This is a genomic window from Paenibacillus sp. GM1FR (genome assembly GCF_002803315.1).
In the GTDB taxonomy this organism is placed as follows: Bacteria; Bacillota; Bacilli; order Paenibacillales; family Paenibacillaceae; genus Paenibacillus; species Paenibacillus amylolyticus.
The window spans coordinates 1-49,541 of record NZ_MKZL01000026.1 but is presented as its reverse complement, the minus strand read 5'-3'; the positions used below and the strand labels follow the sequence as shown (position 1 = coordinate 49,541).

At 48.3% G+C, this 49,541-nt stretch carries 35 protein-coding genes and 1 CRISPR repeat array; of the genes, 11 read left to right on the top strand and 24 right to left on the bottom strand.

The features are described 5' to 3' along the window. Nucleotides 1–478: 478 nt before the first annotated feature. The gene (locus PAEAM_RS19145; RefSeq protein ID WP_165789970.1) at nucleotides 479–1,102 is read right to left on the bottom strand and encodes a pyroglutamyl-peptidase I; all 624 of its coding nucleotides are present in this window, start codon (nucleotides 1,100–1,102) and stop codon (nucleotides 479–481) included. A gap of 21 nt (nucleotides 1,103–1,123) precedes the next feature. After that, entirely contained in the window at nucleotides 1,124–2,125 is a 1,002-nt protein-coding gene (locus tag PAEAM_RS19140) for a Gfo/Idh/MocA family protein (protein ID WP_100528605.1), read from the bottom strand. Nucleotides 2,126–2,614: 489 nt separating this feature from the next. Here PAEAM_RS19140 and PAEAM_RS19135 point away from each other — a divergent pair, with 489 nt between their 5' ends. From PAEAM_RS19135 to PAEAM_RS19105, 7 genes are all read left to right on the top strand, one after another. Next, nucleotides 2,615–4,345 (top strand): AraC family transcriptional regulator, encoded by a 1,731-nt coding sequence (locus PAEAM_RS19135; RefSeq protein ID WP_165789969.1) that lies wholly within the window; start codon nucleotides 2,615–2,617, stop codon nucleotides 4,343–4,345. Nucleotides 4,346–4,444: 99 nt separating this feature from the next. Further along, nucleotides 4,445–5,518 carry a FecCD family ABC transporter permease gene (locus PAEAM_RS19130; RefSeq protein ID WP_100528603.1) on the top strand — a complete coding sequence of 358 codons (1,074 nt, stop codon included), beginning with the start codon at nucleotides 4,445–4,447 and terminating at the stop codon, nucleotides 5,516–5,518. 2 nt (nucleotides 5,519–5,520) lie between these two features. Beyond that, nucleotides 5,521–6,537: a FecCD family ABC transporter permease gene (locus PAEAM_RS19125; protein WP_076214398.1), complete on the top strand. Its 1,017-nt coding sequence runs from the start codon at nucleotides 5,521–5,523 to the stop codon at nucleotides 6,535–6,537. A 61-nt stretch (nucleotides 6,538–6,598) separates the two neighbouring features. After that, complete coding sequence (locus tag PAEAM_RS19120) at nucleotides 6,599–7,546, top strand: iron-hydroxamate ABC transporter substrate-binding protein (RefSeq protein WP_100528602.1); 948 nt, start codon at nucleotides 6,599–6,601, stop codon at nucleotides 7,544–7,546. A gap of 313 nt (nucleotides 7,547–7,859) precedes the next feature. Beyond that, complete coding sequence (locus PAEAM_RS19115; protein WP_100528601.1) at nucleotides 7,860–8,294, top strand: MarR family winged helix-turn-helix transcriptional regulator; 435 nt, start codon at nucleotides 7,860–7,862, stop codon at nucleotides 8,292–8,294. An 83-nt stretch (nucleotides 8,295–8,377) separates the two neighbouring features. Continuing rightward, a complete protein-coding gene (locus PAEAM_RS19110) occupies nucleotides 8,378–10,162 on the top strand; it encodes an ABC transporter ATP-binding protein (protein ID WP_100528600.1) in 1,785 nt (594 codons plus the stop codon). Nucleotides 10,163–10,187: 25 nt separating this feature from the next. Then, the gene (locus PAEAM_RS19105) at nucleotides 10,188–11,987 is read left to right on the top strand and encodes an ABC transporter ATP-binding protein (RefSeq protein ID WP_243391405.1); all 1,800 of its coding nucleotides are present in this window, start codon (nucleotides 10,188–10,190) and stop codon (nucleotides 11,985–11,987) included. Between the two features lie 681 nt (nucleotides 11,988–12,668). On the opposite strand, the gene PAEAM_RS19100 is transcribed toward PAEAM_RS19105, so the two are convergent. Next, complete coding sequence (locus PAEAM_RS19100) at nucleotides 12,669–14,225, bottom strand: ATP-binding protein (RefSeq protein ID WP_243391404.1); 1,557 nt, start codon at nucleotides 14,223–14,225, stop codon at nucleotides 12,669–12,671. A gap of 274 nt (nucleotides 14,226–14,499) precedes the next feature. Here PAEAM_RS19100 and PAEAM_RS19095 point away from each other — a divergent pair, with 274 nt between their 5' ends. Then, entirely contained in the window at nucleotides 14,500–14,835 is a 336-nt protein-coding gene (locus tag PAEAM_RS19095; RefSeq protein WP_100528597.1) for a hypothetical protein, read from the top strand. A 237-nt stretch (nucleotides 14,836–15,072) separates the two neighbouring features. Here the strand turns inward: PAEAM_RS19095 and mglC are convergent, their stop codons facing one another. The 7 genes from mglC to PAEAM_RS19060 form a co-directional block, all read right to left on the bottom strand. Then, entirely contained in the window at nucleotides 15,073–16,092 is a 1,020-nt protein-coding gene (mglC, locus tag PAEAM_RS19090) for a galactose/methyl galactoside ABC transporter permease MglC (RefSeq protein ID WP_100528596.1), read from the bottom strand. Between the two features lie 15 nt (nucleotides 16,093–16,107). Continuing rightward, complete coding sequence (locus PAEAM_RS19085; protein ID WP_100528595.1) at nucleotides 16,108–17,610, bottom strand: sugar ABC transporter ATP-binding protein; 1,503 nt, start codon at nucleotides 17,608–17,610, stop codon at nucleotides 16,108–16,110. A gap of 74 nt (nucleotides 17,611–17,684) precedes the next feature. Then, nucleotides 17,685–18,746, bottom strand: coding sequence for a galactose ABC transporter substrate-binding protein (locus PAEAM_RS19080; protein ID WP_036606548.1), 1,062 nt, complete (start codon nucleotides 18,744–18,746; stop codon nucleotides 17,685–17,687). 162 nt (nucleotides 18,747–18,908) lie between these two features. Further along, nucleotides 18,909–20,081 carry a substrate-binding domain-containing protein gene (locus PAEAM_RS19075; RefSeq protein WP_165789968.1) on the bottom strand — a complete coding sequence of 391 codons (1,173 nt, stop codon included), beginning with the start codon at nucleotides 20,079–20,081 and terminating at the stop codon, nucleotides 18,909–18,911. After that, entirely contained in the window at nucleotides 20,059–21,885 is a 1,827-nt protein-coding gene (locus PAEAM_RS19070; RefSeq protein WP_100528593.1) for a cache domain-containing sensor histidine kinase, read from the bottom strand. The genes PAEAM_RS19075 and PAEAM_RS19070 overlap by 23 nt, the downstream gene beginning before the upstream one ends. Beyond that, a complete protein-coding gene (locus PAEAM_RS19065; RefSeq protein WP_100528592.1) occupies nucleotides 21,882–23,615 on the bottom strand; it encodes a response regulator transcription factor in 1,734 nt (577 codons plus the stop codon). The genes PAEAM_RS19070 and PAEAM_RS19065 overlap by 4 nt, the downstream gene beginning before the upstream one ends. A gap of 334 nt (nucleotides 23,616–23,949) precedes the next feature. Next, nucleotides 23,950–24,852: a tyrosine-type recombinase/integrase gene (locus PAEAM_RS19060; RefSeq protein ID WP_100528591.1), complete on the bottom strand. Its 903-nt coding sequence runs from the start codon at nucleotides 24,850–24,852 to the stop codon at nucleotides 23,950–23,952. A 168-nt stretch (nucleotides 24,853–25,020) separates the two neighbouring features. Here PAEAM_RS19060 and PAEAM_RS19055 point away from each other — a divergent pair, with 168 nt between their 5' ends. Both PAEAM_RS19055 and PAEAM_RS19050 read left to right on the top strand, forming a co-directional pair. Continuing rightward, on the top strand, nucleotides 25,021–25,221 hold the full coding sequence (locus tag PAEAM_RS19055) for a cold-shock protein (protein WP_017690333.1): 201 nt from the start codon (nucleotides 25,021–25,023) through the stop codon (nucleotides 25,219–25,221). A gap of 99 nt (nucleotides 25,222–25,320) precedes the next feature. Further along, on the top strand, nucleotides 25,321–25,593 hold the full coding sequence (locus PAEAM_RS19050; RefSeq protein WP_036606368.1) for an HU family DNA-binding protein: 273 nt from the start codon (nucleotides 25,321–25,323) through the stop codon (nucleotides 25,591–25,593). A gap of 296 nt (nucleotides 25,594–25,889) precedes the next feature. Here the strand turns inward: PAEAM_RS19050 and PAEAM_RS19045 are convergent, their stop codons facing one another. The 12 genes from PAEAM_RS19045 to PAEAM_RS18990 form a co-directional block, all read right to left on the bottom strand. Next, entirely contained in the window at nucleotides 25,890–26,534 is a 645-nt protein-coding gene (locus PAEAM_RS19045) for a Vat family streptogramin A O-acetyltransferase (RefSeq protein WP_017690335.1), read from the bottom strand. A 34-nt stretch (nucleotides 26,535–26,568) separates the two neighbouring features. Further along, on the bottom strand, nucleotides 26,569–28,257 hold the full coding sequence (locus PAEAM_RS19040) for a methyl-accepting chemotaxis protein (protein WP_100528590.1): 1,689 nt from the start codon (nucleotides 28,255–28,257) through the stop codon (nucleotides 26,569–26,571). A gap of 370 nt (nucleotides 28,258–28,627) precedes the next feature. Further along, a complete protein-coding gene (locus tag PAEAM_RS19035; protein WP_100528589.1) occupies nucleotides 28,628–30,628 on the bottom strand; it encodes a CotH kinase family protein in 2,001 nt (666 codons plus the stop codon). Between the two features lie 228 nt (nucleotides 30,629–30,856). Beyond that, the gene (locus tag PAEAM_RS19030; RefSeq protein ID WP_100528588.1) at nucleotides 30,857–35,182 is read right to left on the bottom strand and encodes an alpha/beta hydrolase fold domain-containing protein; all 4,326 of its coding nucleotides are present in this window, start codon (nucleotides 35,180–35,182) and stop codon (nucleotides 30,857–30,859) included. Nucleotides 35,183–35,277: 95 nt separating this feature from the next. After that, nucleotides 35,278–36,828, bottom strand: coding sequence for an extracellular solute-binding protein (locus PAEAM_RS19025; RefSeq protein ID WP_100528587.1), 1,551 nt, complete (start codon nucleotides 36,826–36,828; stop codon nucleotides 35,278–35,280). A 141-nt stretch (nucleotides 36,829–36,969) separates the two neighbouring features. Beyond that, on the bottom strand, nucleotides 36,970–39,378 hold the full coding sequence (locus tag PAEAM_RS19020) for a DUF4962 domain-containing protein (protein ID WP_100528586.1): 2,409 nt from the start codon (nucleotides 39,376–39,378) through the stop codon (nucleotides 36,970–36,972). A 34-nt stretch (nucleotides 39,379–39,412) separates the two neighbouring features. Continuing rightward, nucleotides 39,413–40,180, bottom strand: a complete 768-nt coding sequence (locus PAEAM_RS19015; RefSeq protein WP_100528585.1) for an SDR family NAD(P)-dependent oxidoreductase — start codon at nucleotides 40,178–40,180, stop codon at nucleotides 39,413–39,415. A gap of 31 nt (nucleotides 40,181–40,211) precedes the next feature. Further along, nucleotides 40,212–42,050, bottom strand: coding sequence for a cache domain-containing sensor histidine kinase (locus PAEAM_RS19010; protein ID WP_100528584.1), 1,839 nt, complete (start codon nucleotides 42,048–42,050; stop codon nucleotides 40,212–40,214). After that, nucleotides 42,047–43,084: a response regulator transcription factor gene (locus PAEAM_RS19005; protein ID WP_100528583.1), complete on the bottom strand. Its 1,038-nt coding sequence runs from the start codon at nucleotides 43,082–43,084 to the stop codon at nucleotides 42,047–42,049. The genes PAEAM_RS19010 and PAEAM_RS19005 overlap by 4 nt, the downstream gene beginning before the upstream one ends. A 42-nt stretch (nucleotides 43,085–43,126) precedes the next feature. Next, entirely contained in the window at nucleotides 43,127–44,005 is an 879-nt protein-coding gene (locus tag PAEAM_RS19000; protein WP_100528582.1) for a carbohydrate ABC transporter permease, read from the bottom strand. Nucleotides 44,006–44,017: 12 nt separating this feature from the next. Next, nucleotides 44,018–44,935, bottom strand: a complete 918-nt coding sequence (locus PAEAM_RS18995; RefSeq protein WP_197997778.1) for an ABC transporter permease — start codon at nucleotides 44,933–44,935, stop codon at nucleotides 44,018–44,020. Nucleotides 44,936–44,991: 56 nt separating this feature from the next. Further along, nucleotides 44,992–45,201: a tautomerase family protein gene (locus PAEAM_RS18990; RefSeq protein ID WP_100528580.1), complete on the bottom strand. Its 210-nt coding sequence runs from the start codon at nucleotides 45,199–45,201 to the stop codon at nucleotides 44,992–44,994. A 581-nt stretch (nucleotides 45,202–45,782) separates the two neighbouring features. On the opposite strand from PAEAM_RS18990, the gene PAEAM_RS18985 reads away from it, so the two are divergent. Continuing rightward, nucleotides 45,783–47,519, top strand: coding sequence for a methyl-accepting chemotaxis protein (locus tag PAEAM_RS18985; protein ID WP_036606543.1), 1,737 nt, complete (start codon nucleotides 45,783–45,785; stop codon nucleotides 47,517–47,519). Between the two features lie 283 nt (nucleotides 47,520–47,802). On the opposite strand, the gene PAEAM_RS18980 is transcribed toward PAEAM_RS18985, so the two are convergent. Continuing rightward, nucleotides 47,803–48,201, bottom strand: a complete 399-nt coding sequence (locus PAEAM_RS18980) for a PIN domain-containing protein (protein WP_100528579.1) — start codon at nucleotides 48,199–48,201, stop codon at nucleotides 47,803–47,805. 2 nt (nucleotides 48,202–48,203) lie between these two features. Continuing rightward, nucleotides 48,204–48,464 carry an AbrB/MazE/SpoVT family DNA-binding domain-containing protein gene (locus PAEAM_RS18975; RefSeq protein WP_100528578.1) on the bottom strand — a complete coding sequence of 87 codons (261 nt, stop codon included), beginning with the start codon at nucleotides 48,462–48,464 and terminating at the stop codon, nucleotides 48,204–48,206. A 277-nt stretch (nucleotides 48,465–48,741) separates the two neighbouring features. Beyond that, nucleotides 48,742–49,515: a CRISPR direct-repeat array (repeat unit 33 nt; unit sequence ATTTCAATCCACGCACTCCATACAGAGTGCGAC). Between the last annotated feature and the right edge of the window lie 26 nt (nucleotides 49,516–49,541).

Below are 49,541 nucleotides of genomic sequence, written 5' to 3'. Positions count from 1 at the left end.
TTTTCATAAGTATTACGTCATCCGTACTCATGTTGCAGCTTTCATGAAACGGGTCAATCAGAGTCCTTTTGAATTAATTGATCGGCTACTGGTTCGGGCGTAAAGATTTTCAGTTCAATCTATATAGGCAAAAAACTTTCATAAAGATACTTGCCTCAAACTAGTGACCTCACTAGCCATGTTGGACTACACTACACATGACACACGAAATAGAAAGAGCTGTCCCCTAACGTCAGACTTAAGACGATGGGACAGCTCTTTTTTCACTTTATATTCAACTTCATATTTATACTCATATCTATCACTCTACTCAACCCAAGATCGAAGTGGAAAGAAACCCATGCAACTCCACATCATCCTGAACCCTACTGTACTCCATCATCCCAACCCACTGCTCTTCCTTTCACAACTGTGGCCTACGAATCTAACCCTCGCCTACGTTCTCCTGCAACCGCAGCCGAACGATCGCAACCATCCCCTAAGATTCAGCCACAACCGTACGAATCATGATCCGCAGAGCATCCAGCATCATGGGAATAGGCAGCGAAGGGACGGAAGGTTGCAACACCCCCATCTCTGTTGAGGCGGGAAAGTGTACAAATCCGGCACGGATCGGGAGGTGCCCTACTCGAATGTGATCCAGCACCCGGTACATTGTGTTGTTGCAGATATATGTACCTGCTGTATTGGACACGGTAGCTGGAATACCCGCTGCGGACATGTCATTCACCATGGCACGTATGGGCAACGTGGAGAACAAACCGTCCGGGCTGCCATCTACAATTGGCTCGTCCACAGGACGTTGTCCCTGGTTATCCGCATAGGAGCCTGGCGGAATGTCTTTGACATTCACGGCGATCCGCTCCGGTGTGATGGATGTTCTGCCCTTGGCCAGCCCACAGGCGATGACGACATCTGGCCGATAGGCTTCCATCTCTGCGATTAGCAGGTCTGCACATTCATCAAAGTGCACGGGCAACAGTACTGTTTTTAGCTCAGCACCCTCGATCACTTCGTTTGCAAGAGCATCCATTAATGCCCCCGTCGGATTCACTGCATCCCCGCCAAAAGGTTCAAACCCGGATATCAGAATCTTCACCATCACACGTCAGCTCCTGTCTGTTTACTCCGATTTGTAACGTAATCCCCACTGGCCCCGAATCGTGTCCATCAGCTTCATGATTTCCAAGGATTCGTCCAGTTTAATGGTGTTGCTCTCCGTCCGACCTTCGAGGATACAACGTCCCGCTTCTTCTGCCTCAAAAGCATAACCAATACATGTTCGATCATCCGTGAACTTCTCCGGCTCGTCCTGACTATTCACATGCAGATAGGCTTCTTTACCCGCCAAGAATAAAGGAAGACGAATCTTGCCTTCCGTACCGTATATGACCGCTTCATTGCTAAGGTTCAGACGAATGGCAGCACTCAGTGATGCAGAACGTCCCTCGGAATAGGACAACAACACGGAAAATTGCTCGTCCACACCCGTCTCACCGATATTGGCTGTACTCCATACATGCTGGGGCTGTTCACCAAAGATCATCGATGCAAAGGAGATCGGGTATACCCCTGCATCCAGCAAAGCTCCCCCACCCAGATCCGGATTAAGCAACCTTCCTTCCGGCTCCCAGCCGACACGGAATCCAAAGTCTGCCTGGAGCAAACGTACTTCACCGATTCTTCCTTCTGCAATCCAGGCTCTGGCTTGAGCGATCGGTGGCAAAAAGCGTGTCCACATCCCTTCCATCAGGAAAAGGTTACGCTCCCGTGCCGTCTCCACCAGTTGCTCCAACTGACGTGCATTCATCGTAAATGGCTTTTCACAGAGCACCGCCTTGCCTGCCTCCAGACAAGCCATTACATTCTCCTTATGCACAGGATGAGGTGTTGCCACATAGATAATATCTACCTCAGGATCTTGCAGCATCTCGTCATAAGAACCGTAAGCGCGTGCAAAACCATATTCAGCTGCAAACTTCTCCGCGCTTCCCGCTGTCCGTGAACCTACCGCTGCTTTCACAGCGTTTCCCGCATGCTCCAAATCCCTTGCAAACTGGGATGCAATCCATCCCGTGCCCATAATGCCCCAGCGTACTTTGTCCCGTCCCACTACTTCTGTCATATTAAAGCCTCCCTACTGCAATTTGAGTTGAAAAGGTTCATGATTCAGATCAGGCCAACATGTTATCCCCTTTATTTTACCAAAAAGAAACGCTTACGTCAGAAAACGATTTCGATTATGTGCTTTCAATAGACTTCAAGCTCATCAGGGCCTCGAACATATCTGTGTACATTTCAATTCTCCAGTAGATTTGCTAAGATTATCAGCAGACTAGGGCCAAGAAGTCTTGTCCGTAAACATACTTGTAACTAGCGACAATCTGGTTAAACTATCGATCACATCTGATAACGGGATCATATACCCTGTGCTATTCATAAAACATCTGGCTATACTGCAAACGTGCTTTTGACAAGGCAGCCAGTATTCACTACATCATGCCAAACGTATCAATAGACGTTCAAGAAAGACGTTCAGGTCCGAGAAAATATGGTACGTTCCAGATTCAATTATTACCTAAACTGTTCCAAAGAGAGGAGGTTGCATAGCACCATGACTACCATCCCCGGTACCGCCCACAGCGGCATGAATCCACACACGTTGCATCACCAGACGAGTCCCAATGCAGAAAAGGAATCCTCAATCCGAGCAGACCTGGATGCATTCTTGAATGATACCCTGATCGAACTTCGTCAGGCAGAACATATTATAACCCGTGGGAAATGGCGCTGGTCCACAACTGAGTTAGCTCATCATACCTTCATATACATGCACAAATTCACAGGCCAACTGATCTTGAATGGAATCCAATCTCACGTGGTTCGCAAATCAGCTTGTCTGTCCCTACCAGGAACTGCAATTGAACTGATTAGTGATGAAGACCATGATATTGAACTGTATATCATTCACTTTGATATGTATCGGGCTACGGAGAAAACAAAAGCCAGACGAATCTACGAACGTGAGCTCAGTTCACCTGTTACAGGCTGGATTCAGGGCCCATTTTACGGTATACAGCGCATTGCCGCACAGCTTACACAATTAAGCAATGAAGGTTTGGAAAGGGGCTTGAAAGCACAGCTCTTCCTGACGGAACTGTTACATATGCTCTGGCCTCAAGAAGACCAGACTGACGTGGGGGCTGGGCAGGATGAACCCGAACAGTGGCTCAGGTCCACCCTGCAATACATGCGCGAAAACTATATGCACGAGATCAAGCTGGAGAAGCTGGCTGAACTGGCTGACATGCACCCGTCCTATTACTCGCAGCTATTCAAGAGCCGCATGCAGAAAAATCCGATTGAGTACATCACTCATCTGCGTATGAACCGAGCCAAGGAATTGCTGCTTACTTCAGATCTGCGTATCCGTGATGTAGCTCGTGAAGTGGGTTACCGTGACGAATTTTATTTCAGCCGACGTTTCCGAAACCATGCCGGTTATGCGCCAACTTCCTATTCGAAGCAGGTCCACCGAAATATCGTGTCGCTCTCCTATCCATACACGGACCACCTGATGACACTTGGTATCACGCCATGCGCAGCTCAGATCCAAGGCCATCTTCCTCATATGCCCAAATCGCTGACGTTGCCCTTCCACGCCTATGAACCTTGGGAACAGGGACGTCAGGCTTTTCTTGATGTGAATCCTGAATTGATTCTGACCAAGGACAATGCAGTTGCCAAAGCGATGGAGCATATTGGCGATGTCGCGCCCATCATCACGATTCCCTGGAACCAGACAGATGTCTTTGGTCATCTGCATCAGATTGCATCCATTGTGGATCGTACCCAAGCAGCCACAGATTGGCTGGATCGACATGAACGCAAGGCAGAGCGTGCACGCAAAAAAATCAAGGAATTCGTCGGGGACATCACCGTTGCCGTTGGCACGTTAACACCTAAAGGTCCACGGATGTACAGCCATCGGAACTTTGGACATGTCTTTTATCGAACCTTGCAATTGGCCGCTCCTCAGTGCATTCAGACCGAACTGGCTGGCAAATCTCCCGGCGTTGGATTCAACTGGCTGCCCTTTACACCAGGAGAATGGGACGGACTTGAGGCAGATGTGCTGGTACTGGCGATTAATTCTATGCATGAAAAGGCAACACTGTTGAAAGAGATGGCTTCGAATCCACTGTGGAACAGCCATCCTGCGGTAAAAAACGGACGTGTACATCTCATCGACTGGAACTCATGGGTCGTATATGCTCCATATTCCATCAACATCCAGCTCGATGAAGCGCTCTCTATGTTGACGAACAAACCTTCACTTTTGTAATCTAAAAAATGTCCATCTCCAAAATCTTAATTTATGCCATGTACGGGCCTGAATTAAGATTCTATAATGATCACTAATTGATAATGATAATCAATAACAATGAAATACGTTGTTGGAACCAAAGGAGTGACCCGTATTCAACATCCGGGACTGCCACATCGTCCGTCTAATTCAAGAAAATCTGCAGTGACCGTTGGGCTGACGTTTTTGTCTGCCATAGCCATACTGCTGCTAAGTATGTTTGTCGCAATCTCTTTAGGTGCCAAAGGGTTAACGCTGGAAACCGTATGGGCTGCCATATTTCAGTACAACTCAGCTTTGACGCCACATCAGATTATTCATGAGCTGCGGCTGCCTCGTGTCCTTGCCGCGGTTATTATCGGTGCTGCCTTTGCGGTTGCAGGAGCTTTAATGCAAGGCATTACACGCAATCCGCTGGCAGACACGGGCATTCTGGGCATCAATGCTGGAGCCACTTTTGTCGTAGCACTGAGCTTTGCCTTTTGGCCCGGACTGCCATATGGCTGGATTATGTTTTTATCATTCGTGGGGGCTGTTCTGGGCACACTGCTTATCTTCCTGCTTGGAATGGCAGCACCTGGTGGTCTGAATTCCATCAGACTGACCGTTGCCGGAGCCGTTATTGCAGCCATGTTAACCTCGCTCAGCACAGGTGTTGCCATTTATTTTGACCTGAGTCAGGATCTGGCCTTCTGGTATGCGGGTGGTTTTGGCGGAATAGAATGGCGGCATCTGAAGTTAATTCTTCCCGTGCTGCTCGCGACGCTGGTACTGATCATGCCACTCGCCCGGCGTGTATCCCTTATGTCACTCGGTGAAGAAGTAGCGATTAATCTTGGGATCAACCTGCGCTGGACGAGGTTTCTCGCCCTCGCAGCGGTTGTTGTGCTGGCTGGTGTGTCCGTGTCGGCAGTAGGCTCGATTGGATTTGTCGGACTTGTCATCCCTCATATCTCCCGCAAACTGGTGGGTGTGGATTATCGACTCATCATTCCGATGTCTTCTCTGCTTGGAGCGATATTACTAGTGCTCGCCGATCTGGGCTCACGCATCGTGAACCCGCCCGAGGAACTCGCGGTAGGCATTATGGTCGCTTTTGTCGGTGTACCGTTCTTCCTCTATCTGGCCCGTAAAGAAAGGAGGGCCTTGTAGCGATGAATTTTAATACACCTTCACGAGGTAAACGTTCGATAGTTGTCAGTATCACGCTGCTCTGTATCGCCATTGCCGTTATTGTGATCAGCCTGAACACGGGAACCATTCGTCTCTCCCCAGCGGCTGTGTTACAGACTCTGCTTGGTAATGGCAGTTCGGATGATCAGATTGTACTGTTTGATTACCGACTGCCTCGCATCCTGGTAACTGTACTGGCCGGAGCGGGACTTGGTATTGCCGGAGCAGCCTTGCAAGGGATCACCCGCAATCCATTGGCGGACCCGGGCATTCTGGGATTACATGCAGGGGCTGCATTTGGACTAATGGTGTTTGTTAGTCTCTCCTTTACGATGGATGGTTCTGTGGCCTTGCTGATCCCGTTGTTTGCTTTTGCAGGCAGTGTTGCTGCCGCCCTGATCATCATGCTGTTATCTTATGATCGGCACAACGGCGTATCACCCATTAAGCTGATTCTGGTGGGAATCGCGGTAGCGGCCGGGTTCCATGCGTTGACACTCTACCTTTCCCTGCGTCTGGATGAAGACACCTATTCCTTTGCCGCTCGCTGGTTGGCAGGAAGCGTCTGGGGCCGGGATTGGATTCATGTACAAGCTTTGCTTCCTTGGGTGGTGTTATGTATCTCGTACATCTGGAGTCGATCCAAAACGCTTGATGCCTTCAACCTTGGTGATGCTGCCGCAACCAGTATTGGGACGCCTGTTCGATCCCAGCGTGTTATTTTGCTGCTCTGTGCCGTGGCCTTGTCTGCCGTCAGTGTATCGATGGCTGGTGGGATAGGCTTTATCGGTCTGGCGGCGCCACATCTGGCGCGCAGGCTTGTCGGTCCGATGCATCGGCATCTGATTCCAGCCGCCGGGCTTATCGGTATGGTTATTCTGGTGACCGCTGATACGATCGGGCGAACGATCTTTCAGCCTAACGCCATTCCGGCAGGCGTGGTGGTTGCTGCGATTGGTGCACCTTACTTTTTGTACCTGTTAGTACGAAGCAAGTGATCTTTTTTTCCAAAAAAACAATTAAGACATCCAAGAGATGTTCAAGGAGAATTGACTACCCATGTTAAAGAAAAATCTTATGCTTGTCATGAGTATCTGTCTGGTGCTAGTGCTTGCAGCCTGTGGAACGACCAATAATTCATCATCTGCTTCTGGTGGTTCGTCTACGGATACTTCCACCAAGAATCAGGACAACAGTGCAAATTCGGGAGAGCAACGTATTGCCTCCATGTCGATCCATCTGACCAATGATCTGCTGTCTCTCGGCATTACTCCGGTTGGTTCCGTTATCGGTGGTGAAGCCAAAGGTTTCCTGTCCCATGTTGCTGATCAACTTCAAAATACAACGCCACTTGGTCCGGTTAAAGACCCGGATATGGAAGCTTTGCTTGCCCTGAAACCGGATGTGATCTATCTGGACGAAGAATTCTCCGGTGGTGATCTTGCCAAATTTGAAAAAATTGCTCCGGTGCATGTCTTCAATCTGGATGACGGTACATGGCGCGACCATCTGAAAGACATTGGCAAACTCGTGAATCGCGAGAAGGAAGCCGAGCAATACATTCAGGACTACGCAACCGAAACGGAAGAAGTGAAATCTCTGATTCATGATACGATTGGTGATGGTACTGTGATGGCGATTCGTGTTACTGCCAAAGAATTACGTGTGTTCAGTACACGCCGTCCCATGGGTCCCATTTTGTATGAGGATCTCGGTCTGACTCCTGCCAAAGGGATCACTGATATCGATTCGACTAAACCGTATCAAGTCGTCTCCCGTGAAATATTGCCGGACTATGATGCAGATGCGATCTTTGTAGTTGTGAATTCGGATGATGAAGCCCAGACCATGTTCAAGGAGCTGCAAAACAATCCGATCTGGCAAGGCCTGAAAGCAGTCAAAGCCGGCCATGTCTACCCGATTGGTGCACAGCCTTGGCTGGATTACTCATCTATCGGTAATAAAATGGCTATGGATGAAGCCAAAGAAATGTTCTCCAAAAAATAATTTTCTTACACTCCACACTTAACGTGTGACAATACCAAAAAACCTCTCTTAGAGACCGGAACAGAGTTAGTTATCATGCTCTCTTTCGCTCAAAGTAGAGGTTTTTGTTTTTTTCTTATCTATTTTACTTGTTTACTTTCCAGCCAATCGACCTGGAAATACCTTAAATCCAAAATTAACGACTTGCATTCACTTGACGATATATCAAATCAAACTTAAAATTTAGTTAGTCGACTAACTAAATGTGCATGTTCAAAAAGTCTGGTTTTCTGTACCGAGAAGATGGAACGAAGGTAGAAATGGAGTAGATGATATGAACCCAGTCCAAAATGATCGGTTAATGGGCCAGCTATCCGAACTGGTGAAACTGAAACGCTACAAGGTTCATGAGAAACTTGTGAACCACCCCGAGTTATACCCGGGGCAGCCCCCTTTGCTGTTCCAGCTTGAACGGGAAGATGGCCAATCCCAGAAAAACCTGGCCGAACAACTTCAGCGCAGTTCCGCAACGGTAACCGTCATGCTCAAGCGTATGGAATCATCCGGTTATGTGAGACGTGAAGCAGACCCGAAGGATCTGCGCAGTCTGCGGGTATACCTGACGGATCAGGGGCGCTCCGCGCTACAAGAATTGAGAGAAGTGATTCAGGAGTTGGAACAGCAAGCCCAGAAAGATTTTACACCGGAAGAATCCAAGATCATGTCTGCACTTGCACAGCGTATGCTTCAAAACCTGCGTGAATCCTGAGGTGATGCAGATTCCCGATTGAAGCAGCTAAAGGTATTATGAAATTGATTCACTTATGCTATGAAGATTGAGGTGATTCCCTATTGTGGACGTTAAAACGATTCTTGACCCCATATAAGTCGGCGGCAATCGTCGCCCCGCTGCTCATGGTACTTGAGGTTACCATGGACCTGCTCCAGCCCAAGCTGATGTCCAGCATTGTAGATGATGGTGTACTTGCAGGGAATCTGCCCCATATCGTGACTACAGGTCTGATCATGCTACTTGTTGCGTTAATCGGCTGGATCGGCGGCGCAGGCTGTACACTCTATTCAAGCAAAGCTGCCGTTGGATACGGCACAGATCTGCGCCAGGAACTGTTTGACCATATTCAAACCTTCTCTTTCCGCAATCTGGATACGTTTCAGGAAGGATCTCTGATTACTCGTCTGACGAGTGACATTACCCAGATGCAGACCTTTGTGCAGATGCTGCTACGGATGTTTATCCGTTCGCCGATGCTGATCATCGGTAGTATCATCATGGCGTTTACGATCAGTGTGAAGCTGGCTTTGATTCTTATTGCGACTGTACCGGTGCTGTTTATTATTTTATTTATCCTGATAAAAGCTTCCTATCCGCTGTTCGCCAGTGTGCAGAGCAAGCTTGATCAGGTCAACGCTGTGCTTCAGGAGAATCTTGCCGGCATTCGTGTCGTCAAGGCGTTTGCACGTGCGCGTCTGGAGAAAAAGCGGTTCAAACAATCCAATGAAGATTACACCTCAACTGCCGTCAAAGCCTGGCGTATTGTCACACTGAATGCACCCGTACTCAGCCTGATGCTGAACGCTACCATTGTAGCGGTGCTGTGGTTTGGAGGTTTCCAGGTAGTGGGAGGCGATATTGCTGCCGGGGATCTGATTGCTTTTATCAACTATGTCACGGTTGTACTCTCTTCCCTCACGTCGATAGGCATGATGATGATGAGTTTCTCCCGCGCCAAGGTATCAGCTGCACGGATCAACGAGGTGTTACATACACAGCCGGATATTCAATCGGGAACCAATAACTCCCGGAATGTACAGTCATCCCCGTCTACTCGTGATCAGTCCCGAAACCAAACGTCTTCTCTTCCCTCCCACACAGGCGGTCAAGTGGAGTTCAGAGACGTATCTTTCCGTTATGACGGAGACCATGCACTCACTGACATTAACCTGAAGGCTCGCCCGGGTGAGAAAGTGGCCCTGATCGGTTCAACAGGTTCAGGCAAAACCTCGCTGGTGCAGCTGATTCCCCGTCTATACGATGCTTCGCAGGGTGAAGTGCTCGTGAATGGAGTGAACGTTCGCCACTGGGATCTTCAGACTCTTCGCAGCCGTGTATCCATTGTGCTACAGGAATCCATCCTGTTCAGCGGCAGCATCCGGGATAACATTTGTTTCGGCCGGCCCGGTGCAACAGATGCTGAATTGCGTGCTGCGGCACAAGCTGCGGCAGCGGATGATTTTATTATGAAACTGAAAGATGGGTATGACACGGAGCTGGGTCAACGCGGGGTCAATCTGTCCGGTGGACAGAAACAGCGGATATCCATTGCACGCGCCCTGCTCATGCGACCGGAAGTACTGATTCTGGATGATAGCACCAGTGCTGTGGATCTGCGTACAGAAGCGAGCATTCAGAAGGCTTTGCAGTCCTTGATGAAAGACAGCACGACCTTTTTGATTGCACAACGGATCTCCTCCGTGAAGGATGCAGACTGTATATATGTTATTGATGAAGGACAGATCGTTGCCAGAGGCACACATGATGACCTTATGGCTCATTCATCACATTATCAAGCCATCTATTATTCGCAGCAACGGAAGGAGGATGTTCAATTTGGCTAAACCTGCATCTTCCTCCATACAACAAATGGTCGTGCCTCCCATCGGAAGACCCGGACCAGCAGGCAGAGGACCTGTTCCCAAAGTCAGAGCCAAAAATGCTCGCCATGCCCTGATCCGGGTATGGTCGTACATGGGACGTCATCGCAAAGGAGTCATTGCTGCATTAGTGCTGACGGCTCTTGGAACACTGCTCAATCTGGCAGGACCTTACCTTCTCGGCCGTGCCGTTAACGAACATATCGTGCCCAAAGTAACAGCGGGTTTGCTGAAGGAATGTCTCCTCTTGCTGAGTGTTTATGTCCTTGGCTCACTCCTGATGTGGGCTCAATCCTATGTCATGATTGGTGTGTCCCAACTGACCGTTAAGGATCTGCGACATGCGTTGTTCTCCCGACTACAAGAGCTGCCTGTCAGCTTTTTTGATAAAAATCAAAGCGGGGATCTGATGAGCCGGGCGACCAATGATATCGATAACGTATCTACAACACTGAACCAAAGCGTAACCCAATTGATGTCCAGTGCCATCCTGCTCGTTGGTTCCTTATCGATCATGTTTGCACTCGATGTTCGCCTAACATTGCTTAGTCTGATAACGGTACCGTTGATTACCATCGCCACTCGCCTGATCGCGTCAAGAACACGCAAACACTTCACCGCCCAGCAGAAATTGCTTGGTGAGCTTAACGGGTATGCTCAAGAAACCATTGCTGGACAAAAAGTCGTAGCGGCTTATAACCGTCAGGATCAGGCACATCAACATTTTGAGAATTTGAACGAGAAACTGCGCACATCCAGCACACAGGCCCAGACCGTTTCGGGTTTGGTTGGACCTACGATGAACGTGATGAACAATATCGGGTTTGCCATACTGGCTTCTGTAGGTGGATGGATGGCTTATCATGAAATGACGTCCATCGGACTGATCGTCAGCTTTCTCGCTTACTCCCGCCAGATTGAGCGGCCGCTCAACGATCTGGCCAATCAGTACAATCTGATTCAGGCTGCAATCGCAGGTGCTGAACGAGTGTTCCACATCATGGATACGCCTGGCGAGTACGTAGAGGAACAGAAGAAACAACTGGACCAGATTCAAGGTAAAGTGGTATTTGAAGACGTCTCTTTCGGATACAGTGCGGAGCGAGACATTCTTAAGAAGGTCAGTTTTACTGCAAAACCTGGTGAGATGATTGCACTTGTTGGACCCACCGGCGCAGGCAAAACGACCATTATCAACCTGTTACCCCGTTTCTACGAGATTACAGGTGGACGGATTACCATCGATGGATGTAACATCTCGGAACTGGAGAAGGATCAACTCCGTCGACAACTCGGCATTGTACTTCAGGATGCCTACCTGTTCTCGGGTACCATTCGCGACAATCTCGCCTACGGCAAGCCGGACGCAACCGATGAACAGATCAGGCAAGCGGCTGAGCTGGCGAATGCACATTCGTTCATCCGCAAACTGCCACAGGGTTACGATACCCCCATCATTTCCGGGGGAAGCAACCTGAGTCAGGGACAACGACAACTGCTGACCATTGCCCGGGCAATTCTGGCTGATCCGGCCATTCTTATTCTGGATGAAGCAACAAGCAGCATTGATACGCGTACAGAGATGAAGATCCAGGAAGCGATGCGCACTTTAATGAAAGACCGCACCAGCTTTGTCATCGCCCACAGACTGAGCACGATTCGTGAAGCCGATCAGATTCTCGTCATTGATGATGGACAGATCGCTGAACGGGGCAGCCATGACGAGTTGATGCAGCAACAAGGATTCTACTATCAGTTACATCAGGGACAGCTCAATAAGTCCAACTAAAGTGTGTCTGCAAAGCTACTGCATGCCGAAGCGGACCTTAGCGCGTCCGGAGCAAGTAAGTGCGCTGTATCCTGAATGTGGGAGAACATGTCCTTCGCGTGCGAACAAGTGATCAATACGCCACAAAAGCGGATTTTCTCTATGCCAAATGAAAAGTTCCACTCCGTACCGGGCGGGCTTTGAGGACATCGTCCAGCTCGCGGTTGGAGCATAGTAATAGCGTAAGCTAACGAATCTGAGACGTCTTATTCAAGCTTTTGAAGCTCCCTCAGAAATTCTAAAGAACCTGAGACACGTTATATCCAAATAAACAGCCATTTTCAGCGTTTTTTCATGGGATGTTGGGAAATAACGCGTCTGAAGTTTCTTACAAATTAAAGTAAGGACCTGAAGGCCAAATAAGACGTCCTATGTTCCTTAGAAAATCGACTACCCATTCGCCAGGATCAACCGGCTTGAGCTTCAGACTTTTATACGCTGACCTCCATCATCATATCGCTTACTTGAATTTGAAGTCACACTCTTATATAGCTAAAATGATCGGAACCGATGTGGTCTCCACACATTAACTTTATTAATCGAAATATTAAACGCCGCACGGGGTTCTTCAGGACCCATGCGGCGTTTTTATGTTTTTGTCTAATGACTATTTAATTGCTATCTCTGGGTAAGTTATATGATTTACGTCTCCATTGGCAGATGAAGCGTGAAAGTGGAGCCAACCCCCATTTCGCTATGGACGGTAATTTTACCATTGTGATCCTGAACGATTTTCTGGCAGAGCGCAAGTCCAAGTCCCGTACCTTCTTCTTTGGTTGTATAAAATGGATTAAAGATGGTGGATAGCGAATTTTCCGGAATGCCGCTTCCTGTATCTGTAATTGAAATGAGCACTGCGTCTCCGTCCTGCAACAAATCCATATGGACCTCACCAGGGTCTGTCATTGCTTCAAAAGCGTTACGAATCAGATTGATCAATACCTGCACAATTTTATCTCGATCCATGATGATCACAACTGGCTCATTAGTCATTTCAAGCGTAATTTGATGCCCTCGGGATGCCGCATCTGACTCGGTCAAAGACATCACTCGTTCAAGGCAGTGACCCAAATGTTCAGGCTTCATGTGATTGGCATGTGGTTTGGAAAACTGCAAAAATTCAGCCGTCAGATCGGTTACTCTTGTCACCTCACCCATAATCACTTCATACCATGGCGCGATATTAAAGGCTTGTCCACGGGACAGCTGCAGGAATCCCCGAATTGCGGTAAGCGGGTTCCGAATTTCGTGAGCCATACCCGCGGCCAGTTCACCTACAGCCCTTAGTCTCTCGGAACGAAATACTTCTTCTTCATTTTTCAGCCATTTGCTGCGCTGTTGTTGAAGTAGCCTATCCTCGGCTACCGTCATAAAGTGCTGCAACGAATCCGACATTTCCGGGTACAGGGAGATGCTGTAGCTTACCTGGAGTCCTTGAAGCTGCACGGATAGTAGTGACAACATGCGTTCTTCCACATCCTGTATCTCTGGCAAAACGACCGCAAATCGGTCTCCTGCATACCGGGATATGCCATAGGCCTCGGTGAAATGATTGCTGATCATCTGGCCTGTACCTGTGATTACCGTACACCAAGGATCTTCTGACTCTTTTTTAAAGCCGCTAAAGTTATTGACGTTCAAAAGGACAAGCAAAAAAGACCGTTGCTCTTCTACTGTCTTATGTAACACCTCCATGTAACCTTCGTAATTCAACAGTCCGGTAAGCGGATCATGCAGGGTCAGGAACCGATTTTTTTCCCGAAGCCTGCGCTTCTCGACCTCACTGTTGATTAAGGTATGATACAAAAAAATGATAACAACCGAGGTTAACAGGTCAAATAACGAAACCAGCAAAGCATATGTATCTACAGGCACATACGAAAGCCGAATCAACGTATATTGCAACATAAGCAGCAACGAAATCGGCAAGGTCTGCGCCAACCTTGGTTTGTCCTGGATCATTGAAATAATGAGCATATAATACAGCATGTTGCACCAGTTCAGTTCACTGAAATAGTGGAATATCCCTAGAAAAATCCACTGAAATTTTCGCAGCACAGGATATCGTCTCTCCCCATAAATACTTGCTACCAATAATGTCGCCGAAAGTGACATTATTGCCATATTAGGGGTAAGCCTGAGAACATAAGAGGACAGAATGACAAGCAGACAACCTAGCGGGAATATCACCATTTTCATCGTGTAACTAAGCAAACAGCCTCGCCCCCTTTGACATAAAACTCACATCAAATAACTTATGTACATGTATTATATCGATTATGATTAGCTGATGTTGTCGATTAGTGGAGGCTCGCCAAATTCGCACGAATGTATAAATTATGAAGGCAATAGGACATATGATGTAATTGTAATCAACAAAAGTGAAACAATTCCTCTTCGCATAAATCATTATTGTGGTACAATACAATAATGGATTAATTTAGGATAAATACTTTCTTATGGAGGATATCACATGACAACACAACGAAAACCTTTCGGTCTGGGTACTCTATCTCTGCTCATACTGGCTATGGGATTCGCTTTTAACTACGGGTGGGGAGAAGAAAATTTCAGGTTAGGTTATCGACTATTCGAACTATTAAACTTGCCTATTTATAGTAACGGAGATCAAGGACTTCATATCCCCTTTGTAGCCACAGCAATCTTCTGGATCCCTACCATCTGGATAGCCAAAAAAAATCGTTCACATTATGGCACAAGTGTTGCCTGTAACATCGCTGCATTTATGCTAGTGTTTTGCATCATTGGCCCTATAATTACTGTCGTAGATTGGTTTGTAAATGCATAACGCTTAAAGCCAGCTCTCTATATCCCGAGGGCTGGCTTCTTTGCTGCTTTTCCATATAAGATGAACAAATTGTTTACACGATAACGTAGAGGACAGAAATAACCTGAAGAAGCGGAGCGTTCGCCTTTATCCCCGGATTTTCACTTCTTTAGAAGGGAATCAAAAAATCTGGGGATAACAGCGATCAGAAGGTTATTCTGTCATCGGAGTGACTGGTGTAACCTCTTGAGGCTCATCTTATTTTTTCGCCATATACTTACGGATATCAAAAGCCACCGCAGCAACAATGATCAATCCTTTGATAATCAACTGCCAGTATGGACTTACACCGATAAACGTTAGACCATAGTTGATGACCCCGAAGATCAGCACACCCGCCATAACCCCGGGTACCGTTCCAATACCTCCTGCCGTTGATACACCGCCTACTACACATGCGGCAATCGCATCCAGCTCATACATGTTACCGTAATTGTTTGTTGCTCCACCTGTGCGTGCTGCCTCAAGTACACCACCCAGACCATACAGTGCACCCGCAATGGCATACAGCGCAACCAGGTTGCGAGCCACATGAATCCCGGATACATGCGCCGCCTGAATGTTGCCACCGATCGCGTACATGTTTTTGCCGAGACGTGTTTTGTTAAAGATTACCCAGCAGATTAATGCCACCGCAATAGCAATGAGGACAATATACGGGATGGAATAACCTCCGCCCAGATCAATGTATCCAGAGCCAATGACGGTAAAATCGGGTCGCAATCCTCCGATCGGCTGTGACTGATTGGGTTCCGTATCAAAATAAATGGAGTTCAGTCCGTACACGGCAACCATCGTACCCAGCGTTGCGATAAAAGGAGGCACATGTAATTTGGCGACAATGAGTCCATTCACTAATCCCACGAATAGACCTGCGGTAATCCCGACAAGGATCGGTATACCGACCCATAAGTGGGGCAGATCGGGGAAGAAGCGATTTGCATACTCGTCAATTTGCAGCATCGATGCCGATACAACCGCCGTCAGACCAACCACCCGTCCAGCGGACAGATCGACCCCACCCGTGACAAGGATAAAGGCTGCACCGAGCGCAATAATGGCCCGTGTGGAGGACTGCTGTAAGATGTCCCGCAGTGTGGAGAAGGCCAGAAAATTCGGATCGGCAATCGCAATACCAATAATGAGCAGGATCAATACGATAAAGATGGCGCGTTGTGTTACATATTGTTTCACTTGATTGATCATCTGTGTGTTCATCTGTTTCCCTCCTGACTAAGCCATCCGCTGCGCGGCCAGCCTCATAATATCCTGCTCTGTTGCCTCGGCTCCGTCCACGATTCCGGTGAGACGCCCTTCGCTCATCACCATAATGCGATCCGACATGCCCAGCAGTTCGGGCATCTCCGAGCTAATCATGATAATGCTTTTGCCCTGACGAGCCAGTTCCGTAATAATGGTGTAAATCTCAAACTTGGCCCCAACATCGATTCCACGGGTCGGTTCATCCAGCAGCAGTATCTCCGGGTCGGTCAATAACCAACGGGCCAGCAGAACTTTCTGCTGATTACCGCCAGACAGGTTTCGAATCAGCGTGTTAACTGAAGGCGTTTTGGTTCTGAACTTCTGCGTCTGCTCACGTGCCTCTTCGCGGCCTTTTTTCTCGTCCAGCAAGCCCACGCGATTTCGGTAGCGTCCCAGACTCGCGATGATCGTGTTCTCATACACTGACAACACCGGGAAGATTCCCGTGGCTCTTCGTTCCTCGGTCAACAGGGCAATGTTGTGACGCTTCGCTGCTGCAGGGGAGTTAATCTTCACCTTGCGCCCATGAATCGAAATCGTACCTGAAGCGAGTCCGCGCAGTCCGAACAAGGACTCAATCAGTTCTGTCCGCTGTGCTCCAACCAAGCCGCCAATGCCGAGCACTTCACCTTTTCGCAGCTCAAAGGATACATCACAGAACGATTTGGACTGGTTTGATGTCAGACCCTCGGCTTTTAATATCACTTCACCGGGTACGTTCGTCCGTTCCGGGAAACGTTCGTCCAGATCACGGCCAACCATACGCGTAATGATCAGATCTGTCGTTAGATCCACAGCATCCCATGTCCCGACAACGAAGCCATCACGCATGATTGTCACTTCATCCGAGATCGTCAGGATCTCCTCCATCTTGTGTGAAATATAGATAATGGATACCCCGCGACTGCGCAGTTCATTAATAATGGCAAATAGCTGATCCACTTCCTTGCCTGTCAGGGAAGAAGTTGGCTCATCCATGACGATGACTTTGGATTGAAAAGAGACCGCCTTGGCGATTTCCATGGATTGAATCTTGGAGACAGACAGTGTTCCCGCCTGAGCCTTCGGATCAATATCCAGGTTCAAGTCCTTGAACAGGGCCAGCGTATCGGTATACATCCGTTTCTCGTCCACCAGTATTCCCCTCATCGGAAAACGACCCAGCCATATATTCTCCATCACCGGACGATGCGGGACCGGATTCAGCTCCTGATGAATCATGGATATGCCTTGCTGAAGTGCCGCTTTGGAATTCGGAATATCCACATCCTTTCCTTCGATACGTATCGTTCCTTCATCCGGGTGATACATGCCGAACAGACATTTCATAAGTGTGGATTTCCCCGCTCCATTCTCTCCCATCAAGGCGTGAACCGTCCCCGGTTTCACTTTCAATGTGACCTGACTTAGTGCCTGCACACCCGGAAATGCTTTGGAAACTCCATTCATCTCCAGCAGGTAAGGTGACTCCATCTTGGTTCCTCCCTTCCATATGACCGGCAAAAAAGGGACGCTACCCGAATGTCGGACGTCCCTGTCTCGTGCTGTTATTGGGCGTCGGCGATGTTGTCTTTTGTAATCTTCTTGTATGCAATCCAGACGTATTTACCATCTGTAATGTCGTATTTGGTATTTTCCTTTGTTGGTGTCTCACCTTTGGCAAGTACGGAAGCCAGTGCCACCGTGGCTGCACCCTGATTCTTGGCATCATTAAGCACCGTGCCCAGCATTGTGCCATCCTGTAGAGCCTGAATGGCTGGAGCTGTTGCATCCACACCTACCACCGGCATGGATTTGCCATCTTTGAAGTATCCGGCTGCTTTCAATGCCTCAATGGCTCCCAAGGCCATGTCATCATTGTTCGCGAGAACAGCTTCAATCTTGTCACCATGGGAAGCCAGGAACGCCTGCATTTTCTCCTGACCTTTCACCCGGTCCCACATCGCCGTGTCTTCCGCCAGTGCTTCCACTTCGATACCGGCATCCTGGATCGCCTGAACCGAATATTTGGTTCGAAGCTCTGCATCCTGGTGACCCGGTTCCCCTTTCAGCATGACGTATTGCAGTTTGCCATCGCCGTTTTTGTCCGCTTCCGGATGTGCTTTCCAGTAATCCACAATCAGCTGACCGGAGATCGTACCGGACTCCTCCGCTTTTGCTCCTACGTAGTACACTTTATCCCATTTGTTCATATCTTCAGCCACTGGCTCACGGTTGAGGAATACCACTGGAATGTTCGCTGCCTTAGCCTTGTCAATGATGACACCTGCCGCCGTCCGGTCCACCGGGTTCACGGCCATTGCATTGTATTTCTTGGACACAAACAGATCGACTTTCTCATTCTGGGTCGGCTGTGCATTCTGGCTATCCACGATATCCAGAGTCGCAACGCCTTCCGCTGCTGCGGTCATGGCATTACGTACACCCGTCATGAATGTATCATCAAATTTGTAGATGGCAACACCAATCTTGGGCGTTTCCGTACCGGCTGCTGTCTGGCCTCCTGTATCTGTTCCCGTACTTCCACCTGCACTGTCTCCGCCGCTGCTACACCCCGCCGCCACAACCATACATGCCGTAATCAACAGTGTCATCCATGTTTTCTTCATATCCTAATGACCTCCCCCAAGTTCATTCGGCTTCACCGATGTCTTTATTATGAAAGGGTTTACATTGAATTCGAATACAATATCTTCACCTGTTCTATCGAAATCTTCCTCAAGTTAACAAACACCTTCATTTCTTCGTTCAGCATTCGTTCCAGCATTGGTTCATTGTACAAAAGGAAACAACAGCTTCTGGTTATCCATCCAGAACATATTGTCTGTACTAACCAGCTTGGTCTCAAGTAACACTCTCGCTTGCACCTGTTGATTGTTCAGCCGCGCAACGGCTTGATTCAATCCCAGATAACCTGCACTGTATCCATTCTGGACGATGAGATGATCAAAGACCCCTTCTTGCAATTGCTCCAGTTGTTGTTGTTCACTGCCGAATCCAACAATCCTTACCTTGTCCGCAGATTTGCGTCGATTCAATTCATCGGCTGCTCCCAGAGAAGCCGGTTCTTGAAGAGAAATGAAGCCATCCACCTCCTGCTGGTCCAGCAATTGCTTTGCAGTCTGCCAACATCCATCCCGTGTATTACATATCGATTTGGGTTCCACTTGAATATTAGGATACTGTACCAAGGCTTCCATAACCCCCTGCTCTCTCTGAATAAGACCCGAATTAAGAGGATCGGGGCCTAATAAAGCTACATGTCCTTTCCCTTCCAAAAGCTCCGCCATAGCCTGGCCGGCCTGTCTTCCCGCCTCAACATTATCCATCGAGATGAAACTGGTGATGCCTTTCACGGGAAATTCATCGTTAAGCACAATGACAGGAACAATGGTTCCATCGGAATTTGTTGTCTGGGCCTCCTGAATGATGTCACTAAGTGCTTTCTCACTTAGGGGATCAACCAATAGAGCTGATGCCCCCTGCTTCAGAGCCGATGCGGCGGCCCCCACTTGAGCCTGTTCTCGCACACTGCGAGACAACGTTCCACGGTCCGCATTGGCCTGCTTCACCTGTATCTGACTTCCAGCAGAGTCCAGAATGGCAGGCGTGTACACATCACCATCGGAAGGGTATGCTTCCACAGTAATCAGTTCGGCTCCGTTCTCTTTGGCAGCCGCTTCGGCGCCAAGCCGGATAGCTTCCGCAAGTTCCCCTGTCCCAGCTGGCGTAATGAGCGCGATACGTGGCGTTACTGCCGTAGCATCGGGACTCGATAAGCCACAGGCACTACATATGAACAGACAGCAGCTTGCAGCTGTCAGGGTTACTAACCGACGTTTCCGGATTCCAGGAAAGCTCGCAGCAACCTTTTTCAAAAACGTACGGATATTCAATCCTTTACCTCTATGGGCATTGTTCCTATTCACTTGGTTGTCTGTCATTAGGCTCGCCCTCCTTCTGCTGCGATTGAACAGGAATCCGCATCCAGACCGTGGTGCCTTCTTCCAACTCACTTGCAAATTCAAGGCCATATGCCTCCCCGTAATAAAGCCGAATTCGATCATGTACGTTGCGTACCGCTACGCCTGATCCTGCACCGCTTTTAACAACAGGACTGCCACTTAATAACCCTGACATCTGTGCTTCCGTCATGCCGACCCCATTATCTGTAATGCGAAACACCAACTTGTTGTCCTCACGATAGACATCGATCTCAATACATCCCTCGTCCATATGGTACTCGATGCCATGAACAATGGCATTCTCAATCAGGGGTTGCAGCACCAGCTTTAATGTCAGGCAATCCAGAAGCGTCTCATCTGCCTTGATGCTAAAGTTGAATTTGCGCTTGAACCTCATCTGCTGAATCGTCAAATAATGCTGCGCATGCTCCAGCTCTTCCCTGATTGTGATTATCGTTTTGCCTTGACTGAGACTGATGCGGAAAAGGCGAGAGAGAGACGTGATCATCGTAATCACTTCCTCATTGCGGCTCATGCCAACCATGCGCACTACCGAATTCAGAGTATTATATAGAAAATGTGGATTGATCTGGGCCTGCAAGGCTTCCAGCTCCAGACGCCGCTTCTGCTCCTGTTCATGGATAATCTCATCCATCAAGGTTCGGATTTTATTGACCATCAGGTTGAAGCGACGGGATAGTCGTTCCACCTCCAGCGGCCCTTCAATAGGCAATTCCACGTTGAAATCCCCACGCTCCACGGCCTTCATCTTGCGTTCCATTCGCCGAATCGGGCGAGTCAGACTGGAGGATAAGAACAGCGAGACGAGAATGACCAGCACCAGCACTACCACCAGTACACGAATGAGATATCCGTTCACTTCCTGACGGGTAGTCATAATCTCATCCAGATACGCGACACCAACGATTTTCCACCCGATATTGGCAACGGACTTCACGGTATTCAGCCTTTTCTGCCCATCTGCCTCATCTTCATAACTGCCGGAAGCCACCAAAGCCTGTTCGATATTCTCGCTTTTGAGACCCATATACATCAATTGCTGCTGCGGATGGTACACGATATTACCCGCACTTTCATCGATAATATAGACGTATCCCCGTTGCCCCAGACTGACCCGGCGGCTCAGTTCATCCATCTGTTTGAAGTTGATATCGACCAGCAGGATGACCTGCCGATCCTGACCATTTTGGCGTATCGTTATACCTTTGCTCATGGAAACGACCCATTTATATGGGCCTGTGTACATGTTCTGAATATGAGGTAACGAGAAACTCAGGTGATCTGGTACGCGGAGCGCAGACTGAAACCACCCTTGCTGTGTCACATGAGCACTGGTTTTCAATTCGGCTGTAGGTCTGTTCTTCAGCAATTGCCCCTTGGAATCAAGCAGAGTTATCGAGATGATATCCTCACGACTGCTGAGCAGTGTGTCGAGCTGTTTGTCTACCTGTTCCCCTTCCCATGTCCCGTCACGCAGCATGTGTTCCTCAATGGCACGGTACAGATGCGACATACTGCGGACGTAATCCTCCAGGTTATAACTGACCTGATCCACAATCTGTCTTGTCGTCAGTTCCGCACTTCGCTCGGCAGCCTGCGTGAACTTGTCATGCAGAAGCATCGCCATGATGGTCAGCACTAAGACGATGAAGACGGAGAAGGACCACGTAATAATAAACCGAATACTGCTGACCCTGGAGGAACGCAGACGAGAACGCAATTGAAGTCCCAAGTACTTCACCCAGCTGGACAGGAACTTCATCGAATCGACCCTTCACTTGCTGCCTGGGAGGCCTGTTTACGATATTCTTTGGGCGAGACGCCAATATGTTTTTTGAAGCAAAAACTGAAGTAATTCGGTTCGGCGAAACCAACCTGCTCCGCAATCTGAAACGATTTTAGCTCTGTCGAGCGAAGCAGTTCACGCGCTGCCTCCATTCGGATCTGCATTAAGTATTGCAGGAAGGTAAGCTGCACTTCTTTTTTGAAAATGCCACAAAAATAACCGGAGCTGATATGCAGATGTCCGCACACCTTTTGAATGGAAAGGTCCGGGTCAGCATAATGCTCTTTCGTGAAAACTAATGCCTGCTCGACAATATCTTTGTATACATGCTGGCGTCCGCTGGCAATGCGATGTTGTACGAGCAGACAGACCTCTCGCACCTTTTTCTGCGCCTCAGTAAGTCCCGGCAGTCGGAACAAATCCGCATACAACTGGAACCCTGCACCGAAGATATCTTCCATCGCTTCTCCTGATGCCTGTGCTGCCTTCCAGACCGTTGTTAACACTTCTATTAGATAGAGCTGAATATCACTTCGCCCGTGTTCTACCGTAATTTCCCGGAAAATGATGGCAAGCGCTTCCTCCAGCTCCGCCTGCGTACCAGCCTTCAGACAACGTGTCAGCGTCTGCTGCTTCAACTCGTCAAACCGCAGCTTGCCCGCTGTCTGTCGTTCCACGTCCGCGATGTATATAATTGAATCCGTCCCGGGCACAAGCCGATAATCCAGTGCCAGCAGGGCATCTTCGTAGGCATGATTCACATCCGCAAGTGTATCCACAATCTGGCCAGATCCCACCGTCGCGGGGATACGCAAGTAGTGGTTGATGCTGCGCATGACATTATCCAATGCCTTCTGTTGCCGCTTCGCTCCATCTGTACCGCCCGAGCGATCCACATAGAGCAGGACAATCGTCTCCTGATGCATAAAAGCATGACCAGCCCCATGCTCAGCCCAAACTTCTGCCGCAATGTTAAGTGCAGCAAAGCGTTTCAGTTCAGCATCCTCAGATTGACGCAAGGAACCTCCGGGAACGAATATCTCAGACTGGTCCGCTACCTCGGATGTTGTTTTGTTATGTCGCTGTGGGGGCTCGCTGAATACTCCCTCAGACTTCTCCTTCTGTACATCTCCATCCATATGCAGTGTCAATACGGACACCCCATAACGTTCTCCTGTCAGATCCAATCCGCATTGTTTGGCTTTACTATGAATATATGTTGAGGATTTCTGTCGATGGAGCAAGGTAGCCATCAGATCTGCCTGTAATAAAGGCAAACTGGTATGATAGTGCTCACGCAGCTGCTGTACATCTTCACGCTCAGCCACTTCAGCCGCCATCTGAGCGCGCAGTCTTGTGAGCAGTTCGGTGAGATGTCCTGCCGAGAACGGCTTCAGTAGATATTCGTCCACACTTAACGAGATGGCTTGCCTCGCATAATCAAATTCATCATATCCAGTCAAAATGACCACCTTTACGAGTGGATTACGTTTCCTCAATCTTTGTGCAAGTTCCAGACCATTCATGAATGGCATGCTGATATCCGTCACCACAATGTCCGGCTCTACCCTCTCCGCCATCTCCAATGCTTCCCGCCCATTCTCAGCCAAACCGACTATCCGCAGATCGAGCGCTTCCCAATCGACCTCTACAACAAGTCCTTCACGCACATCTTCTTCATCATCCACCAGCAGTACCCGGTACACGTTTGGATTCCTCCCTTTTGATGACGGCCTTAGCCCTATCAACGAATATATATGTAGCATTGTGAATCATTTGATTTCTTATGGCTCACCGAATTGAAGCAAGATGCAAAGGCTCATGTTGATCTGTTCCAAGGTTGCCATCATAATATACAATATTATCAGGGATATGTAATCGCTTTCTTTGTTAGAGGTAAGGCAACCCTGTTGGGCAGTGCCTAAGTGAAATGTGAAGGATCGTATATGAATGCTAAAGGTAGGTTAAAGTAATACAAACACGGAAAATTTCGAAGTACTTCTAATAAGAGGTGTTTTGATTCTGACTATAATTCAGTCTTCATTCTTGTTCTTTACGATGATTCGTACTTAATGCTTTAAAATAAATCATTGTTGTATCTGGGTTGGTGTGTCCCATTATCTCGGCCAAACGGTGCAGTGGCGTATGCTCAGCCATGGCGTAGCCAAAACGATGACGCAGGTCGTGTGAACTCAGTCCTTCCAGCCCTGCTGTTATCATTACTTTTTTAATCAGGTGGCGCAATGCTCTCTCCGTTAAACGATCGTTTGTCTTCTCTGAAGGAAAAAGATACGCACGATCGGTAGCAAGATCAGATAAGTACTGATTCAACATGACAACACACTGCATATTCAAAGGGATCTTACGTTGCACGTTGCGTTTATCGGCGCTCACTGTCAGGTGACCGCTTCGTCTACCAATTTCGATATCATGAGGCTTGAGGTTACATACCTCCATCGTTCGCAAGCCTGTGTGAAACATAAGGGTCAGGATGGTCTGATCACGAAGTGAATTACCATACTCCACTGCCGCGAGGAATGCCTGCTCTTCTTCAAATGTCATTCGACGTGGACTTACTTTGTCTTCCGGAATGAATTTTAATGGTTTGGAAGGATCATGACTGAGCCTGGATTCCAAGACAGCCCATTTGAAAAAACGCTTCAGCGTAATTAACCTCCGGTTAATGGTGGCTGGTTTCAATAACATAACGTTGTGAGCATCTTCACGATAACTGACTAAAGTGGATGTATCCACATCTTCAATTCGCAGTGAGAACTCTTCGCTGAGCATGGTGCTTTCCTTGTACCATTCGATAAAGTGCTTCAGATCACTTGCATATTCCTTCACGGTTTTGGGATGCAATTCCCCCTCTTTAGCAAGCATATGTATGAATTCCTCTACTGTCGGTTCCCGCTGCACCGAAACCCCTGATGACTGATTCATTAGAAAATACCTCCAAATCTTGACTTATATTAGCGGACATGGTATTATCATATTAATCGATACATTAGCGGACATCAAGTTCGTGGTTTAAATGCACCAGGTGAGTGTCAATTTTAAATTATACTCGTCATAATGATCGGCTAAAAACTTATTTTTTGGAGGAATCACATGCAAACAGGTACAGTGAAATGGTTCAACGCGGATAAAGGATTCGGCTTTATCGAAACTGAAGAAGGAACAGATGTATTCGTTCATTTCAGTGCAATTCAAGGTGAAGGTTACAAATCTTTGGACGAAGGTCAACGCGTTCAATTTGAAGTAACTCAAGGTAACCGTGGACCACAAGCTGAGAACGTTACTAAACTTTAATTATATGAAAGCTGCCTTATTAATAAGGCAGCTTTTTATTTACACATATGTGTCACAGCAAAGTTTCCACATCCCAAGAATGAAAGCGAGGTATTCCCCATGGATAAAGAACAATTGATCACAGAAGTAGCCAAGGCTGGCGGTTTTTCCAAGAAGAATGCTGAAAAAGCTGTAACCGTTGTATTGGATTCGATTCTCGAAGCTCTCAAAGAAGGCAAAGAAGTTCAACTGGTCGGATTCGGAAAATTTGAAGTGCAGAAGCGTGAGGCAAGAACGGGAAGAAGCCGGAAAACAGGCAAAGAAATTCAACTACCTGCAGGTAAAGTTCCTGTATTCACAGCAGGCTTAAGCATGAAAGAAGCTTTAAATTAAACAACGCAACAACTTATTGAAAAGAGGTTTTTATTCAAACACACAATGATAATATGGATTTAAATGTCGTGTTTACTACCGTTGATGATATCATTAACTTTTATTCAGGCAAACAGACAAACTCGGATCATACAGAAAATCACACTCATTTGAATCCCCCATCAACAAAGTCTGATTGTACCCTACGACCACCCACCCGTTAAATTACATTTCATCTTGGACAACAAGAGGCCCTGATCCGCTCAAAACGGTCCAGGGCCTGATTTGCTTGGAAGCCGGCTCTGTCAGGAACCAGCTTATTTGCTGTTCAGAAGTTCGCGCAAGATCTGTAGATCATATGTAGAGACAAGACGTTCCAAATGCGTATCCAGCCATTCCTCATCCTGATCCCACCACTTCAATTCCAGCAGCAGTGCAATCGTCTCTTCGTCAAAACGCTTTTTAACAGTCTTGGCTGGATTACCACCAACAATCGTATAGGGTTCAATGTCCTTAACAACGGTTGAATTGGAGGCAACGATTGCCCCGTCTCCAATCGTGATACCAGGCATGATCGTTACATTTTGTCCAAGCCATACATCGTTCCCCAGTACCGTGTCACCCTTATATGGAAGTTGTTCCAGTGTAGGTGTCACACGCTCCCATCCTCCACCAAAAATGTTGAACGGATACGTGGTCATACCCTCCATCCGATGATTCGCACCATTCATAATGAATGTCACACCTTCCGCAATTGCACAGAAATTTCCAATGACCAGGCGATCACCAATAAAGTCATAATGATGCTGTATCCGGTCATAGAATTGCTCTGGCGGATTTGTGTTATCGCTATAATACGTATAATCACCGATGTCCACGTTGGAACGCGGCGGCAGGTTTTGAATGTAACATACCGTACGGATATTCTCATTCGGGAAAAGTTTTGTTTTATCAGGGGCCATATGAAGTCCCTCCTTTTCCCTATTGTAACAGATATTAAATCTTAAACGGACTAAGTGAGGTCTGCAGCTCTGTCGACACATCAGACAAAATAGCCGCAGATGCCTTGATCTGCTCTACCGACTTGAGCTGTTCATGGACAGAATCGGCAGCCTGTTGTGAATTGGTACTGGCCGTCTGCGCATGACGAGCGATCTCATGCACAGAAGCCACGATCTGTTCCACGCCTGCGGACATCTCTTCACTTGTCGCAGCCATGTCCTCAATCTCTGTAGCCATACGCAGGTTTGTATCCCGGATCAGGCTGAAGTTTTGCTCCGTTTCCCGGGTCAAGCGCAGTCCTTCCTGTACTTCGTCCTTCACTCTCGACATGGCCGATAGCGATTGCTGCATATCTTGTTCCATGGCTTCGACCAGTTCTTCAATACGATCTGAAGAGTCTCCGGCTTGTTCAGCCAGTTTACGAACCTCGGTAGATACGACGGCAAATCCTCTGCCATGCTCCCCTGCTCTTGCTGCTTCAATGGATGCATTGAGAGCAAGCAGATTCGTTTGATTTGCAATCTCATGTATGGCGGAAACCATCTGGCTAATCTGTGCCGACTTCCCTTCCAGCATACGAATGACTTCATCCGTTGTGGTAACGGAAGATTCAATGGTAGACATCTGCTGAACGGTAAGTTGCACCGCTTCACCTCCGGTTTCAGCCTGTTTGCGTGAATACAAAGCAGAGTCCGAGATGCTGGAGGCCTTGTCCGCCATGCGTTGTACGGCTATCGCCACTTCTTCCATGGCCTGCAGATTTTCTTCTGTACTAATTGTCTGACTCTCGGCTCCTTGTGCGACTTGTTCAACGGAGGATGCAATCTGCGCCGATTCTTTGGACGTTTGGTCCGCAATCTTCAGTAGCAGCCCAGTCGAATGCTCTGCTTTCTCCGCAGCTTGAAGTCCTCCTTGAATGATGACCTGGAGATTACTTCTCATCTCATTGTACCCCATGCCCAGCATGCCAATCTCGTCTTGGACGTTGTCCACAACTGGCTGTGTGAAATCGCCCGTACCGGCACGTTTAATCGCTACGGATACCCGTTCGATTCTTACTCTCACCCTGCGAACGTACAGCAGGATCAGGGTAATTGCGACTAACATTGCAAGCAGGAATACGATCAGGAATGTCTTGAGGAACGAGAAGATAATCACATCAATTAACGATTGAGAAGCGCCAACATAGAAAATTCCGATAATCTCTCCGGATGCGTTCTTGATTGGTTCATAGGCCGTCTGATATTTCTGACCCACAACCACGGCTTCACCGAAGTATTTTTCCCCTTGCTGCAAAACGGTCTGGGCGACCTCGTCCGATACCTTCGTGCCGACAGCACGCTTTCCGTCCACCATGACATTTGTTGCAACACGTTCGTCACCTCGGAAGATCGTCACTGTGTCCCCAGACGCTTGTCCAATCTCATCCACCAGTTCGAAATTGCCTTCCAGCGCGGTATCTCCCTTGAATAATTGTCCGTTCTTAATGGCCCAATCTCCTGGATGCTTATATGTAATGATACTATTCGCCATCTCCAAATCTCGCTTTGCCTTCTCTGTAGCAAATGTCGTGATCCCCTGCTTCATCTCCATGATTACACTTACCGCCACGGCTGAAGAGAAGACGATAAATATACTGATAACGATCAAACTGATTTTGGTACCGATGCTCATGCTTCGCATGTGTGTGAGCCACCCTTTTCCCTATGTAATTGTGGGGATATTCAAGCCAATTTCGATTCCGTTTCGAATATCACTATAGTCTTATCGGTAGGAGTGTTCACAATATTTATAATATTTCAGTGACTTTTATCACAAAAATAACTTGTTGAAACCTAATGTTTTACGAATTATCCGTAATCATGTAAAAATGTTCCTTAAATGAAGCGAATCAAGCGCATGCCAAAAGTGAGGCCAGACATGGACGAGGCCGGATTTTGCTGGATGTTCGCTCCGTCTAACCTGAAAAGCAGAACAAAAAGGGATTCGATCTGACCATCGAATCCCTTTCTTATTCTCCATACAACAACGGTGATTTGCAGGAAATATTTTCTTATTTGGATGTAAGGCTTACTTGTGCAGCGGTTTGATCCCAGTCCACGGTAAGTCCCAGTCCTTCTGAGATGAAGCGTACAGGCACAAGTGTGCGACTGTTTTGAATGATCGCTGGTGCATCAATTTCGAGTGTCTCTCCATTTACGGTTGCGGTGCTGCTTCCGATCTTGAGCACAAGGGTCTGGTCATTCAGAACAGCTGTTACCGTCTTCGCCGTTTTATCCCAAGTCACTTCTGCACCCATTGCTTCGAGGATTGCGTTCACAGGTACCATCACTCGGCCACTTTGCTGCAGTGGGTCCTGATCTGGGAATGTGATCAATTTACCATCGAGAGTTACGGTAATGGTTTTGTCGGTTGTTCCGGATGAGGTATTCGAACCTGTCTCTTCCGAAGTCTCAGGCAAAGGCGTTACTTCACGTCCAAGTTGCTCTTGCAGACTCGCAAGACGGTTCAGTGCAAATGTCGTCAGTGACCCGGCTGCCATGGAGCCCATGCCTCCGCCCCCACCGCCAAAGTTACCACCAGGGCGTGTCTGCGTATTATCTGTACCCGTTGTTGCATCTGTTGTACCGTTTCCAGTTGCAGTACCCGGCTGAGTTGGAGGTGTTGTTCCATCTAAAGGTGTCATTCCTTCGAAACCTTCAGGCTGCGTCATACCTTCCATGCCTTCAGGTGGGGTCATGCCTTCAAATCCTGCTGGTGGTGTACCGCCCATACCACCTGCCGCGTCTGCATTTGCAGAATAAGCGATGTTGGATTCAAACTGTTCTGTCGTATAAAACTTCGTTGGATCCGCTTCCACATAAGGACGAATCTCATCGGCAAGGCCAGTGATACGATCCTGAATGCCTTCCATGTAGTCCGTCAGTTCATTGACGTAGCTCAAATATTTTTCCTTATACTCTGGCACAGCAAGCAGGTTGTTAATCATCGGCACATTTTCCATGTTAATGCCTAGTACCGGCTCGTCCACAGATACGTTCGTTGCGTTGGTGTTAGTCGTGGTTGATCCGGTTGTTGTGCCACGTCCGCCTCCACCAGAATACCCGTTGAAGGACATATTGAAGTCCCAAGGAACAACGGTGAACTTGCCAGCGGCATCACTGTAGAGCATGTAGTTGTGTCCTTTGTCGCCGTTATAACTGTCATAGTTGCCAAAAACCATGTTGCCTGCAATATATTGAAGCGCTGAATCCACATCCAGTACACTTTCAATATCACCTTTTTCACCTTCTGGCATCTCGTTCAGCGTTTGGATAAAGGTTTTGAGTTTGGCTTTGTCTTTATCTGTACCCAAATCTTTGGTGATTGTACTGTAGTCACTGCCCTCTTCATATTGAAGATAACTCTTCTCATCCGTATCATAGAGGACGCCTTCTTCGTAATCCTCACCGTAGTTGCGCTCCAGATAGCTATCATCCACTGCTTCAACGCCAGTATAGAAACCAACCAGCTCGCTGTTAACGTACAAATTAACATAGTTCGTCATTGGTACATCCATGCCAATGCTGCGCAGTGCTTCATAGTGAAGAACTTCACGCATATACGACGGATCGGCGTAGTTATTGTTCAACACCATTTTGTCCAGTCCGAGCAGGGTTTGTGTTTTGTCGTATTTATCAAACTTCAGTCTGAAGCTGTAACGGTCCGAATCTTCCATTGAGGCTACAGCTTTCAGGGTCAGATTGCCCTTGGTGGAAAAACCGACATTGTCCAGCTTGTTGCCGTCCACTTCCACACTCACATTCTTATAATCCTTATCCAGCGGACTCTCGAGCATGCTCTTCCAGTCTGCATCATCAATCGTTACATTCACATCAATAACGTTATCCGTCTGAAACAACGATTCATAAGCTTGCGTCACGCCTGCACTTGTGGTTGTCGCTGTACTCTCTGCAGCATATGCCGCATTCGGACTTGCAATCAGACCAAAATATGTCGTTACCATCGTCACGGACAATGCCGTTACTGCAACTTTTCGTAATAAAATATTCAAATGATGAATCCTCCTTCTTGGGTTTCTGTTAAGCAACTGAGGCTTATGTAACCATGGTAGGGGAAGAACCTTTAGTGAATCTTAAATTAAGGATTCATAACAAAAAGTAGCCCATCAGGCTACATAAGTTGAACTATAAATGTTACACCTTATCACTCCGATTGCAGTATGGTGTAATATTGAGCTTCAACTTATATAGACGCCTGCCAGGCTACTTGTTCTGATCCTTTATAGCTCCGTAACGGTCACACCTGCTGCTTTGTAGTAGTCCTCATTCACATTGTTTAGAATGTTGTCCTTCATTAGAATGCCTACTCCGGCAAAGAGTCCGATTCCGTTTGTATTCTCTTCAATAAGGTTATGTTCAATCCATACGTTCTCAGGGTCCCCTTCGCCGACATTGCCTGCTCCGGCATCACCTTTGTCGCGCTCAAGCCTCACACCCCAGTAACCGCTCGCCGTATTGTTACGAATTACATTGCCGCGAATCACCGTGCCCGGTCCGTTCAACACTTTGATCCCTGCTGCCTCTGCAATCATAGTGGTATTCTCGATGAGATTATCCTCAATTAGGGTATCGGGGGTACCCATGGTTACCGAAATACCGATTCGACTGTTGGTAATTGTGTTGTCATGAATGTAGTTCCCTTTGCCAGACTTGCTGTGGTTGCTGGGCGCCGAACCCCCGGTATTGCCAAGCCCAATCCCTGCACCTGTCAATACGTCCGTAATGACATTGCCGGAAATTTCATTCAAATACTCCAGTTCACCATGAAGGTCGATGGCGTCCAACTTTGTTCCGTTAAACGTATTGCCACGTAACACGTTATTATGAGCCACAAACTGAATCAGTGCTCCATGTCTGAGATAAGGCCCTTCAAATGTACTGTCCTCCACCACGTTCCATAATGTATCATTGTCAAATCCGAGCCGATCGGTCTTGGCCGTTCCCTGAATCGAAACTCCGTAACCTGAACCTCCAGGGCCCAGATCTGTTGCATTGCGGAAGGTTGCATGCTTCACAACAACATCGCGGCTGTGCTCAATGCGGATCGCCATTCGTTTGAACTTCTCCACAATTACGCCGTCAATCGTAATGTCATACGATGGTACCTCGCCATAATTGGCGATGTGGATTATGCTATCCGGCCCCCCAGCGGAGGGGTTATTGGATTGATGATCGGTCGTGTAGCTACCGGACCAGGATGAAGTGATGGTCATGTTGGATACGAGTATGCTATGCTGAGCCGATGCTTTCAGAACGGCACTTCCCGTCACCTGATCCAGCGATGTCTGGAGCACGGTTGCTTCACGGCTCTCACCTCTCAGATTCACTCCGGATTTGAGCATCAGGTTGGTGCTGCCATCCGGCCCGGATAACAAATTGTACACCCCATCAGGCAAAAACACTTCATCCCCAACGTTGGCCTCGTCCATCGCAGCCTGTATAGCAGGGCGGTCATCACTCGTGTTGTCAGCAGGATCTGCTCCATAATCCCGTACATCAATTGTACGTCCGGTCACGGCATGTGGAGCATGGACAGCATGTGGTGTGCCATCTGTTTCCGTCAGACCTGGTGCGATAAAGGGCATCGTCCCTTCAGGTGGTTGGGGCACGATGTATGGAATCAGAGCCACAGGTGTCCCTCCCCCTGCAAAAGGGGCATACAGATGGACATCGCTCAGACTTGTGTAAATACTTCCATCGGAATTGCCACGTCCGGTGATTCGCACATAACGTGCAGAAGTTTCCGGGATATCAAACGCCTGCATTTCGGTTGTATCCCCACTGCTTTCGCCATTAAATATCTGGGTCCACTGCTCACCGTCAACAGACGATTCCATCTCAAAAGATGTCTTTCGGATATCCCCTTTGTAAAAACCAATCCCAACATAACCCACTGGCTGTACCTGCCCCAGATCAAATGTGATCCATTGCCCCTCTCCTGCAACAGACCAGCGTGTATAGCTGTTATTGTCGAGGGTATTGGTCGCCAGGTTACCGTCGCTGCCACTTGCCGTGACGGTAACCACAGGCAGGGACGATACCGGAACGCCAAGGGTTGTCATTTCGGTTGATAAAGCAGTGCTGACGTTGCCGGCCTCATCAATCGCCCTCACTTGAAAGGTGTACGATGTTCCAGCTGCAAGTCCGCTATCCCGGAATGACTGCTTACCTTGTTCGCTCAGCAGAACTCCATCCCGATAAATCCGGTAGGCAGATACAGCCGTATCGTCATTGGCAGCAGGCCATCTCAGTTCCGCAAAATCCGTTCCCCAATTGCGAATCTCCAGCTCGGCTCCCTGCTCCCATTCGGGTGACTGCGTGTCACTTCCCTCTTCAATTAAAGCAATGACAGATAACTGTGGTCGCGGATTACTCGTTCCGTTGGCTTCCTTGGTATATACGTTTACAGAGACACCTGTTGCCCCCGCGTCCCCGAGCAGAAATGCCACTTGCCCAACATCTGCACGTTCCTTCACATACTCGGTTACATCCACTTCATAGACTGCTGGACTTCCATTCCGATCTGCCGTGACCTGGAATGTGCCCAGCAACGAAGCTTCGCTCAGACTTTGGACGGGAGCATTCGACCAGGTTAATGATGATTCACTCCAGTCTGTGGCATCCAAACCATAAAGGGACAACTCCGTATCGGTATTTGAAGTGCCTTTCTTGGCGGCAATCCGTAGTCGATAACGATCTCCTTCCGGCTCATTTCCGGTCATATCAAATTTGAGATATACATATTTCTTGGTCGACGAAGTGGAAGAGATGCTTAGTAATCCGGTGCTGGAACCTGTAGCCTGATTGAGATTCAGATCAGGCTTGCTGCTATCAATCGCCGCATCGTCGCTTGGCAGCTTGCTGGCGATGACCTTCTCCATCAACGGTCGTTCTTCTTCCTCTTCTTCATCTCCATACGAAGTGTCTGCAGGATTTCTTTTGAAAATAATTGGCTCAGTAACGATCCGGTTCTTCACATGTTCATCCAAGAAGGCCCATGCCTCCGCATTGGCATTCTCGGAAGCTGTACCTGTAAATCCATGGCCCTGACCGGGTACAATCTTCACATCCACAATCGGCACACCCGCAGATTGAAGCTGCTCTGCAAAAGTAACACTGTCCGTGTATGGAATGGTGGCATCAGCATCCCCGTGGCGAATCCAGAACGGTGGATCATCCGGTGAAGCATAGGTGCCCGGCATCGCAAGTCTGGCCTGTTCCGGTACATCCAATGCGCGATGACCGCCAAGCAGAGCCGTGACCGAGCTATAATTATTGGCAAATGTCGTCGTAAAATCAGCGGGTCCGTACCAGTCAGCAACCGCCTGCACTTTGTCGGAATACTCAGGCCATCCGCCAGAACCTTCGAGATCCGGTACCTCTACCGTGACTCCTGTATCAAGCACGACGGGATCACCAGCGACCAGGTCCCCCGTGGTCCCGAGTAATGCGGCCAGGTGACCGCCCGCAGATGATCCCCAGACGCCGATACGACTGGGGTCCAGATTGTACTGGGTGGCATGGGCCCGCAAATATCGGATAGCAAGTTTGACATCCTGAATCTGAGCAGGGAAAGGCGCCTCAGGCGTGAGCCGGTAGTCCAGAGATACACCGATGTAACCACGTTTGAGTACATAATTGCATATGGAGTTCAATGCCTGCTTCCGATCCCCGTGATTCCACCCACCTCCGTGAATATAGATCATGACTGGCATCGGTTCAGCTGCCGCTGTCTCGGGAACGGCAATGGATGAATACATCGCCCGCCCACCAGCCATGCCAATCTCCACATCCTCGTATAAAGTCACTCCTTGCGGTGGTGTAAATTCAGTATTCTCCTCTCCAGGTGGCACTGGGGATGGGGCAGGCGTTATACCGGGAATAGCTTGACCGTAAATGGCAACATTGTCGATATACATGTTGGCCTGCATGACATCTCCTGTCCGAAATCGAATATTCACTGTACTGTTATTGTTCGCCTCCGCACCCAGCGTCCAGCTTTTTAAGGTATTGCCTTCCTTATTCTTCATGTCTGGAGTTCCTGGGGGAAGTTGGAACGTCTCCAACGTCGTCCAAGAAATTCCTCCATCCTTCGACCATTCAATAATCACGTTTCCGCTTATATAGGAGGAAGCTCTTGTGTAGTAGCTTAGCCGGATGTTTCCGTATCCGGTCAGATCAAGTGGCAGCGCGAGTGCATCGGTTCCATCTATCTTGACCATGTTGGGTTGGGATGGTGCGGTTGTTGAAGAAGACGTTTTGGCCTTGCTCCCGCCCGCACCGTCCTGACGCCATGGTGCCTTCAATGCAATTCCGCCCGTAGAGCCAAAATTGTCGGGATCATCAAAGTTTTCCGCGTAAATCTCCAGTTCGGGCCCCTCGGGTTCCGGGATATTTTCTTCCTGTGCAGCATGGATAACAGAATGAGGAATATCGCCTTCCATCGCCCGGACTTCATGCACAGAAATGGCGATACCGGTAATGAGTATGAAAGATATGGCAACAAGTACAGCCCGCTTCGTCCACGTTTTGAACAAGTCCTTCACTTGTATCCCTCCGTATTCACCTGACTTGCCACTCCAATGACAGAAAAACCTTCCGATCGCTGTGATCGTGTAAATGTATTGTTCAACTTATATAGTTAGCGACGCGGGGCTGACACTCCCTCACCCTTCTTAAATTTCTCCGTAGCTTCCTCGATGGCCTGATCGCCACCTTTGGATTTCCATTCCTCAACCACTTTCGGCCAATCGGAGATGGGTTCCTTACCATAAACCATCTTGATCATGTGTGTGAGCAATACTTGAGGAGGTGTATCCGAATTGGGAGCAATCTCGGGATTCTGCACAAAGGCCTCCAATCGTGGATCAAAGTTGATGCCATCCCGGCCTTCTTTGGCTAAAATCGTATCGTAAATATTCATCAGTTTCCTGCCTTCTTCTGTCAGCGATAACGAGCCTTTATTGTACGTTGTGTCCTGTACAAACCATAAGAAAGACTGACGGTAACGCTCTTCATCCACGCCAGCGGAATCCGTTGGAGCGGTGTACGAAATCACGCCATTATCCTCTGTGTAGGTTTCTCCTTTCGTGCCGTACGTGAAAAACTTCTCCGCTTCATCGGACACCATCCAGTTAAAAAAACGAATAATGGAAGCCGGATCAGCCGCATCCTTATTGATAAAGTAGGCACGTGTCACCGGACCGTACAGATAATAACCACCTTTACCGTCCGGGCCAACAGGCGAAGGGATAATTTCGATTTTGGCATCGGGAACCGACGCTTTGATCTGTTTCTCCCATTGGATCAGTTCGTTGGCATTCATGGACCACATACCCGCCTTGCCGGAGAGAATCGTATTTTTGAATACCGTCGAATTGATGGTCGCAAACTCTTTGTTAATTAGCCCTTCCTCGTACATCGTTTTATAAACCGTCAGGGCTTGCTGCATATTCTCGTTATCCATGAACTTGGGTACAATCTGGTCGCCCTGCTGCTCCATCATGGACAGGAACTGCTGCACATCATAGGCACCAAAGAAGGTGTCCGCATATTTGAAATCTTCACGCCCCATATATGGATTCTCCACGCCAAGCTTTTTAAAGGCGCGCAGCACTTCCAGTGTTTCATCCACCGTGGTAGGCACTGGCAATCCCGTTTGGTCCAGCAGATCCTTACGAATCCAGGTTGCCCGGCGGGATGGATTGGATAAATATTCGGGGATGGCATAGATCTGGCCGTCATGGGTGACCTGGTCCCAGGCTTCCTTCGGCACCGCTTTGAGCAAATCTTGCCCATACTGCTGCAACAGCTCATCCAGCGGCTGGAATACTCCGGCTTCGACCGAACCGGCCATCTCCTTGCCGTTGACGCCGCCATCACCCTGCACCACATCAGGAATATCGTTGGTGGCAAACATCTGGACCATTTTCTGCTCATATTCCTTATGAGGCACGAGCACGATTTTCAGATCGCTATTGGTCAGTTCCTCCAGCTTTTTCACCCATTTATCCTGGTTGATGTCCGGTGACTTCTCCACATACGTATACGCCAGCGTTCGCAGTGACATGGAGAACCTTGTCTTGCCGTCTCCCCCATTCTCACCGGATTCCGCCCCGCTTCCCTTGCTGCATCCCGCAATGAAGGTTGCCGCCAGCAATAGCGCCATGCCTGTGACCATCCACTTTTTCATGCTACCCCTCTTTTCATCCTGATTTAGGTTTAGGTATCGCTTATATGTGAAGCGCTTTCATTAAGATGATAAAACATCCCCACCGCCTGCAACAATGGGGATGTTTTAGATGAGATTGCGTTTTCTTTAGGTCCACACTTATTAGTACGTCTTGGATACCTCGATCTTCTTTGTTACACCGTTGTCGGTAAAATAGAGATGGATGCCGTGATCCTGATCATCGATGAAATAGGGGACATACTTCGGCTCCTCGATCTTATATGGTACAAGCAGCGTAACTATTGTATGACTTGTGGCAGGCCGCGTTTCCGCGCTCAGATGATAATGTCTTTCCAGCCCTTCGTACTCCGAGGGGTCCACCTCTGCAAATTGATCCGTCTGGCTAAGCGCTAGCTCACCGGAGGAAGCATATACAAATGTCCCCTCAAGCCCCGCCTTAATACCGTTCAGACGGAAGCTCTGCCCTTTCAGCTGTAGCGGGTGCAGTGCATGGAACAGCCATTGAACGCTGTCCGGTTTCTCCAGGTCAATATGGTCCACAATGACGAAATAGGATGATTGCAGATAATGAATCTCCCGTACAACACGCTTCACATGGGGGACGGTGCTGGCATAGGCATCGGTCGCTACCGCGCGCACATAACCATCGCCGTCCCGCCAATAGGCCTCTTCGATCTGCCCGGTTGCGGCCATATTCAGCACCTTGTTGTTCTCAGCATACTGGCCTGTTCCACCAATCAGCAGATTGTTTTTGGAGCGTGTCTGCCTGCGCCATTCCCGGTGGAAGGAGCTGCCGTGGGCGATATAATAGCCCGTATCCGCCGCGAGCGGCTCACCGAATGCATGCAAAGTGAAGCTATTCTGATCCGCATGACTGTGGCTGATCGAGCCGTAACGGCTTGACTTGAGCAGAAGCATCATATGCTCATCCGGATCGTCCATCCGGTGATGCATGGCTACCCATCCCACATCACGGAACCACTTCAGCGGCTCGATGTCCACAGGCGACTCTTCCTCCACCTGCGGATAATCGTGGCGGTATACTAATTCGTCAAAGTTAAAGTCCCACCAACCGTAGTTATAAAAAGCACCCTCTGTCCCCGGATCGGATTGACGTACACGCTCAAAGTACCACTGGTACCAACGGTTGCCTGTAACCCCCGCCAGTTGGCGGACAAGATAACCTGTTTTCAAGTTTACCGGGTCACCCAGCGTAGACTGGTCCCCAAAGCTGGCGCGCCGAGCATCGGGCGGGTACACGTAGAAAGGAAAATCTCCGGTACGCTGGAAGAATGGCCGACGGAAAAAGTCGATGCCCGCATAGTTTCGCAGCAAATTCATCGCTTCGGTCACATAGGCCATGCCTGTTGTCCAATACATCGGACCTTCTGCCCAACCTCCATCACTGCCTCCCCAAGGGGAGTACAGACAGGCATAATAATCGATCGCATAATCCAGCCACTGCGCAGCCTGCTGCTCCTCATGCAACAAGGACATACAGCAAGGTACAAGCACGGAGGATAATGAACGCACCGCATGGCTGTCATAGGGCACATGATGAATCTTCGAGCGAACCATCACATGCTGGGCTACCTGTTCTGTCCGCCGCAGCAAACTGCGCCTTACCACTTCCTGCTCTTCACTGTTCAACTCATCATGCAGCCAGTCATAACCCCAAGCAAGCCCAGCGGCAACCCGAAAAGCCGCCTCGTCATTATAATCGCGGGAGGTCGTTCCCTCCGTATCCCAAGCTGCCACATGCAACAGCCAAGTTTTCGCCGCATCAAGCAGCCGTTCATCTCGAAGCACTCGCCCAGCGATACTCAGATGACGAATCGCATATAACACTTCCTGACAGTCAATGTACATTTGCCTCCAGAGCGGGGCGACACGTTTGTTCTCCGGGTAAGGCTGCGGTTCACGAATGGGCTCACGTTTTGCCCACGGCTCCACGGAATTTGCCATAAATGCATCCCAGCCACAATATGTAGCATCTGACGCAATGGCATCCGAAAGTGCATTCAACCCACGCTCACCAAGCCACAGCCGGGGGTGAGACATGTCTGTGGAATCGTATCGCTGCTCCCGGGAAGGTAGCGGTGTCTCGGGTAATCCCACTGGTACAGTGAACCGCCGCACCTCACTCCAAGCCGACATTTCCCCTTGCTTCCCTTGCGAGGCATGCCCTTCGGCTTCACTTCCTTGTTTCCCTTGTGAGACATGCGCTTCGTATTCACTCCCTTGCTGCACTGGGTGATCTACAAGCAGCGCATATCGCCAATAATAATCTCCAGGTTCAAACACCTGGTCTGGCGTGAAAAAGTTATACGGGAGCGGCGCAAAGGTCATCGTCTCTTCTTCCTGAAAAGAAGGGCTCGCCGACACTTGCAGCAGATAGGCATTCTCATCCTCCTGCTGTGCCGCCATCCAGGTAAACCTTGGCGGATTCTCTGCCAGAACGGTATGCTCATCAGGCGCATAGTCCACATGGAACGGCCCGCTGATGGGTTGGTACAACGATCTTTCTGCAAGCTTTCGCTTCACTTCCATCGTTTTGTCCCCTCCTTATCGCAATGTTGTATTATCAACGCATATACATGCCGCCATTGATTTCAAGCGTCTCTCCAGTTATAAAAGAACCCAGGTCGGAACACAGGTACAACGCCGCTCCTGCGACATCATCGGGAGTCCCTTCCCGTCCAAGCGGGATGCTGCTTACCGCAGAAGACCGACCTTCTGCCGAGGTGAACGTAGTATGGAAAGCCGTCTGTCCGATGAAGCCTGGGGAGAGCGCATTCACCGTAATCCCGCCAGGGGCAAGCTCTTTGGCGAGCCCTTTGGTTAACGCCATGACAGCCGCCTTGGATGCTGCGTAAATCGCTGCACCCGGCCCGCCTCCATTATGAGCCGCTACGGAGGTCAGATTGATAATTCGTCCGCCACCAGCCGCCCTCATGCCAGGAATGACTGCTTTGGAGACAAAGACCGCGCTCTTCAGATTGACATCCATAATCCGGCTGTACAGCTCCTCACTCATCGTTTCAATGGGGCTCCGCTCCACCAGATGTCCCGCGTTGTTAACCAACAGGTCAATTGGACCGCCGAAACGGAGTGTAATCTCTTCAACCATCGCTCTGATGGCATCCGTATCCGTCACATCTGCCTGAAATGCCGCCGCTTCACCACCAGCATCCCGGATGGCAGTCACGACTTCCTCCGCCCGCTCCATATTATGCAGACCATTCACAGCGACCTTCGCCCCGCAACGAGCCAACGCTCCTGCGATAGCAGCACCAATCCCTCCACTGGAACCTGTTACCAATGCGATTTTGTTCTGTAAATTGATATTCATGTTTTATCTTCCTCCTTGTTATTGGTTTCAATTAAATTCGCTTGCTGTGCTGGTCCGCCGGAAGCGCCATCGTAATGGTCGTTCCCATACCTTCCTCACTCTCCATCATCAAGCCGTACGTCTCTCCAAATACGAGCTGAATCCTGCGATGCACATTCATAAGTCCGATGCCACCACGATGATAAACATCATCGGTGTCTTCACCTGCCAGACGGTTCAGTTCCAGACGGCGACGCAGCTTCTCCAGACGTGCCTTGCTCATGCCCATACCATTATCCTGAACGATGACAAGAAATCGATCATCCAGACGCCGAGCATCGATGCGGATAAAATGACCCGGTTCCATGCCCCGTGGAAACGCATGTTGCAGCACATTTTCCACCAGGGGCTGGAGGGTGAGACGAACCATTTTTTCCAACAACAGATCCGGTGCAATGATGACCTCAACTTCAAGCTCCCGATCCATGCGATGTTTCATGATGGAAAGGTAGGCCAGCACATGCTTCAACTCATTGGCAACCGTAATTTCCTCCAGATTGGTCTGAATGGAATAACGGAGCATATGAGCCATCGATTCAACCATCTGCGTAATTTCTTCGGAATCCTGTACAACGGCATAACATTTGATAGTCTCCAATGTGTTGTAGAGAAAATGTGGATTGATCTGCAACTGGAGCGCCTGAAATTCCGCACGGTGTCGTTCCAACGCTTCCTGCTGTAGCTCAATTTCCGACTTCTGGCGGCGCAACTCCGACTCATATACACTCTCAATCATGTCCGACAAACGGCTGACCATCAGATTATAGCTGCGAATCAACACTCCGATCTCATCGCGCCTTTCCTTCATCTCCACCTTGTTCCAGATTCCCTTCTCCGTCTGTCTCATTCCGTTCATCAGCACACGAATGGGTTCTACTTGAGATGCTCCGATCCGGTAGGCCACCACAAGCGCAGCGAGCAAGGTCCCTGCACCAACCCATAATGTAGCTGAGCGGATCGTTGCAATCGGCCTTTGAAGCTCCGAGAGCGGCACGGAAGCAACAAAGCGCCAGCCCGAATAGGCAGATAGCTCCGATATAAACAGCCGTTTGGTGCCATCCGTGTTCTGTTCCAGTGACCCTGCCTCCATGTGCATAAGTCTGTCCACGGTGCTGGACGACATCACGGTCTGCGCCTCCTCGTCCCCAGGAGTGTAGATGACATTTCCGTTCTGATCCATCACATACTGATAGCCCCCTTGACCGAGATCGAGTTCTCCCCAGATGTTGTCAAGTTCCAGCACATTCACTTCCATCGCCAGCACTCCGTTTGGTGTATAGGAGGACACCCCCCTGATCCGGCGCGCAATCGTAATGACATTTGCATTCTGTCCACTGCGAATACTGCGGGTGAGCAAAGTCGATTCGCCATTCGCAGGTGTTGCAGCGAGCAACTCCTTATACTGCTGTGCAGCATCGATATCGGGTATGCCCGCTGAATTCTGGTTGTCATCGATGACAACCCGCCCGTTCTCCCCGATAACATACAGGAACTTGATCTGTGGATATAACATAAAAACAGGCGGGAACACGTTCCTTTTAATCTGACGGCTATACTCGTAATAGGCATAACTATCCTCCGAATTCATATCGAGAAAGTGCTTCACACTTCCGTTCGAGAGAATGGAGTAGGTAGCACGATCATAATTTTGCAAATACAGATCGGTCTGGTACGCCGTATTACGCATCGTTTGGGCAATGTTGTCCGCCAGCTGATCGTTCATCTCAGTCGAGGCATAGGTATAGGTAAACAAGCCAATGGCAGACAGGGACAACGTAATGACGATGGCAAAATGAAAGAACAGGCGGATCGACAGGCTGCGCTTCATCATTCAATGCCCAACTTACTGCGATATTCGGACGGGGTCAGTCCGGTAATTTTCTTGAATGTCTTGGTAAAATGGGGATGATCCGCATACCCCACTTCGTAGGATATATCCGTAATCCGGTTGCCCGGCTGTTCCAGCATGCGTTTGGCCAGTTCCATTTTGCTGCGTATCCGGTATTGGATAAAGGTCTGACCTGTCGTCTGTTTAAACAGTTGGCTGAAGTAGGAAGAGTTCAGTCCAAGCTTGGAAGCAATCTCGTCCAGTGACACTTCCCGGCGCAAATGCTGCTCCAGATAAGCCTTTGCTTCTTCCACTGGATGCTTGCGCTTGCCACTACGCTTTTCCTTGATCGTCTTCATTAACGTGTGGATCTCGTTGCCCAGAGCCTCGAAGCACTCTCTTGAGGAAACGCTTACAATTATCTTACTGGACGTACTCATCGTTCCGTTGCCACGGGCGTTCATGCGGGCCACAATCAATTCCAGCAATTCCTGAAAAAGCTCCGCAGTCTGCTCAGGCATCAGGGCATATGCCGGATAACGATTCGACCATGCTGCGAGTAGCTCGGTCACATCGGATTGCCTTAACTCCCATATAGCCTCTTCCAGACGCATGGCCCAATCATTCAGCTCCCTCACGGGTACAAGGGATACCGTAGGTTTATCCTCTTCGGATGCCAGCAATTTGAGCAGAAGTTCATGAAGCTCCTGTCGTCCCACTGGCTTGAGCAGATATCGTTTTACCCCATAATCCATACAGGCTCTTGCATATTCAAAGTCTGAATAACCGGAGACAACAATAATGCGCATCGTACTGCCTTGCTCGGATAAACGTCGGCACAACTCAATGCCATCCATCGTTGGCATGCGAATATCCGTGAACAGGATGTGTGGTTGAAAGTCCTTCACCACCTGAAGGGCCTCTTCCCCATGCGCCGCCTGCCGGATCTCACAATCAAACAGTCCTGCTTGCTCAATCATCTTCGCCAGACCCATCCGAATCATCGGTTCATCGTCCGTAATCAAGATTCTGAACATCGCCATTCCCCCGTTTCCGTCAGATCTGTATGCTGCTTGTAGTTAAGATTTGACGGAGCCGACCATGATTCCTTTTACAAAATGCTTTTGCAGGAAAGGGTATATGATAATGATTGGCAAGGTGGCGATGATGATGGTTGCCATTTTGATGCCTTCCGGCGATGTATGTGCAAGGGTGCTATAGACGGCAGAACCCGGATCGACGGAAATATCGTCACTCTCAAACAACTTCTTGAGTGTGACCTGGATCGGCCACCAGGCGGGATCATTCAGATAATAAAGCGCGGTGGAATACGCATTCCAGTGGCCCACCGCATAGAAAATGCCGAGTGATGCCATGGCTGGTTTAGACAATGGAATAACGATACGCCAGATGATGCCAAACTCTCCACAGCCATCGATGCGGGCGGCATCGATCAGTTCACCCGGCAGCTGTGAGAAGAACGAACGCATGACGAAAAAGTTAAAGGCGTTAATCGCTCCTGGCACAATCAGCACCAGTGGATTGTTGACCAGATGCAGCTCCTTCATCAGGATAAAATTCGGAATGAGCGGCGCCGAGAATACGACGGTCACCAGGACAAACATGACAATAAGAGATCGCCCCTTGTACTCTGGACGGGACACGGGATACGCGAGTGATGCCGTTGCGGCGAGATTGACCAGCGTACCCACTAACGTTACCCCAACCGATACCGCAAAAGCCCGCCAGAAGGCAGCATCGCCGAATACATATTCGTAATTGATCCAGGTAAAAGCTACAGGCCAGAAGCTGACCTTTCCGCCCATGATCGCTTCCGAGCTGCTAAGTGATTGGGCCAGTACATTAATGAAAGGCAGAATCATCGTTAACGAGAGTAGCGTAAGAAAAACGAGATTTCCAATGCGAAATATACGGTAACGGACACTGGGGGTACGCATCCATCTCGCCTCCTAATACAGGCTTTCGCCGGTTGTTTTTTTGCTAAAGAAGTTACCGAGTAGAATAAGCATCAAGCCCACGACCGACTTGAACAACCCGATGGCTGTTGTATAGCTGTATTGCTGTGAGAGAAGCCCGGCTTTGTAGATGTACGTATCGAGAATCTCGCCAGATTCCAGATTGAGCGGATTCAGGAATACAAACACACGCTCAAAGCCCAGATCAAGGAACTTCCCGATGTGCAGCAGCAACAAAATCATAATCGTTGGCAGCAAGGATGGCAGGGTAATCGACCATATTTGCTTCAAACGTCCAGCTCCGTCCACCTCTGCCGCCTCATACAGATCGGGATTGATGCCCGCAATGGCAGCCAGGAAAATAATCGTGCCGTACCCGGAGTCGCGCCAGATCCCGGAACCGATCAGAATGGAACGAATGTACGAGTCTTCTCCAAGGAAGTAGATCGGTTGCATGCCCAGAAATCCAAGTGCCTTGTTGACCACCCCGGCATCCATCGAGAAAATACCCATGAAGATACCGCTAATGACGACCCAGGACAGAAAGTGAGGCATGTATACAATCGTTTGCAGCAAACGCTTAAACACAATCATCCGCACTTCATTCAGCAGAATCGCCAGTAAGATCGGTACCGGGAATGCAATCACGAGATCATATAGTCCAAGCAGAAGTGTGTTATTAAGGATTCTTAAAAAATCATAATGGCTGAACATCTTCTGGAAATGCTCCAGACCTACCCAATCACTTCCGGTGATGCCTTTGAAAATGTTGTAGTTCTGAAAGGCAATCACTGAACCGAATAAAGGTACATATTTGAAGAGGAAAAAATACAGGATACCCGGTAAGGAGAGCAGATATAGTATCCGGTATCGCCACAGATAACGTCCCGCATCTCCGAGCCGAACGCCCAGACTAGACGAGTGAAGTCCGGTTGCACCCCGGCTTGGTGGCACGACATCTGCCGGCTTCACGTCTTCTCCCCTCCCTGCTTGTGTGATTGCGTGCTTCTCAAGTTATCAGGAACGTTCTCGTCCCATGGGATCTCATTAAATTCGATGGAAATGTAATCCGGCTCACGGTCGATAATACGCGAGAGCTCGCGTGTGAACACCTCCACTATCTCCTGCTTTTGCTCATCCGTCCTGCCTTCATACAGCCTGATCGTAATTTCTGGCATCCGATTTAAGCTCCCTTCATTACGTGATGTAAACGCTTTAACAACTTCATCTTAGCGTTCCTGCGAAAGGGTAACAATGGACTGTCTTTTCGTTCACTTGTGTTTTCTTTAGGTCATGACAAGTAAGCCCAAAAAGCCCCCTTACGAATGGGGGCCTCTTGGAACATAATATTTTTGGGATATATAGTAATTAATTTCATCTATCTCACTAGAACCTTGCATTAACAAACGTAATAATAAAGATCGAAAATGAAAACACGCCCACAGAACCAGTACCTTAGAACCATTTTTGCTCTAAAAGCTAATATTAATATGACTTTATAACGATATAATCTACGAGTAACTTACCTGGGGGTCCTATAAGTGAAGTAGAACTTGAAACAATGCAAAAAGCACACTGAAGCATGAGAAAATGTCACGTAACCACAGCAAAAATCAGAATTATAGAAGTTGCACGATAACAATTTTCCACTAAATATTCATTAGATTACATAGCGTATAGCATCCCATCCAGGTATAGTGCATTTTCACAATCGTAGAAGGAGTGAACCATCTTGTTTAATAAGCTTCGCTGGAGTACCATGCCTTTCTTCATCAAAAATTTGGTGATTTCATTCGGCAGCATCATGTTGATCGGTGTAATTCTGATTACTGCCGCGTATCAATTGCAAAAAAATATCTTGGTTGAACAGTTGCACGACCAGGCTACCGTCATCACCCAGAAATGGTACGATGATCTCGACACTGCCAAAGTGGCAGAAGCGGCTAAGGAAAAAAGCTACTCCGGTCCTGTACAGCTGGAAATGAAAACTTATCTCGATTCCATCCATGAATTCTATCCAAACATCGCGCAAGCGTACATTTTTGGTTCAGAACTTGAGCAAGGAAACGGAACGTCCATCATCGCGATTCCAACGAATCTGTTGGAACCATTCGAGGAAGGTAATCTACCCGCAGGTGCCATGTACCCGCTGCCTCAGAATAACGTCGTAGTGCTGGAACAGATGAAAAAGGACGGAAAACCTGCCTTCAGTGATTTCTACACGGATGAGTACGGAACCTGGACCACTCTGATCTATCCGATTAATAACGCAGACGGCTCCATGTATGCTGCTCTTTACTTCGATGTAGATGCAAGTGCCGTTCCAAAAGGCCTGAACAAACTGCTTACGTACGGTTTGATGTTCCTGATCGGTTTCCTGATCCTGTTCATGGTATTGCAATTCATTTTGCTGAAAAGAACGTTGCTTCCGATCCGCAATCTGATGAAAGGTATCGAAGAAGTCAGCACGGGTAATCTGGACGTAACCATCGATACCGGGCGAGATGATCTGGGTATCATCAACGAGAAGTTTAATGCGATGATCCATCGCTTCAATACAACCATCTATAAAGTACAGAATGCTTCACATCACCTCTCGGAATCTTCCAAACAACTACTGGGCATTTCCGAGAAAAATAATGTGAACATTCAATCCATCAGCACCAATATTCGAGAAATATCTACTGGACTGGTGTCACAAGACAAAGCCACTGTGGAGAACGCACGCGCCATGACAGAGATGTCAACGGTAGTGCAGACGATCGCCAGTAGCTCAGCCGATGTGGCAGATGAAGCACTCAGCATGGAGCAGCGCTCCAGCACAGGTAATGTGGTGATGCAACAAGTCATTGAGCAGATGCGCCTGATCTCCGGTGCGGTGCAAAATACGTCAAATTCGATTCAGTCTTTGGAAAATAACTCGAACCAGATTAGCAACATTGTTAACGTGATTACGGAGATTGCTGGACAAACCAACTTGCTTGCACTTAACGCTTCAATCGAGGCAGCCCGCGCAGGTGAAGAAGGAAGAGGTTTTGCGGTGGTTGCAGGTGAGGTACGTAATCTGGCAGAGCAATCGCAGGAATCAGCGAAGCAAATTCGACAGTTAATTGAAGAAATTCAACGGGATATCATGCAGTCTTCCGAAGCGATGCAGTTGGGTTCCAAGGAAGTTACCAAAGGCTTGGAAGTTACCCAAGAGACTGGTGTATTCTTCGAGAATATTCTGACTGCTACAAATAAAGTTGCAAACCAGATTCAGGATATCTCCAGTTCTACTGAAGAAATCTCGGCAAGCACACAGGAAATGTCTGCCACCGCCGATGAACTGTCTGCCAATGTCAGCAAGGCAGCAAGCAGCAGTAAACAAATTGAGCAGTCAATTGATGAGCAGGAAGCCTCCATGGCAGCCATTGTGAGTGCCTCCGATGAACTCTCGGTTGTATCCGAGCAACTACAAGAACTGATCTCATTCTTTAAAGTACGTGCAGAATAGAATTAATAGGATATAGAGAACAAGAATACGACACAGTAAAAACCAAGGCTCATGAGTGACTACACTCAAAGCCTTGGTTTTTTTGTTGTTACCAACTTAGGTGGGTAGGTTCTATACCTTCCCGGTATCATTTAACAGACAGTGGTGTCATCAACTGATTGTTGAACCTCCAATGGCAAAAGCTAGTACAACTATCTGTGTTTTTATTACAGGAATTAGGAGCTCAGTTAGATACAAAATCCATTCTCGTCCTCTTACCAGAATTTCAATCACCTAACAACATTTAAAGTTGATTTGGCTTGTAATACTCGCATCCCAGCTTCGTAAAATCACTGTCCCATGTTACTACTGGCATGTTAATTGTTTTTGATTTTGCGCTAAGATAACAGTCCACAATGTCAACGTTACCTTTTTCAACAAACAGCCTTAACGCATCTTTCATGTAATCTTCTTCAAAGATGATGTTATCAATTTGCGATAGACTAAGCAGGGCATTTCCTACATCAACATTAGAATGCTTGTAATGTGATTTCAGTACCCAACATGTTTCAATAATTACTGGTGATGAAACAATTATCTGAAAATCCCCGCTATCTAGCATTTCAGAAACTTTTTCAAACTGCTCCTTATCGTCTTGAGTGAACAACCGTACTAGTATGTTTGTATCAGCCAAAAAATCCATTGCTATTCCCCTTTTTTGTAACTGTTCCCCACCCAGTCAATCGCTGACTTCCTAGCTTCCTGAAGATCATGTTCTTGACCTGTCTTTAAGATTCCTACAAGATCAGTTAACTTCTTCTGTTTCCTAACTTCTAATTTTGCTTCGCCATTTTGGATAATTACAATAATTTTGTCGCCTGTAGCTATACCTAGTTGTTTCCTTACCTCAACTGGAATTGTAACCTGTCCTTTCGAAGTTACCTTACCTGATTCATACATACTCATACACTACTACCTCCTACTCTATTACCTATATTATAATGTACTACTTTAATGTTCAAGTATTACTTTTTACGTTGGGTAATATACATTCCAAGTATAGTCAATTGGAATTGAATTTCTAATGCTGAGTAATTTCAGCGTCAATATGTAAGCCCAAAGCTGTTTTACATGTTCATGTGAATTATAAACTTCAACTTCCCAGTCATAAGTAGGTATTTGCCGTTCCAATGTACTTCTTTAATGTGAGTTATTTCCCATTAACATGGTCATTAAGGACAATATTTCAATCCACGCACTCTATACAGAGTGCGACGTCAGACTATGAAAAGATACTAACCGAAATGAAAATTTCAATCCACGCACTCCATACAGAGTGCGACACGTTACGTGGCAATTCAAACTCAATTTCTATTCCATTTCAATCCACGCACTCCATACAGAGTGCGACTATACACGACAGAATCAATGTGACCGTTATATACGATTTCAATCCACGCACTCCATACAGAGTGCGACGCCAAACCGCCTTTCGCCAGTTTCGGTATCTTCGATTTCAATCCACGCACTCCATACAGAGTGCGAAGTATCCTGCTGTGGACTTCGCTGGAACGTATGCAGAATTTCAATCCACGCACTCTATACAGAGTGCGACAAGGACGCCATGGAGTTGATCCAGGGTGTTTGGCTATTTCAATCCACGCACTCCATACAGAGTGCGACTACACGGTGGTTTGGCGTACTGGTGGACTGGTATTTCAATCCACGCACTCCATACAGAGTGCGACATCCGGGCGGTGATGTAAATGAATCCGGCCAAGCTATTTCAATCCACGCACTCCATACAGAGTGCGACTCAAGCGTTAAGCTAAATCCTCTTCCTTCGGAAAATCTCAATCCACGCACTCCATACAGAGTGCGACATCCCCACGTAGCAGACCACCCATATTGAGTTTATTTCAATCCACGCACTCCATACAGAGTGCGACATCACAACAATTAAAGAACCGCATCCGGTTAACGTATTTCAATCCACGCACTCCATACAGAGTGCGACACATGATGATTGATGGCGGTCCTATG

Excerpts from the sequence above, each read along its gene's own strand:
- PAEAM_RS18975 (WP_100528578.1), bottom strand. The coding sequence starts at position 48,464 with ATGAGTATGTATGAATCAGGTAAGGTAACTTCGAAAGGACAGGTTACA.
- PAEAM_RS19045 (WP_017690335.1), bottom strand. The coding sequence starts at position 26,534 with ATGGCCCCTGATAAAACAAAACTTTTCCCGAATGAGAATATCCGTACG.
- PAEAM_RS19120 (WP_100528602.1), top strand. The coding sequence starts at position 6,599 with ATGTTAAAGAAAAATCTTATGCTTGTCATGAGTATCTGTCTGGTGCTA.
- mglC (WP_100528596.1), bottom strand. The coding sequence starts at position 16,092 with ATGAACACACAGATGATCAATCAAGTGAAACAATATGTAACACAACGC.
- PAEAM_RS18990 (WP_100528580.1), bottom strand. The coding sequence starts at position 45,201 with ATGCCAGAAATTACGATCAGGCTGTATGAAGGCAGGACGGATGAGCAA.
- PAEAM_RS19140 (WP_100528605.1), bottom strand. The coding sequence starts at position 2,125 with ATGACAGAAGTAGTGGGACGGGACAAAGTACGCTGGGGCATTATGGGC.
- PAEAM_RS19040 (WP_100528590.1), bottom strand. The coding sequence starts at position 28,257 with ATGCGAAGCATGAGCATCGGTACCAAAATCAGTTTGATCGTTATCAGT.
- PAEAM_RS19135 (WP_165789969.1), top strand. The coding sequence starts at position 2,615 with ATGACTACCATCCCCGGTACCGCCCACAGCGGCATGAATCCACACACG.
- PAEAM_RS19060 (WP_100528591.1), bottom strand. The coding sequence starts at position 24,852 with ATGAATCAGTCATCAGGGGTTTCGGTGCAGCGGGAACCGACAGTAGAG.
- PAEAM_RS19055 (WP_017690333.1), top strand. The coding sequence starts at position 25,021 with ATGCAAACAGGTACAGTGAAATGGTTCAACGCGGATAAAGGATTCGGC.
- PAEAM_RS19125 (WP_076214398.1), top strand. The coding sequence starts at position 5,521 with ATGAATTTTAATACACCTTCACGAGGTAAACGTTCGATAGTTGTCAGT.
- PAEAM_RS18985 (WP_036606543.1), top strand. The coding sequence starts at position 45,783 with ATGCCTTTCTTCATCAAAAATTTGGTGATTTCATTCGGCAGCATCATG.
- PAEAM_RS19070 (WP_100528593.1), bottom strand. The coding sequence starts at position 21,885 with ATGAAGTTCCTGTCCAGCTGGGTGAAGTACTTGGGACTTCAATTGCGT.
- PAEAM_RS18980 (WP_100528579.1), bottom strand. The coding sequence starts at position 48,201 with ATGGATTTTTTGGCTGATACAAACATACTAGTACGGTTGTTCACTCAA.
- PAEAM_RS19005 (WP_100528583.1), bottom strand. The coding sequence starts at position 43,084 with ATGTTCAGAATCTTGATTACGGACGATGAACCGATGATTCGGATGGGT.
- PAEAM_RS19050 (WP_036606368.1), top strand. The coding sequence starts at position 25,321 with ATGGATAAAGAACAATTGATCACAGAAGTAGCCAAGGCTGGCGGTTTT.
- PAEAM_RS19020 (WP_100528586.1), bottom strand. The coding sequence starts at position 39,378 with ATGGAAGTGAAGCGAAAGCTTGCAGAAAGATCGTTGTACCAACCCATC.
- PAEAM_RS19075 (WP_165789968.1), bottom strand. The coding sequence starts at position 20,081 with ATGACAGACAACCAAGTGAATAGGAACAATGCCCATAGAGGTAAAGGA.
- PAEAM_RS19100 (WP_243391404.1), bottom strand. The coding sequence starts at position 14,225 with ATGAAAATGGTGATATTCCCGCTAGGTTGTCTGCTTGTCATTCTGTCC.
- PAEAM_RS19025 (WP_100528587.1), bottom strand. The coding sequence starts at position 36,828 with ATGAAAAAGTGGATGGTCACAGGCATGGCGCTATTGCTGGCGGCAACC.
- PAEAM_RS19000 (WP_100528582.1), bottom strand. The coding sequence starts at position 44,005 with ATGCGTACCCCCAGTGTCCGTTACCGTATATTTCGCATTGGAAATCTC.
- PAEAM_RS19015 (WP_100528585.1), bottom strand. The coding sequence starts at position 40,180 with ATGAATATCAATTTACAGAACAAAATCGCATTGGTAACAGGTTCCAGT.
- PAEAM_RS19095 (WP_100528597.1), top strand. The coding sequence starts at position 14,500 with ATGACAACACAACGAAAACCTTTCGGTCTGGGTACTCTATCTCTGCTC.
- PAEAM_RS19145 (WP_165789970.1), bottom strand. The coding sequence starts at position 1,102 with ATGGTGAAGATTCTGATATCCGGGTTTGAACCTTTTGGCGGGGATGCA.
- PAEAM_RS19010 (WP_100528584.1), bottom strand. The coding sequence starts at position 42,050 with ATGATGAAGCGCAGCCTGTCGATCCGCCTGTTCTTTCATTTTGCCATC.
- PAEAM_RS19105 (WP_243391405.1), top strand. The coding sequence starts at position 10,188 with ATGGTCGTGCCTCCCATCGGAAGACCCGGACCAGCAGGCAGAGGACCT.
- PAEAM_RS19130 (WP_100528603.1), top strand. The coding sequence starts at position 4,445 with ATGAAATACGTTGTTGGAACCAAAGGAGTGACCCGTATTCAACATCCG.
- PAEAM_RS19115 (WP_100528601.1), top strand. The coding sequence starts at position 7,860 with ATGAACCCAGTCCAAAATGATCGGTTAATGGGCCAGCTATCCGAACTG.
- PAEAM_RS19085 (WP_100528595.1), bottom strand. The coding sequence starts at position 17,610 with ATGGAGTCACCTTACCTGCTGGAGATGAATGGAGTTTCCAAAGCATTT.
- PAEAM_RS19080 (WP_036606548.1), bottom strand. The coding sequence starts at position 18,746 with ATGAAGAAAACATGGATGACACTGTTGATTACGGCATGTATGGTTGTG.